The 50,826-nt window shown below is 37.4% G+C and carries 68 protein-coding genes, 1 tRNA gene and 1 pseudogene; all 70 read left to right on the forward strand.

Features of this window, described 5'->3' with window-relative positions:
• Positions 1–211, forward strand: a pseudogene (locus PHO71_RS19435) (hypothetical protein); the annotation flags it as partial.
• A gap of 3 nt (positions 212–214) precedes the next feature.
• Positions 215–802, forward strand: coding sequence for a hypothetical protein (locus tag PHO71_RS19440; RefSeq protein WP_300206524.1), 588 nt, complete (start codon positions 215–217; stop codon positions 800–802).
• A gap of 13 nt (positions 803–815) precedes the next feature.
• Positions 816–1,133: a hypothetical protein gene (locus tag PHO71_RS19445; RefSeq protein WP_300206526.1), complete on the forward strand. Its 318-nt coding sequence runs from the start codon at positions 816–818 to the stop codon at positions 1,131–1,133.
• A 15-nt stretch (positions 1,134–1,148) separates the two neighbouring features.
• Entirely contained in the window at positions 1,149–2,354 is a 1,206-nt protein-coding gene (locus PHO71_RS19450; protein WP_300206528.1) for a hypothetical protein, read from the forward strand.
• A gap of 18 nt (positions 2,355–2,372) precedes the next feature.
• Positions 2,373–2,633 carry a hypothetical protein gene (locus PHO71_RS19455; RefSeq protein WP_300206530.1) on the forward strand — a complete coding sequence of 87 codons (261 nt, stop codon included), beginning with the start codon at positions 2,373–2,375 and terminating at the stop codon, positions 2,631–2,633.
• A 172-nt stretch (positions 2,634–2,805) separates the two neighbouring features.
• On the forward strand, positions 2,806–3,123 hold the full coding sequence (locus PHO71_RS19460) for a hypothetical protein (RefSeq protein WP_300206532.1): 318 nt from the start codon (positions 2,806–2,808) through the stop codon (positions 3,121–3,123).
• 203 nt (positions 3,124–3,326) lie between these two features.
• The gene (locus PHO71_RS19465) at positions 3,327–3,473 is read left to right on the forward strand and encodes a hypothetical protein (protein WP_300206534.1); all 147 of its coding nucleotides are present in this window, start codon (positions 3,327–3,329) and stop codon (positions 3,471–3,473) included.
• A 47-nt stretch (positions 3,474–3,520) separates the two neighbouring features.
• Positions 3,521–3,817, forward strand: a complete 297-nt coding sequence (locus tag PHO71_RS19470; RefSeq protein WP_300206536.1) for a hypothetical protein — start codon at positions 3,521–3,523, stop codon at positions 3,815–3,817.
• A 63-nt stretch (positions 3,818–3,880) separates the two neighbouring features.
• On the forward strand, positions 3,881–4,084 hold the full coding sequence (locus PHO71_RS19475) for a hypothetical protein (RefSeq protein ID WP_300206538.1): 204 nt from the start codon (positions 3,881–3,883) through the stop codon (positions 4,082–4,084).
• 364 nt (positions 4,085–4,448) lie between these two features.
• Complete coding sequence (locus PHO71_RS19480; protein WP_300206540.1) at positions 4,449–4,676, forward strand: hypothetical protein; 228 nt, start codon at positions 4,449–4,451, stop codon at positions 4,674–4,676.
• A gap of 48 nt (positions 4,677–4,724) precedes the next feature.
• The gene (locus PHO71_RS19485) at positions 4,725–5,297 is read left to right on the forward strand and encodes a hypothetical protein (protein ID WP_300206542.1); all 573 of its coding nucleotides are present in this window, start codon (positions 4,725–4,727) and stop codon (positions 5,295–5,297) included.
• 118 nt (positions 5,298–5,415) lie between these two features.
• Entirely contained in the window at positions 5,416–5,571 is a 156-nt protein-coding gene (locus PHO71_RS19490; protein WP_300206544.1) for a hypothetical protein, read from the forward strand.
• A gap of 56 nt (positions 5,572–5,627) precedes the next feature.
• The gene (locus tag PHO71_RS19495) at positions 5,628–5,792 is read left to right on the forward strand and encodes a hypothetical protein (RefSeq protein ID WP_300206546.1); all 165 of its coding nucleotides are present in this window, start codon (positions 5,628–5,630) and stop codon (positions 5,790–5,792) included.
• 69 nt (positions 5,793–5,861) lie between these two features.
• Positions 5,862–6,035, forward strand: coding sequence for a hypothetical protein (locus tag PHO71_RS19500; RefSeq protein WP_300206548.1), 174 nt, complete (start codon positions 5,862–5,864; stop codon positions 6,033–6,035).
• Between the two features lie 48 nt (positions 6,036–6,083).
• Positions 6,084–6,153, forward strand: a tRNA-OTHER gene (locus tag PHO71_RS19505).
• Positions 6,154–6,397: 244 nt separating this feature from the next.
• Positions 6,398–6,718 carry a hypothetical protein gene (locus PHO71_RS19510; RefSeq protein ID WP_300206550.1) on the forward strand — a complete coding sequence of 107 codons (321 nt, stop codon included), beginning with the start codon at positions 6,398–6,400 and terminating at the stop codon, positions 6,716–6,718.
• A gap of 312 nt (positions 6,719–7,030) precedes the next feature.
• Positions 7,031–7,180, forward strand: a complete 150-nt coding sequence (locus PHO71_RS19515) for a hypothetical protein (RefSeq protein WP_300206552.1) — start codon at positions 7,031–7,033, stop codon at positions 7,178–7,180.
• A gap of 46 nt (positions 7,181–7,226) precedes the next feature.
• Positions 7,227–8,021 carry a DUF6353 family protein gene (locus tag PHO71_RS19520; RefSeq protein WP_300206554.1) on the forward strand — a complete coding sequence of 265 codons (795 nt, stop codon included), beginning with the start codon at positions 7,227–7,229 and terminating at the stop codon, positions 8,019–8,021.
• Between the two features lie 74 nt (positions 8,022–8,095).
• A complete protein-coding gene (locus tag PHO71_RS19525) occupies positions 8,096–8,359 on the forward strand; it encodes a hypothetical protein (RefSeq protein WP_300206555.1) in 264 nt (87 codons plus the stop codon).
• A 275-nt stretch (positions 8,360–8,634) separates the two neighbouring features.
• The gene (locus tag PHO71_RS19530; RefSeq protein ID WP_300206557.1) at positions 8,635–9,237 is read left to right on the forward strand and encodes a hypothetical protein; all 603 of its coding nucleotides are present in this window, start codon (positions 8,635–8,637) and stop codon (positions 9,235–9,237) included.
• A 12-nt stretch (positions 9,238–9,249) separates the two neighbouring features.
• Positions 9,250–9,681: a hypothetical protein gene (locus tag PHO71_RS19535; protein ID WP_300206559.1), complete on the forward strand. Its 432-nt coding sequence runs from the start codon at positions 9,250–9,252 to the stop codon at positions 9,679–9,681.
• Positions 9,678–10,196 (forward strand): AAA family ATPase, encoded by a 519-nt coding sequence (locus tag PHO71_RS19540; RefSeq protein ID WP_300206561.1) that lies wholly within the window; start codon positions 9,678–9,680, stop codon positions 10,194–10,196. The genes PHO71_RS19535 and PHO71_RS19540 overlap by 4 nt, the downstream gene beginning before the upstream one ends.
• A 5-nt stretch (positions 10,197–10,201) precedes the next feature.
• Positions 10,202–11,137: a DUF6353 family protein gene (locus PHO71_RS19545; RefSeq protein ID WP_300206563.1), complete on the forward strand. Its 936-nt coding sequence runs from the start codon at positions 10,202–10,204 to the stop codon at positions 11,135–11,137.
• A gap of 143 nt (positions 11,138–11,280) precedes the next feature.
• A complete protein-coding gene (locus tag PHO71_RS19550) occupies positions 11,281–11,832 on the forward strand; it encodes a cell wall hydrolase (protein WP_300206565.1) in 552 nt (183 codons plus the stop codon).
• A 16-nt stretch (positions 11,833–11,848) separates the two neighbouring features.
• Positions 11,849–12,448, forward strand: a complete 600-nt coding sequence (locus tag PHO71_RS19555; RefSeq protein ID WP_300206567.1) for a hypothetical protein — start codon at positions 11,849–11,851, stop codon at positions 12,446–12,448.
• A gap of 142 nt (positions 12,449–12,590) precedes the next feature.
• A complete protein-coding gene (locus PHO71_RS19560; protein WP_300206569.1) occupies positions 12,591–13,013 on the forward strand; it encodes a hypothetical protein in 423 nt (140 codons plus the stop codon).
• A gap of 247 nt (positions 13,014–13,260) precedes the next feature.
• The gene (locus tag PHO71_RS19565; protein WP_300206571.1) at positions 13,261–17,334 is read left to right on the forward strand and encodes a DUF5906 domain-containing protein; all 4,074 of its coding nucleotides are present in this window, start codon (positions 13,261–13,263) and stop codon (positions 17,332–17,334) included.
• Between the two features lie 27 nt (positions 17,335–17,361).
• On the forward strand, positions 17,362–17,619 hold the full coding sequence (locus PHO71_RS19570) for a hypothetical protein (protein ID WP_300206573.1): 258 nt from the start codon (positions 17,362–17,364) through the stop codon (positions 17,617–17,619).
• A gap of 4 nt (positions 17,620–17,623) precedes the next feature.
• Positions 17,624–18,085, forward strand: coding sequence for a BRO family protein (locus PHO71_RS19575; protein WP_300206575.1), 462 nt, complete (start codon positions 17,624–17,626; stop codon positions 18,083–18,085).
• Between the two features lie 16 nt (positions 18,086–18,101).
• Entirely contained in the window at positions 18,102–18,944 is an 843-nt protein-coding gene (locus PHO71_RS19580) for a Bro-N domain-containing protein (RefSeq protein WP_300206577.1), read from the forward strand.
• A gap of 135 nt (positions 18,945–19,079) precedes the next feature.
• Positions 19,080–20,261 carry a hypothetical protein gene (locus tag PHO71_RS19585; RefSeq protein WP_300206579.1) on the forward strand — a complete coding sequence of 394 codons (1,182 nt, stop codon included), beginning with the start codon at positions 19,080–19,082 and terminating at the stop codon, positions 20,259–20,261.
• On the forward strand, positions 20,258–20,743 hold the full coding sequence (locus PHO71_RS19590) for a DNA N-6-adenine-methyltransferase (RefSeq protein WP_300206581.1): 486 nt from the start codon (positions 20,258–20,260) through the stop codon (positions 20,741–20,743). The genes PHO71_RS19585 and PHO71_RS19590 overlap by 4 nt, the downstream gene beginning before the upstream one ends.
• A 223-nt stretch (positions 20,744–20,966) precedes the next feature.
• Positions 20,967–21,260, forward strand: a complete 294-nt coding sequence (locus PHO71_RS19595; RefSeq protein WP_300206583.1) for a hypothetical protein — start codon at positions 20,967–20,969, stop codon at positions 21,258–21,260.
• Positions 21,261–21,299: 39 nt separating this feature from the next.
• On the forward strand, positions 21,300–21,665 hold the full coding sequence (locus tag PHO71_RS19600) for a hypothetical protein (RefSeq protein WP_300206584.1): 366 nt from the start codon (positions 21,300–21,302) through the stop codon (positions 21,663–21,665).
• A gap of 101 nt (positions 21,666–21,766) precedes the next feature.
• A complete protein-coding gene (locus PHO71_RS19605; RefSeq protein ID WP_300206586.1) occupies positions 21,767–21,982 on the forward strand; it encodes a hypothetical protein in 216 nt (71 codons plus the stop codon).
• 184 nt (positions 21,983–22,166) lie between these two features.
• Complete coding sequence (locus PHO71_RS19610) at positions 22,167–22,481, forward strand: hypothetical protein (protein ID WP_300206588.1); 315 nt, start codon at positions 22,167–22,169, stop codon at positions 22,479–22,481.
• A gap of 49 nt (positions 22,482–22,530) precedes the next feature.
• On the forward strand, positions 22,531–23,043 hold the full coding sequence (locus tag PHO71_RS19615; RefSeq protein ID WP_300206589.1) for a hypothetical protein: 513 nt from the start codon (positions 22,531–22,533) through the stop codon (positions 23,041–23,043).
• A 183-nt stretch (positions 23,044–23,226) separates the two neighbouring features.
• Complete coding sequence (locus PHO71_RS19620; RefSeq protein WP_300206591.1) at positions 23,227–23,373, forward strand: hypothetical protein; 147 nt, start codon at positions 23,227–23,229, stop codon at positions 23,371–23,373.
• 139 nt (positions 23,374–23,512) lie between these two features.
• Positions 23,513–24,007 carry an F-BAR domain-containing protein gene (locus PHO71_RS19625; RefSeq protein WP_300206593.1) on the forward strand — a complete coding sequence of 165 codons (495 nt, stop codon included), beginning with the start codon at positions 23,513–23,515 and terminating at the stop codon, positions 24,005–24,007.
• Positions 24,008–24,025: 18 nt separating this feature from the next.
• Complete coding sequence (locus PHO71_RS19630) at positions 24,026–24,376, forward strand: hypothetical protein (protein WP_300206594.1); 351 nt, start codon at positions 24,026–24,028, stop codon at positions 24,374–24,376.
• A 52-nt stretch (positions 24,377–24,428) separates the two neighbouring features.
• The gene (locus PHO71_RS19635; RefSeq protein ID WP_300206596.1) at positions 24,429–24,581 is read left to right on the forward strand and encodes a hypothetical protein; all 153 of its coding nucleotides are present in this window, start codon (positions 24,429–24,431) and stop codon (positions 24,579–24,581) included.
• Positions 24,582–25,052: 471 nt separating this feature from the next.
• The gene (locus PHO71_RS19640; RefSeq protein ID WP_300206598.1) at positions 25,053–25,286 is read left to right on the forward strand and encodes a hypothetical protein; all 234 of its coding nucleotides are present in this window, start codon (positions 25,053–25,055) and stop codon (positions 25,284–25,286) included.
• Positions 25,287–25,398: 112 nt separating this feature from the next.
• Positions 25,399–25,689 carry a hypothetical protein gene (locus PHO71_RS19645; RefSeq protein ID WP_300206599.1) on the forward strand — a complete coding sequence of 97 codons (291 nt, stop codon included), beginning with the start codon at positions 25,399–25,401 and terminating at the stop codon, positions 25,687–25,689.
• A complete protein-coding gene (locus PHO71_RS19650) occupies positions 25,661–26,218 on the forward strand; it encodes a DUF2800 domain-containing protein (protein WP_300206601.1) in 558 nt (185 codons plus the stop codon). The genes PHO71_RS19645 and PHO71_RS19650 overlap by 29 nt, the downstream gene beginning before the upstream one ends.
• Before the next feature lie 3 nt (positions 26,219–26,221).
• Complete coding sequence (locus PHO71_RS19655; protein ID WP_300206603.1) at positions 26,222–28,936, forward strand: hypothetical protein; 2,715 nt, start codon at positions 26,222–26,224, stop codon at positions 28,934–28,936.
• A 17-nt stretch (positions 28,937–28,953) separates the two neighbouring features.
• Complete coding sequence (locus tag PHO71_RS19660) at positions 28,954–29,196, forward strand: hypothetical protein (RefSeq protein WP_300206605.1); 243 nt, start codon at positions 28,954–28,956, stop codon at positions 29,194–29,196.
• 350 nt (positions 29,197–29,546) lie between these two features.
• Positions 29,547–29,885, forward strand: coding sequence for a hypothetical protein (locus PHO71_RS19665; protein WP_300206607.1), 339 nt, complete (start codon positions 29,547–29,549; stop codon positions 29,883–29,885).
• The gene (locus PHO71_RS19670; RefSeq protein ID WP_300206609.1) at positions 29,839–30,291 is read left to right on the forward strand and encodes a hypothetical protein; all 453 of its coding nucleotides are present in this window, start codon (positions 29,839–29,841) and stop codon (positions 30,289–30,291) included. Before PHO71_RS19665 ends, PHO71_RS19670 begins: the two co-directional genes overlap by 47 nt.
• A 42-nt stretch (positions 30,292–30,333) precedes the next feature.
• Positions 30,334–30,633, forward strand: a complete 300-nt coding sequence (locus PHO71_RS19675) for an SH3 domain-containing protein (protein ID WP_300206611.1) — start codon at positions 30,334–30,336, stop codon at positions 30,631–30,633.
• Positions 30,634–30,645: 12 nt separating this feature from the next.
• Positions 30,646–30,978 carry a hypothetical protein gene (locus PHO71_RS19680; protein ID WP_300206613.1) on the forward strand — a complete coding sequence of 111 codons (333 nt, stop codon included), beginning with the start codon at positions 30,646–30,648 and terminating at the stop codon, positions 30,976–30,978.
• Between the two features lie 33 nt (positions 30,979–31,011).
• Positions 31,012–31,410 (forward strand): hypothetical protein, encoded by a 399-nt coding sequence (locus PHO71_RS19685; RefSeq protein WP_300206615.1) that lies wholly within the window; start codon positions 31,012–31,014, stop codon positions 31,408–31,410.
• Positions 31,411–31,437: 27 nt separating this feature from the next.
• Positions 31,438–31,950, forward strand: coding sequence for a hypothetical protein (locus PHO71_RS19690; protein WP_300206617.1), 513 nt, complete (start codon positions 31,438–31,440; stop codon positions 31,948–31,950).
• Between the two features lie 13 nt (positions 31,951–31,963).
• A complete protein-coding gene (locus tag PHO71_RS19695; protein ID WP_300206619.1) occupies positions 31,964–33,709 on the forward strand; it encodes a terminase TerL endonuclease subunit in 1,746 nt (581 codons plus the stop codon).
• A gap of 19 nt (positions 33,710–33,728) precedes the next feature.
• The gene (locus PHO71_RS19700; RefSeq protein ID WP_300206621.1) at positions 33,729–34,310 is read left to right on the forward strand and encodes a hypothetical protein; all 582 of its coding nucleotides are present in this window, start codon (positions 33,729–33,731) and stop codon (positions 34,308–34,310) included.
• A 94-nt stretch (positions 34,311–34,404) separates the two neighbouring features.
• Positions 34,405–35,568: a phage portal protein gene (locus PHO71_RS19705; protein WP_300206623.1), complete on the forward strand. Its 1,164-nt coding sequence runs from the start codon at positions 34,405–34,407 to the stop codon at positions 35,566–35,568.
• Positions 35,569–35,594: 26 nt separating this feature from the next.
• Positions 35,595–37,301 carry an HK97 family phage prohead protease gene (locus PHO71_RS19710; protein ID WP_300206625.1) on the forward strand — a complete coding sequence of 569 codons (1,707 nt, stop codon included), beginning with the start codon at positions 35,595–35,597 and terminating at the stop codon, positions 37,299–37,301.
• A 22-nt stretch (positions 37,302–37,323) separates the two neighbouring features.
• Positions 37,324–37,620, forward strand: a complete 297-nt coding sequence (locus tag PHO71_RS19715; RefSeq protein ID WP_300206627.1) for a hypothetical protein — start codon at positions 37,324–37,326, stop codon at positions 37,618–37,620.
• Positions 37,621–37,651: 31 nt separating this feature from the next.
• On the forward strand, positions 37,652–37,966 hold the full coding sequence (locus PHO71_RS19720) for a hypothetical protein (protein ID WP_300206629.1): 315 nt from the start codon (positions 37,652–37,654) through the stop codon (positions 37,964–37,966).
• Positions 37,967–38,279: 313 nt separating this feature from the next.
• Positions 38,280–38,972: a hypothetical protein gene (locus PHO71_RS19725; RefSeq protein ID WP_300206630.1), complete on the forward strand. Its 693-nt coding sequence runs from the start codon at positions 38,280–38,282 to the stop codon at positions 38,970–38,972.
• Positions 38,973–39,036: 64 nt separating this feature from the next.
• Complete coding sequence (locus PHO71_RS19730; RefSeq protein ID WP_300206632.1) at positions 39,037–39,441, forward strand: hypothetical protein; 405 nt, start codon at positions 39,037–39,039, stop codon at positions 39,439–39,441.
• 22 nt (positions 39,442–39,463) lie between these two features.
• Positions 39,464–40,003: a hypothetical protein gene (locus tag PHO71_RS19735; RefSeq protein ID WP_300206633.1), complete on the forward strand. Its 540-nt coding sequence runs from the start codon at positions 39,464–39,466 to the stop codon at positions 40,001–40,003.
• 9 nt (positions 40,004–40,012) lie between these two features.
• A complete protein-coding gene (locus tag PHO71_RS19740) occupies positions 40,013–40,306 on the forward strand; it encodes a hypothetical protein (protein ID WP_300206635.1) in 294 nt (97 codons plus the stop codon).
• Entirely contained in the window at positions 40,293–40,502 is a 210-nt protein-coding gene (locus PHO71_RS19745) for a hypothetical protein (protein WP_300206637.1), read from the forward strand. The genes PHO71_RS19740 and PHO71_RS19745 overlap by 14 nt, the downstream gene beginning before the upstream one ends.
• A complete protein-coding gene (locus PHO71_RS19750; RefSeq protein ID WP_300206639.1) occupies positions 40,495–41,058 on the forward strand; it encodes a M15 family metallopeptidase in 564 nt (187 codons plus the stop codon). Before PHO71_RS19745 ends, PHO71_RS19750 begins: the two co-directional genes overlap by 8 nt.
• Before the next feature lie 25 nt (positions 41,059–41,083).
• The gene (locus tag PHO71_RS19755; protein ID WP_367279916.1) at positions 41,084–41,461 is read left to right on the forward strand and encodes an HK97 gp10 family phage protein; all 378 of its coding nucleotides are present in this window, start codon (positions 41,084–41,086) and stop codon (positions 41,459–41,461) included.
• A gap of 26 nt (positions 41,462–41,487) precedes the next feature.
• Positions 41,488–47,277, forward strand: a complete 5,790-nt coding sequence (locus PHO71_RS19760; protein ID WP_300206643.1) for a tape measure protein — start codon at positions 41,488–41,490, stop codon at positions 47,275–47,277.
• An 11-nt stretch (positions 47,278–47,288) separates the two neighbouring features.
• Entirely contained in the window at positions 47,289–48,209 is a 921-nt protein-coding gene (locus tag PHO71_RS19765) for a phage tail domain-containing protein (RefSeq protein WP_300206645.1), read from the forward strand.
• Positions 48,210–48,240: 31 nt separating this feature from the next.
• On the forward strand, positions 48,241–49,278 hold the full coding sequence (locus PHO71_RS19770; RefSeq protein ID WP_300206647.1) for a siphovirus ReqiPepy6 Gp37-like family protein: 1,038 nt from the start codon (positions 48,241–48,243) through the stop codon (positions 49,276–49,278).
• Between the two features lie 121 nt (positions 49,279–49,399).
• On the forward strand, positions 49,400–50,347 hold the full coding sequence (locus PHO71_RS19775) for a hypothetical protein (protein ID WP_300206649.1): 948 nt from the start codon (positions 49,400–49,402) through the stop codon (positions 50,345–50,347).
• A 15-nt stretch (positions 50,348–50,362) separates the two neighbouring features.
• Positions 50,363–50,683, forward strand: coding sequence for a hypothetical protein (locus tag PHO71_RS19780; RefSeq protein ID WP_300206651.1), 321 nt, complete (start codon positions 50,363–50,365; stop codon positions 50,681–50,683).
• Positions 50,684–50,826: the final 143 nt, after the last annotated feature.

Below are 50,826 nucleotides of genomic sequence, written 5' to 3' on the forward strand. Positions count from 1 at the left end.
TGGATTTCCAATTGTGTTAGAGTCTAACGAATTGACATTTGAGACTGAGTTTGGTGAAACATTTGATTATAATCAAGCCCGCAATAAGCCTCGAATAAATTCGGTCGAACTTATACATGACAGAAGTCCCACCGAATTAGGTATTCAAAGTAAAATGAACGTTTTAAGCAATTCTGAAATAGACGATATTCTATTTAATTTGGAGGGATAATTTATGGCAGAGTCATACATTAACAAAACTGGTTTATCTTATTTTTATGGACGTTTACTTAACATTTTCCAAACAAAAACCGACGCCAACACAAGTTTGGGTACCAAAGTCGACAAGATCGACGGTAAGGGCTTATCTACAAATGACTATACAACCACTGAGAAAACAAAACTTGGCGGTGTGTCTACTGGAGCTCAGGTCAACGTCATTGAAACTGTAAAGGTGAACGGTGTTAGTCAAACAGTTACAACTAAAGCTGTAAATCTTACAGTTCCAACAAACACTACTCAGCTAACAAATGGTTCTGATTTCCAGACAGGATCACAAGTTCAATCGTCAATTACGACGGCATTATCTGGTATTACCGGTATTAGCTTTGACATCGTGGCTTCGTTACCTACGACAGGTGTCAACGGTACGATTTACTTGTTAGCCAATTCCGGAGCCGCAACGAATATCTATGATGAATTTATCTACATAGATTCAAAATGGGAAAAGATTGGTACGACCGATGTGGACTTATCTGGGTATTGGGCCAAGGCTGATTTGTCAGCTATCACCACTGCGGAGATTGATACAATTACCGCCTAAAAGGAGGTAAAATATGTCTAATTTTTTAGATATGAACGGTTTGACATATTTTTGGGGAAAGATAAAAGCTTTGATGTTTTACAAATATTATGGCTTATTTTCCAAAACTACAACTGTGAATAAAGACGTGGACGGCAACATAACATCGATTGTAGAAACCTCGGATGAAGTAACCTCTACGGTTACTTTTTCCGTGACGGACAATGTCACGACAGTTACCGAAGTGATTGTACCATTCGCTGGTAGTTCAAAATATGTTAAAACCACGATCGTTACGACTAACGTATTAAGTATCGTTACAAATGAGTCGTATGAAACACAACCTAAATAAAAGGAGGTTAGAAATATGAGTAATAGTGATTGGCCGGGAACACTTGTACTACTTAACGATGTTAAAAAGACGATTAATGATTCCAACGATGCTTTGAGTTTGAAGATGAATAGTACCGTTGGGACTCCGGAAGAAAAGCCTTTGGATGAAGTTATAGACGGCTGTGTGGCTGGATACTCCGAGCACCTCAATGGATTTTTGCCAAACACACAAATTTACACAAAAAATCTTGTAGTTATACCAAGCGGCACTGAATATGTGTCAACGACTAAAAACGGCAGTGACGTTATTGGTTCGTTTACTATACCATCTGATTATGAAACAGTGAAAGCTAAATTTGTTATGTCATTGAAGGCTGATAGTACAAGCAAACCAGTAGGTTTATTTATTTTAAATCACTCTACTTCAACGCCGTATACTACTTTAATAAGCAACTCTATACTTGCAGACACTGGAAATAAGACGACGACATACACCGAATACACACTTGAAACAGTGCTTAATGCTGGCGAAACTTATTATATTCATTTGGCAAAAAATTCAACAAGTATTTACTGCAACAGCTTCAAAGTTGAGTACGAGGATTTAGTCGAACAGCCATTTTTGACAAATACAACCCAGTTATTTGCACCAGGTTTATCCATGACAGCGGTTGTTGGTTCTTTTTCTATTGCTGACGAATTTGATAAGCTTTTGCATGCTTTAAAAATGAGCTATAGAATGTTTTTTGCAAATTCAGAAAGTTCTCCCTACATTAAAATATATGTATCAAAGAAATACCCATCGTCAGTATATGTGTCAGCAATTGGTGCAGACGCAGAAACTATTGTAAACAGTGGATGGATTGGTCAAATAGCATCTTATCAACGCTGGTACAACATGGAGTATGTGTTAAACCTTGGGAATATCGAAGCTGGCACTTATTATGTTCATGTTGCAACAGGTAACTATACGAAAGTGGCAAACGTAATAATAGATGCTGAAAAAATTGTGTCTAAAGCCTATTCTTCGGTAAAAAGTATTCAAAGAGGCTATATTTTAATTGCAGCAAATGCAACTGTAAACATTGATATTTCTAACGTGATTCCTGAAAAATGTACTATAAATATAAACGCCACTAATATGGGCGTTTCAAGAAGTATCATATTCAACAAATTGACACTTACCGATTTAAGCGGTGCTCAAAATAAAGTTTTTTGGGAAGTGGTAGAAAACACATAAAGGGTGGTGGATAATTAAATGAGTAAATTTTACGCACAGTTAAATATCGAAAGTATTTGTGTTGGTGTATCACAATTATCTGGTAGCATTGATGGTAATTTAATAAATCTGGATTTTATGGATACATCGATCGTCGGTAAAAAATATAATAACGGCACGTGGGAAGAAGTACCCGTTGAGCCCGTTCCGGAACCACCACTTACTGAAATGGAACAGACAGTCCTTGAAACATCACTCAACGTAGAGTACTTAATGTGCTCAGCGGAATTAAACAACTAAAAAGGAGGAGTTGGTATGCTGTACAAAAACTTAGTAAAAATGATTACAAGAGGTTCTTACGACAAAGAGGATTTGTTGAGAAAGATGGATATTTATCTTCTCAACAACCGAATCACGCAGGAACAGTACACCGAGTTGGTAGCTTTGATGGCTTAAGCTGAGGGGTGACCGAATGTATGAATCAGTTATCAATGTGATATTAACATCCGTGGTTTCCGCGTGTGTTGGAGGTGGTCTTACATATCTCATCGTTGTTGGTAAATTGATAGAGCGAGTTACCAAACTTGAAAAATGGAAAAAACACGCCATCGACGATGTTACTGAAAGTATCAACGAAAGTATCGAAGAGAGAAAGCTCTTGTTAAAAAGTATATTAGCTTGTCTTTACGGTCTCAAAGAGCAGGGATGCAACGGGCCAGTAACGAAAGCTGTAGAAAGTCTTGAGACGTATTTATATGATCAGTCTCACAAGACAATACCAAACGAATAACAATTTGGGGCGTGCGTAAAACCACGTCTCTTATTTTTTGTCCCGCAGATTTTGCAAAGTATATTATGGAAGAGTATATAGGGCATTAAGTCCCTGGCGATGGTAACAGTACGCGATGAAGATTAAGAGTCAAACCGGACGTACATATACTTTCTTTTTTTACGCTTAGTTAACAAAGTATATTATGAAGGAGAGTGATATTTATGAAATTATCAAGCATGGAATCAAAATGGAAAATTTTTATTGGTCACGCCAAGAAATGTGGTGCTACTGAGGATGAATTGAAAGTTTTGGTTGAGGCGATGAGATTACTTAAAAAATATTTACCTATTCATGAGAAAGAGTCCTAACAAGGGCTTTTTCTTTTTTTTATTAAAATACAAAAGGAGTGATTTACATGAAAGACATAGTTTTAAAAATAGGTGAAGCTGCTACATATGAGCAACTGGCAGAAGAAGCTGCAGAATTAGCACAGGCGGCTTTAAAGGTGGCTCGTATTATACGCGGTGAAAACCCCACACCAGTAAAACCAGAAGATGCAATGAATCATATCATCGAAGAGTTTACGGACGTAGCTGTGGTTGCGAAGGTATTACATCTTAAAGTTGATGTTGGTATTGCAAAGATGAAGTATCATAGATGGAACAATCGAATAGACGAGTCCCTGGATGATTTCGGTATAATGTATAAATAACTCCGCAGATTTTGCATCTTATATTATGGAAAACATAATACAATTCGAAAGGGGATTTTTAAAATGAAAAAAGAATTAGTAAAGTTTGTAATTAGTACAACTGTTGTAGTTGGAGGGTTAGTCGCATTAGTACACACTAATATGGGCAAAACTCACAAATCTACAACGGAGGAAAAGTTAGAAGCTTCAAAACTGATTGATGATGTCATGAAAAGTAAATCTGTAGAAGAATTTGATATTTTGAGAAATAGAATGAGAAAGTCCTAACAAGGGCTTTTTCTTTTTTTTACGCATTTTTTACATCTCATATTATGGAAAACTAAAAACATTTTATAGGAGGAATTTATTATGATGAACTTTTTTAGAACAGATTTCGTTAACGTTAGATACGCTTTAGGTGAACTAGTGGGTAGAGAAGTTCCTTTATGGATATTCATACCTTACTATGTAATCTTAGGAAGTATCGGATTTTTAATGGTACCGTTCATAAAATTGTATTTTTACATTAAATTTAAGATTATTGTGTTTAAGATGTTTAGGGAATGAGCTTCGGCTCTTTTCTTTTTTCAAATGTAAAAAATTCCCGGGTTGAAAAAACTCAAAAATGGTTTCTAGAAAGGAGACTTGTTTTATGAATTGGTTTTTTGGTTTATGTTGGGTGTTGGGGGTATTAGTTGGATATGGTCTAAGAGATATTATGGTAAAAATGTTTACTTCTGGTACTCTGAGAATTGATCAGTCAGATCCAAGCGAGCCCCCATACATGTTCTTGGAAGGTACTATCCCTATTGATTGGATTATCAAGAAAAAACGAATAACTTTTAACGTTTCAGTTAAAGATTTTATTCCGCGAGATTAACAATTTGTATTATGGAATTAAAAAACATATTTGAAAGGGGAAATAAAAATGAACGAAAAAAATTACAATTTGTTAAACGAGGTAATCGAAAAAGAATTGAAGGGTTTATCTCTTTTTGAATCCGGAACTAAAGGACATAACGATGCAGTGGATGATATTGCTACATTGTACAAACTAAGAATTGAAGAAACAAAAATGAAATTGGACAATGACTTAAAAGTTAAACAATTGGAAGAACAGGTTGATAAGAATGAAAAAGAATTAGAACGTGTTAATGCTGAATTAGAATTAAAGGCTCAGCAAATGGATGCTGACGTTAAACGTTTCGATTCTGATATGGAATTGAAAGAACGACAGTTTACTGAACAAGTAAACAAACAGGCCGCTGAATTTGAAAACACAAACACAATCTATGAAAAAGACTGTATCTTCAGAGAAAAACAATTAAGCGAACAAAAGAAAGATAGATATTTAAGAATTGGTTTGGAAGTGGCGAGCATTATTGTGCCGTTAATGTTCTATAGAAAATGGATGGAAGAAGGATTTAAATTCGAAGAAACTGGTACGTATACCTCAACAACATTTAGAGGTTTGATCGGAAAATTTAGACCAACCAGATAATATTTTAAGATTTTAAAAACGACGAGACCGTAAAAAATACAAGGTCTTTTCGTTTTTGTCCCGCAGATTTTGCAAAGTATATTATGGAAAAATAACAATTTAGAAAAGGGGTATGTTTATGTTTAGTAAAACAGAATTTTTTACAGCAGTTACAGTTAGCTTGATAGCAGGTATTGGTATCGGATATAGTAAGGCTAGAGAAATTTTCATAGGAGCATTGATAAATGTCTCAGCACCTAAATGTGAAATTCAAAAAGAGGAGGAGTCCAACTAGGACTCTTTTCTTTTTGCACCTTTTTTACAATTCATATTATGGAAGGAGGGATATTTATGAAAAACATTAACATTGAGAAAATTAAACAAATAGCGAAAAAATATTCGCCGAAAGAAATTAATCCGATATTATTAGTTGGAGTAACGACAAAAGCGATGAGTGTATTTAGCGATGAGTATCAAGAAGAAATGAGACGCAAACATCCCGATTGGTATAAGTAAGGAGTCCAAATAGGACTCTTTTCTTTTTACGCAAAATTTTCATAGTATATTATGGAAGGAGTGATTAATATGAAAATCACAGATATGATTATAACAGCTATGGTAAAAAGAGGTGTTTTATATGAAGCTAAGAATACTGACGTTGACGTCGAGATTCCAGTGAATATAGAAGGTCTTGATAAGGTAGTTAAAGTAAACATTAAGTGTGAAAATATGACAATCCGAATTGAGAAGGAGTCCTAATAAGGGCTCTTTTCTTTTTACGCATTTTTTGCAATTCATATTATGGAAAGATGATTAGCCAACTTGGATAAGGCTCAGTCTGAAAACTGGATAGTAGGTTCGAATCCTGCATCATCTTTTATTTTTTTTACGCTAAAAATACAAGCTACTTTATGGAGAGGAGGCGAACTATATGTTCAAAATTAAAGACGTACGAGATGCGGGAATAGTCTTATTATCATTAAGCACTGCTTATGGTTTAGGGGTGTTATCGTGTGTTTATTGGGAATTGAAATTTGTAGCAACATACGATGCCAAATCAAGAAAAGAGGAGTCCAAATAGGACTCTTTTCTTTTTACTATATGTATAGAAAGGTGATGCTATGACATTTTTTAGAAACGAAAGAGGTGATATCATGTACAGTTATGCAATGGCTATTCGAGAATTTTTTGATAGTCTCGACGAAGTGTGTCCTCTGTGGCCTAGAATACATTTTCAAGCTAGATGTTATGAAGAGTGGGCTATAGACGAGGTTATAGAAATTCTTGAAGAAAATGACGAACTAGAGCCAATTCCGCTGGTAGAGGAATTCATAAAAAAAATGGATGAGTATTCATGCTATGATGAGAAAACAAGTTTCATGTTTTCTACAGCTAAAGATACGGCTGAGTGTATTCTTGATTTGTTATTGACATATTATTAATACGCAGAATTAACAATCTATGTTATGGAAACATAATCTATATTTACAGGAGGGTTTATTATGACATATAAACAAATAGAAGCTAGTAGAGAGTTACGTCTCTGGATTGGTCAGATAATTGTACCTGCGACAACACTCGCAGTGACAGTATTAACTATACCGGAGGTTAGACAAAAAGTAGCAACAAAATTTGGAAAGGTTAAACGTAAATTCAAAAGAGTAAAATGATTGTTTCAAAAGAGGAGTCCTAATAAGGACTCTTTTCTTTTCACGCATTTTTTGCAATTCATGTTATGGAAGGAGGTGTTATGTATGAACCCTGGTTTACTTAAAACATTAAGTATTGCTGCGACAGCAATTGGAATGGGAGCTGATCTCGTTTTGAGCATTGTCAAAGACAAAAAAATGGATGCTAAAATAGAACAGAAAGTTTTGGAAGCACTTGCTAAAAAAGGGATCTGAGTCCAACATGGACTCTTTTCTTTTTAATTACGAAGGGAGAAAGAATATGAAAAAACTTAGTTTACAAACAATTGTTAGAAACGTACGTACGGCTGCTGACGAACGTAGCCCTGAAATACTTACGGGTATTGGTATTGCGGGTATGATTATTACAGTTGTAATGACTGCGAGAGCCACACCGAAAGCTTGTCAATGTATTGATAATGAGAAATATGAAAGAGCTTACGCCGATGGTGCAGACGGATTTGTACGAGACTTAAAACCTATCGATTATGTAAAGGTAACATGGAGATGTTATTTACCAGCGGCGATTACTGGTACTTTATCTATCGCTTGTTTAATTGGTGGTAGTTCTGTAAATCATAAGCGTAACGCAGCATTAGCTACGGCTTACACGTTGTCTGAGACAGCTTTAAAAGAATACAAAAATAAGGTCGTTGAGACGATCGGCGAGAAGAAAGAACAAAGTGTTCGTGATGCTATCGCTAAAGATAAGCTTGTAAGAAACCCCGTAAAAAGTAATGAAGTTGTCATTACTGGCAAGGGTGAGACATTGTGCTACGATTCGATATCTGGTAGATATTTCAAGTCTGATATTGACAAAATCAAAAAGGCTTTGAACGAGTTAAACAAACAGATGCTTGAAGAAATGTATGTTTCACTCAATGATTTTTACTACGCCATCGGTTTGAAAAGTACATCTTTAGGCGACGATTTGGGATGGAATATTGATCGCGGATTGCTTGAATTGGATTTTAGCGCACAATTAATGGAGAACGGTGAACCATGTTTAGCCATAGATTATCGCATTCAACCAAAACACAATTTTTCATTGGCGTAAGTCCGCAGATTTTGCAAGTAATATTATGGAAAGAATAACATAATTTTTTTATAATTCGAGAGGAGAAAAACATAATGGAAAACAACGAAGTATTAAACAACGAAGAGGTTATTGAAACAACACAGGAAGTTTTGACTGAATCCGGTAACGGTTTCTTGATCGCGGGAGCGGTTGGTTTTGGTGTACTTGTAAGCATGGCTGCTTACAGATATGCTATCAAACCAACAATTGCTAAAATCAAGAAACACAGACAGGATAAGAAAGAACAGAATGAAGTTTTTGATGACGGAACTGTTTGTGGCGAAGCTGTTGAAATTCATGAAGTAAAAAGCGAATAAAGAATAGTTATTTCTTAGAGAGAAGATCTTTAATTAGGTCTTTTCTCTTTTTTGTTTTCGGGGGTGAGTTTGTGAATTTGTACTTATACGAAGGACCAGTTATGTCTTTTAATAGATGTATCACCAGTAATTGGAAAGGAACAACTAGAGCCGAGTCTGAAGATAAAGCTAGAAGTAATTTGACATATCGGTTTAAAAAAAATAACAACCTGTTAGAAGGCTCAAAGATAACATTGCCTGGAAAGATATTGATCATTTAATGAAAGGAGAATATCATGGAAGATTATAAATCTAACTCTCATAAATCAAAAGAGGGTATTGTTGAAAAGAAAGTTGAAAAAGCCATTAGTGGTACCGCTCGGGTCAAGAAGAAAACGGAGGTTCGTAAGTTTACGGACGTATTCATATCCGAAGATGTTGGTAATGTAAAGTCTTATGTTCTCATGGAAGTTCTTGTTCCGGCTATAAAAAAAGCCGTATCCGATATTATCGTAAATGGTATTGATATGATTTTGTATGGTGAAACGGGGCATACAAGAAGAGGTGCTACAGCCTCTAAAGTTTCTTATCGTGGATATTACGACAATAAGGGTGGTGCTCGACAAGACAGAAACCCACCTAGAAGTAGATCCGGCTATGATTATGATGATGTCATCATTGATAATCGTGGCGAAGCAGAAGATGTTCTGTCAAGAATGGACGAACTCATTGATCAGTATCAGGTTGTCAGTGTTGCTGATTTTTATGATTTGGTTGATGTTAAGAGTAATTACACAGATAACAAATATGGCTGGCTCGATATTCGGACCGCTAGAGTTGAACGAGTTAGTGGCGGAGGATATATGATTAAGTTACCAAGAGCTGTTCCATTGAATTAAGGAGGTTATATTTTGGAGAAAAAAGAAATTTTAATTTACGATAATGGGATATGCATTGGGTTATATCCTGTAGAAAAGATATTGTATGATTCATATCCAATTATTATTTACGGCGATGTTGTTATATTTGATAATGACCCTCCAGTATCAGTAATATTTTTTGCTGATGTGGAATATGGTATGATTGCCGGTGACAATCTTATAGAGCCATTTTTTACTCATGAAAATGTTGTAACGCCAGCAGAGCTTAAATCGGCTTTACAAATAAAATCACAGACACAATGTGTAATGGGTATAGATTTAGCAAACGGACCAGACTTTTCATCTAGACCTAGCAGCGAATATCTTTCACGGTTCGCTAAGGCTAATAACATGTCTATTGATGATGCAAAAGAGCAGGCTATCTGTAAAGAATGCCTTAAAAGCTATAAGGAGGTTGAATGATGGAAAGCATCATATTGTTAGTTGGTGCATCAGGTTCTGGTAAAACAACCATTGCTGAAACACTGTGTGATAAGATTGGATTATCAATAGTGTCGTCTTACACGACAAGACCTAAAAGATATCCAGAAGAACAAGGTCACATATTTGTAACTGATAAGGAGTTCGATGCCTTGGAAAAAGTGGTTGGGTTCACCAACTATAATGGTTATCGTTACTGCGCGATCGAATCGATGATTGACCACGGCGATATTTACATTATAGATCCAGCGGGCGTTGAGTTCTTCAAGCATAATTATCATGGTAATAAACAACCCATATTCGTGAAAATTGAAGTTTCCGAATTGGATAGATATTCAAGAATGATCGAACGTGGTGATAAAAAAGAAGACGCTATTTCTCGGATCGAAAACGATCGAATCGACTTTGCATATGTTGATTACGATCTAAGCATCAAAAATTACAATTTTGATCGTTGTGTTGCTATTTTAAGTTTGTTATTTAGAAAAGGAGAATGATTGATATGAAAAAAGCAGAAATTATTAACACCGTAGTAAGAAACTTTAACAAAGGTAAGTTCCAGATGGTTAAACACAGTCCTGAAATTCTTGTAGTTTCGGGCATCATTGGTGCTGTAGCAGGCGCTGTCGTTGCATGTAAAGCTACTACCAAGCTTGGCGATATTCTGGACGACACCAGAGAACAGCTTGATGTAATTCGCGCTTTTTCAGCAGACGAAGAACGCTGTGAAAAGCATGATTACACACAAGAAGATTCAAAGAAAGATATTACCATCGTATATGCTAAGTCCGGCGTTAAAATTGCAAAATTGTACGCTCCAGCAGTAATCATCGGCGGTTTATCTATTGCTGGTATTTTAGCATCGAATAACATTCTTCGTAAGCGCAACGTAGCGTTGGCTGCGGCATATGCTACGATCGATAAAGGATTCAAAGAATATCGCAATCGCGTTGTTGACAGATTCGGTAAAGAAGTCGACCATGAACTCAGATATAACATCAAAGCAAAGAAGTTCGAAGAAACTGTTGTCGATGAAAAAGGTAAAGAAAAAAAAGTAACCAACACCGTTAAAGTTTCCGAAGGACTCAACGAAGGTAGTGACTACGCAAGATTATTCAGTAAAGAAACAACATTGGCTTGGAATGAGAATCACGATTACAACATGATGTTTCTTAAATGTCAGCAAAAATATGCGAACGATAGACTCGTTGCTACAGGCCACTTATTCTTGAATGATGTATATAAAGAATTGGGTTTAGCTACAACTAAAGCTGGTCAAATCGTTGGGTGGACTTATGACGATAAGAATCCAACAGGTGACAACTTTGTTGATTTTGGTCTATTCCAAGAAAACTTTGAAAAAGTTGGCAGCTACACTAAATCTATTCTGTTAGATTTCAACGTAGACGGTCCTATTTTAAACACCATGACTGACTGAATCGAGGTAAACGTTCCTGGATATGGGAACCCATATAAAGATATGGAAGATTTCCCTTGGATTGATTGTTAAGTCCAGGGGTTATATTCAAGGGGGATTATATGTATAAAAAACAAAAGGGGAAGTTTAGACCTATAGTAGCTATGGTAATGTCGTTGGTTCTTGTTTTGTCGCCATGTGCTATTTGGCATACTGATGAAATATACACACCAGTTGAAGTAGCTGTTCCTGTTTTTAATGAAATCCAATATGGATTGGGAGATCCTATATGTAAAAATGAGAATTTGTTTATACCAATCAAAAAAGCGGAGTCCGAGGTTATCGAGTTGAAAGAGACAGTAACTTCATATCGATTGGCTGATGATGAGATCGATTTGATAGCATTAATCACCATGGCTGAGGCAGAGGGCGAGTGTGAAGATGGTCAGCGTTTGGTCATAGATGTTATATTGAATAGGTTAGAACACGAACGATTTGCGAATACAATAAACGAAGTAATATATAGTCCGAAACAATTTTCAAGCGCTTGGAATGGTCGGGCTGATAGATGTTATGTTAAAGAAGAACTTCGACAATTAGTGATTGAAGAACTGGAATTTCAAATGAATTATGACATTGTATATTTCAGAACTGAACGCTATGGATGCGGAACACCCGCATTTAAAGTCGGTAATCATTATTTTTCGAGCTTGTAATCGAGAGGAGTAGAATATGAAAACATCAATATTAACATTTGTAGCGGGGGCTACTATTGGGTCTTTTGTAACGTGGCGTTATATAAAGGTTAAATATGAAAGAATTGCCGAAGAAGAAATCGAATCTGTAAAGGAAGTATTTTCCAGAAGAGATTCGGTATCCGGCGAAAGTACTACAAGAGGTCTAAGAGTTGGTTCAGGAGCAAGTGACGAGCCTATGTCTAGATCGAATATGAAGCAAGAACGACCGGCTTCAGAACGAGTTGACTATACTCGATATTCTGCCAAAAAGCAAGTAGTGATTGATAAAGAAAAGGAAGCGGATGATAACATGAGTAAGCCATATATAATCTCACCAGAAGATTTTGGCGAGAACGATTATACCAAAGTCGGATTGAAGATATTCTCCGATAATGTTTTGGTCGATGACAATGACGAGAAACTGGATTCGTCAAGTGATATTGTAGGTTTGGATGTTGCAAAACATTTCGGAGAGTACGAAGATGATTCAGTTTTTGTAAGGGATGATCGTCTTAAAGTAGACTATGAAATTCTGTTGGATTTGAGAAATTACTCCGATGTAGCAAATGTCAAGCCACACCAAATGGAGGACTGATATTTTGAACAAAGACGAGCTAAACAATAAGTATTTTGAATGGATGTATCAGCTCGTATATGACAGACTAAGATTTAAGGGTCTATCCTATCGAAAGTTACTATCATTTCTGCACAACACTGAATTCACATATTTAGTAGATATGGATAGTAATAGATGGGTCGATGGGGTAGACCTTAGATACAGGTTTGGATGCGAGTCGTCTATTTCAGACAAAATTATAGTACAGTATTTAAATGACGAACCATGTAGTATTCTAGAAATGATGATAGCGTTGACCATTCGTTGTGAAGAAAATATAATGAAAGACATAACCATCGGTGATAGAACATCACATTGGTTCTGGTCAATGATTGATAATATGGGTCTTGGTATGATGTCCGATCAGAAGTTCGATAAGTCATATGTACAACTGGTCACTGATTCGTTTTTAAATCGAGATTACGGATATCATGGCGAAGGTAGTCTCTTTACTGTTTTGAATCCGAGAAGAGATATGCGTAATGTTGAAATATGGTACCAGATGTGCTGGTATTTGGACGAGTTATCATGTGGAGGGAGATGAGTCAATGACACCCAAATTAGTTTATGATTGGTTTTGTTTATATTTCCCACAGTACGCATCACATGTTGTCTCTTGGTATCCGCATGAAAAAAATAGTGTACGAGTAAAGCAATCGAACGGTGCAGAATTTATATTCACGTATAAATCAAAAATGGATTGGCGATTTGAAACAGTAAAGAGTTTTAGTAAGGGTACGAGGGGAGAAAAAACAATGACCGAATTAAAGAAAAAAGGAGACTAATGAACGATGATTGATTTTTTGATGATTTCAACGCGGAGTACTAAGCGCGGAGTAGTAGAAATCTATCCAAAATTTATCATCAAAAAAAGCGAAGACCTTATGGTGAGGGGCGGTGACTTCTACGCTATTTGGATCGATGAACTTGGTCTGTGGTCTACAGATGAGCAAGACGCTCTTCAGCTTATAGACGGCGAATTGGATAGATATGCGAAAGAAAATAGTCAGCGCTTTGATTCGAACATTAAAGTCTTACACATGTGGGACGCTGAGTCAGGGATGATAGACTCCTGGCACAAATATTGTCAGAAACAAATGCGAGATTCTTTTCATATGTTGGATGAAAAACTTATATTCTCCAACACTAAAACGAACAAGAAAGACTATGCTAGTAAAAGACTAAACTACCCGTTACAAGAGGGTTCATTTTCATCGTATGACAGATTGATGTCAGTCATATATACAGAAGAAGAACGTCGCAAAATTGAATGGGCTATAGGTTCGATCATTTGCGGCGAGTCTAAAAAAATACAAAAGTTTATGGTTCTTTATGGATCAGCAGGTACTGGTAAATCCACCATTTTAAACGTTATTCAGCAACTATTTGAAGGGTATTATTCGGTATTTGATGCAAAAGCTTTGGGTTCGTCTAGCAACTCGTTTGCTTTGGAATCATTTAAAACGAATCCATTAATTGCAATTCAACATGATGGTGATTTATCAAAAATCGAAGACAACACTCGATTGAACAGTCTTGTTTCTCATGAGATGATGACTGTTAACGAGAAGTTTAAATCGACGTACGCCAATAAGTTCAAATGTTTTCTGTTTATGGGTACTAACAAACCCGTAAAAATAACGGATGCAAAATCAGGACTTATAAGACGTCTCATTGATGTTTCACCATCCGGAAATAAAGTATCATCTGTAGAATATAAGAAACTTGTATCTCAGATAGATTTTGAACTTGGAGCGATAGCTTACCATTGTCAACAAGTATATTTGAGTAACCCAGCATATTACGACGATTATATTCCAATTACAATGCTTGGTGCATCGAATGATTTCTATAATTTCGTAATCGATGCGTATCATGTTTTTAAAAAAGAAGATGGTACAACACTTAAAGCTTCTTGGGAAATGTACAAGAATTACTGCGAGGATGCGAAAGTAGCATTTCCATTTCCTCAGCGTGTATTTAAAGAAGAATTGAAAAACTACTTTAAAGAGTATAAAGAGCGATTCAATTTTGACGACGGCACAAGGGTTCGTAGTTATTATATTGGATTTAGAACCGAGAAATTTGATGTTCCAAATCATGTGGAAATTAATGAACAAGTAATCGAAAGTAAAATTGATTTTACACATTCTGAGTCTTTATTTGATTTGGAATATGCCGGATGTCCAGCTCAATACGCAACACCAAACGATATGCCTATTGAAAAATGGGCTAAAGTAACATCCACATTAAGTGTGATCGATACTACTAAAGTTCATTTTGTCAAGGTTCCGGAAAAACACATAGTGATTGACTTTGACATTAAGGATAAAAGTGGTAAAAAATCATTTGAAAAAAATGTGGAAGCGGCCAGTAAATGGCCTGCTACATATGCCGAACTTAGCAAAAGCGGAAGCGGCGTGCATCTTCATTATATTTACTCAGGAGACGTATCAAAGCTAAGTCGTATTTACGATGACAATATCGAAATTAAAGTCTTTACTGGTAATAGTTCGTTGAGACGTAGAGTTTCTAAATGTAATGATGTACCAGTAGCAACTATCAGTTCCGGATTGCCATTAAAGGAGGAGAACAAAGTGGTCAATTTTGACTCGATCAAAAGTGAACGAGGTCTTAGGACTCAGATAAAAAGAAACCTAAACAAAGAAATTCACCCATCAACCAAATCCAGTATTGATTTTATCTATAAAATATTAGAAGACTCATATGCTGGCGGGTTGAAATACGATATTACTGATATGAGAAATGCAGTTTTAGCTTTCGCGGCTGGTAGTTCCAACCAATCGGACTACTGTATCAAACTCGTATCAAAAATGAAATTCAAGTCCGAAGAACCATCTGACAATGTTGTGACGGATAAAGAAATCATATTTTATGACGTTGAGGTTTTTCCCAATTTATTTGTCGTTTGTTGGAAAATTAAAGGCTCTGGAAAACCAGTGGTCAGAATGATTAATCCTACGCCTTCTGAAATTGAAGAGCTTCTCAGATTTAAATTGGTTGGTTTCAACTGTCGGAGATACGATAATCATATCGTGTATGCTCGACTCATGGGTTATACGAACGAACAATTATATGAGCTGTCTCAAAGAATCATAACAGGTAGTAAGAATTGTTTCTTCGGAGAGGCATACAATATTTCATATACTGATGTGTATGATTTTGCATCTGCCGGCAACAAAAAGAGTCTTAAGAAATTTGAAATCGAATTAGGTATTCATCATCACGAATTGGGACTTCCGTGGGATCAACCAGTACCAGAAGAAATGTGGAATACTGTAGCCGAATATTGTGATGATGATGTTATCGCTACTGAGGTAACGTTTGACCATCTTTCAGCAGACTGGACCGCTAGACAAATCTTGGCTGGATTGGCAGGTATGTCCTATAACGACACCACAAACTCGTTAACCACGAGAATCATATTTGACAAAAATAAAAAACCTCAAAGTCAATTCAATTATCGCGATCTTTCAAAACCAGTTAAAACATTACCCGGAGATGTTATGAATTTTTTGATCAAGGCCAAACCTGACATGATACGAAATAGTTTCAATGGGGATAGTCTTTTGCCTTATTTTCCGGGTTATAAATATGAATTTGGTAAATCGATTTATCGTGGTGAGGAAATTGGTGAGGGTGGTTTAGTACGTTCAGCACCGGGTATGTATGGTGATGTAGCTTTACTAGATGTAGCTTCGATGCATCCGAATAGTACTATTTGCGAGGTGCTGTTCGGAGTTGAATTCACAACTCGGTATAAAGAAATTGTTGATGGTAGAGTTAGTATCAAACATGAAGCATGGGATATTGTTAATAACATGCTTGATGGCGTGCTTACGCCATTTATTCAGAAAGTTCTCGATGGTGAGATGACTTCCGATGATTTGGCGAATGCGCTTAAGACTGCAATTAATTCCGTGTATGGATTAACGTCAGCAAGGTTCGATAATCCATTCAGAGATCCTCGTAACATTGATAACATCGTTGCGAAAAGAGGGGCATTATTTATGCTTGATCTCAAATACGCGGTTGAGGCAAAAGGCTTTATCGTAGCACATATTAAAACGGACTCTATCAAGATTCCGGATGCCACACCAGAAATCATACAGTTCGTAATGGACTTTGGTAAAATTTATGGATACGATTTTGAACATGAGGCTACGTACGATAAAATGTGTCTCGTTAATGATGCTGTTTATATCGCAAAGTATGCTTCGAAAGAGAAATGTGAACAGCTCTATGGTTATATTCCAAAAAAAAACAGAAAGCATCCATCTGAATGGACAGCTACTGGTACTCAGTTTGCAGTACCTTACGTTTTCAAAACGTTATTCAGTCACGAACCGATAGTCTTTAACGATTTATGTGAAACCAAATCAGTTACATCTTCTTTGTATTTGGATATGAACGAAGATCTTCCGGATGTTTCTGAATATGAAAAAGAGTTAGAAAAGCTTGAAAGTTCGTATAAGAAGGGTTTGGTTTCGGATACTAGCTTCGAATCGGCATGTCAAGAATTAAATAAACAAATAGAAGTTGGACATAGCTACCGATTTGTTGGAAAGGTTGGTCAATTTTGCCCAATCAAACCTGATTGTGACGGCGGATTGCTTATGCGCGAGAAAGATGGTAAGTACGGAGCGGCTACTGGTTCCAAAGGATATCGTTGGCTAGAATCGGAAATGGTAAAAGAGTTAGCAAAAGAGGATAGTATTGATAAGGGCTATTATCGGTCTTTTGTTGATGATGCGGTTTCTTCTATAGAAAAATATTGCGAGCTCGACTGGTTTGTTTCTGAAGAACCTTATCATCCGGTACATAATAATGGACTTCCTTTCTGAAGAGAGGTTTGTTTTCTACAAAGATTTATGATTGTTCATTCTTATATTTATTATGAGCTTAATGGTTGTGTTATATCCGATCACGATTATGATGTGAAGGCTAAACAGCTTGTTAAATATAAGAATGACTATCCTGAAACTTGGAAACATAGTGAGTATTATAAACAGTTTGGCGACGATTACGATGGTTGCACAGGTTTTACTTTGTATGACGAACTTGATGATCGACAAAAAGAAATAATACAAAGCATTGTTTGGAGTATTTATCACAATATAAGGGGGTAGTATAGTGGTTGAAAAAGTTGGAGTTATATCTTTTGGTAATAGACTTCTCAATGTATATTCATCGCTGGATAGTCCGTTGTTCATGGCTTCTGAAATTTCCAGTATGATCGATTACAGCAGAGGTAATGTGTGGGGCATGTTGTCAGTATGTGAGGACGACGAAAAGCTGAACCTACCGATGGTAGTTGCAGGTCAAAAACGAAACGTTAGTTTTGTAAACGAAAATGGTTTATATAATGTTTTGTCTGAGAGTAGAAAACCGTTAGCCCGTAAATGGCGGAGAATCATCCATGACGAGCTTATCAATTTGAGAAAGAGTCGTGGGAAAAATGTAGTAGAGCAATTTGAAGACTGGGATCACGAGCTGGATAATCTGTTCATAGATCCTGACACTGGTATTATGATGCAATCTGTAACAGTCCCTGGTGGAGATGTTATACAAATCCCTTACAACGAAGAACAATAAAAAGGAGAATGAAATCATGGCAGATCAAATTAACGAAAACGAAGTAGCAAACGTAGAGGTTATCACCATATTGGGAACGCCTTTTAACATGTACGGCTCAATCGATACTCCTATATTTTTAGCAAATGAAATTGCTGAAAAAATCGAGTATTCCATGGATAAGGTTGGACAGATGTTGGACCTTGTTGATGATGATGAAAAGCTGACCGATACAATATATCGTGCAGGTCAGAGAAGAGAAATGTGGTTTGTTACCGAAAATGGTTTGTACGAATTGCTCATGCAGTCTCGCAAGCCGTTGGCAAAACAATTCAAATTCGAGATCAAGAAGATGCTTCGAATGCTCAGAACTGGCGAATTACAAAAACGTCGGACTCTTTCAGATGGAAGAAATCTTATTATTGAAAACGCAACACTGTTATCGGGACCGTTCAGAAATTTCTCAGGCGAAGGAACAGATTTTAACAGAGCTGGCGACCGTAACTTCTGTGTAATCATCGAAGATCCAAGACAGATTGACAAGTTATTAGCTGACGGTTGGAATGTAAAATCACTCAAACCTCGCGATGCATCTGAAGAACCTACACATTATATTCAGGTTACTGTCAGATTTGATAACTTCCCACCCAAAGTTGTCATGGTCACCAGACGTGCGAAAACATTGCTCGATGAGGAATCTGTTGGTACTCTTGACTTTGCTGAAATTAGACATGTTGATCTTACTATCAGTCCGTCTAAGTGGGACGTGAATGGTAAGAGCGGTATTAAGGCATATCTTAAGAACATGTATGTAACAATCGCAGAGGATGAATTTGCGGCTAAATATGCTGACGATTTTCTGGACGAAGTAGAGATTTAAGAAAGGCTACGTTATGAAATAACTTTGAAGATGGAGACTTATGTTATTATAGGTCTCTTTTCTTTTCTGTAAAGGAGGGTTTAATTAGATGTGGCGATAAAATTATTTAACTATCAGCTAGCAGCTTTGGAAAAAATGAGTACTGGTTGTATATTATGTGGTGGGGTTGGCTCTGGAAAGAGCTTAACCTCACTAGCTTATTACTATCTACAAAATGGAGGTGATATTAAAAGTTTAAGTGGTGGTAAATATGTAAATATGAAAAAACCAAAAGACTTATATATCATAACAACCGCTAGAAAACGTGATACCCTTGAGTGGGATGGCGAGTTGATCCCATTTCTCATGTCTAAGCATTCTGATGTAACCTTTTACAAAAACCAAAAAGTAGTTATAGATAGCTGGAACAACATTGTTAAGTATGCTCAAGTCAAAGACTCGTTCTTCATATTCGATGAGCAACGAGTTATCGGTTCCGGTTCTTGGGTTAAGGCGTTCTTGAAAATCGCTAGAAATAACGATTGGGTTTTGTTATCAGCGACGCCAGGGGATACTTGGCAGGATTATATTCCAGTATTCATTGCTAATGGTTTTTATAAGAATCGTACGGAGTTTGATAAACAACATATTATTTATAGTCGGTTTAGCAAATTTCCAAAAGTTGACCGATATATAAATACTGGAAGATTGGTACGGCTTCGAAATAAGATCCTAATAAATATGGATTTTCAAAGACAGACCATATCTCATCACGAAGATGTTTATACTGATTATGATACTGTCAAATATAAAGAAATTGGTAAGAGTAGATGGGATCCTTATAAGAAAGAACCCATAACTAATGCCGGAGGACTTTGTTACGTTTGGCGTAAAGCTGTAAATTTGGACACGTCTAGAGAGCTGGCTGTATTAGAAATATTCAGAAAACATCCACGAGTAATTATATTTTACAACTTTGATTATGAGCTAGAGGTACTGAGAAATCTAAATTATGGACCGGATGTGGAGATTGCGGAATGGAACGGACATAAACACCAACCACTACCAGAAGGACGCTCTTGGGTATATTTAGTGCAGTATACGGCTGGTTGTGAGGGTTGGAATTGTATTAAGACTGATACAATCATATTTTACTCTCAGAACTATTCGTATAAGGTTATGATACAGGCTGCTGGAAGAATCGACAGACTAAATACTCCTTATACAGACTTATGGTATTATCACATAAAGTCTCACAGTGGTATCGATCAGGCAATAAACAAAGCTTTAAAAAGTAAGAAGAACTTCAATGAAACCAAGTATATTAATGGGAGGTGATTAAAATAATAAATCCTGCATTATTTAGTAGTGCTACTGAAAATTGGGCTACACCTCAAGATATTTTTGATAGGATGAATCATATATTCAATTTCACATTAGATCCTTGTGCTGATGCTGAAAATGCCAAATGTACTAATTTTTTTACAAAAGACGATGACGGCTTATCTAAAGATTGGGGCGGGCATCGAGTATTTTGTAATCCACCATATGGAAGAGATGTCACTGGAAAATGGATAAAAAAATGTTATGAAGAATCTAGAAAACCGGGAACCATTGTGGTGGCGTTGATACCTGCCAGAACCGATACTAAATGGTTTCATGAATATATATTCAAAACATCTGCTGAGATTTATTTCGTAAAAGGACGATTGAAATTCGGTGGTAGCGATAACGCCGCACCATTTCCGTCAATGGTTGTAATATTCGGTTTCCATTGGATATATTTGAAACCTGAAGAAATTGAAAAAATTTATTCTTGAGTTAGGAGGTAAATCATGGAAAGTAACGACAAAGAAGTATATTTTGGACTGTATTGTAAAACTTGCAAGAATGAAGCTTTGCCGGAATCTGAGGAGCCGTGTAATAGTTGTCTCGAGGAGCCAGTAAACACCGATTCGCATAGACCTGTAAACTGGGAAAAAAAATAACCACGCAGTTTATACAATGCATATTATGGAAACTAAATTATAAGGAGGAATAAAAATGGATAAAAAACAGTATAATAAACTTACAGCAAAAGCGGTAAAAATTTCTGGTGACATGAAAGAATTAGCAGCATTTATTGTCGACACTGATTGTAGGACTATGGAGCATACCCCCGTTATCGGGGATCAGCGAGATGTGTTGATACAAGATTTTTCGACAAATATGCGTCTTGGTGAACTTATCACCAGAAATAAATATTTAGCGCTTGGTGTATTGGTCGGTATTTCTGTAACTGCTGGTGTTATTCAACTTAAACAAGTTTTGATTAAAAAAGATGAGGAGTCCAAATAGGACTCTTTTCTTTTTTACGCAGTTTCTACAACTCATATTATGGAAACTACAAATACAATATTGAGAGGGGACATGATTATGTTTAACAAAGTTAAAGAATTTTACAAGAAACATGACGTTCAGATTGCTATTATCGGAGGATTAACTGTAATGGTTGTTGGGAAAGTTCTATTTGCTAAATACATGGCTGATAAAACAATACCTACAAACATACTACATGTTGATCCAGATATAGTAGCTGGCGATAATGCGGTTTTAGAATCTTATGGCGCAATGTTTAAATCTGGTTATTCAGTACCATTCGCAACAAAAGAAGTAGTTGATAAATTTATTAAAGAAAGAGGTAACACTTACCAAATTGATATTTTGGACGATCTCACATCAGTCGTGTGGATAAGTAAGTAATGTCAATTTTGAGAGGGGTGTAATCCCCTTTCTTTTTTTGCGCGCCATGTTTACAATGTGTATTATGGAACAATTATACTATTATATTAGGAGGTAATATTATGAACGAAGAAAAAGAGGAAATCAAAGTTACAAGAAAAGATACAATCATTACAGTTGGCGTTATTACGATATCAGCAGTAATCGGGTATAAACTCGGTTATGCTAGAAGCAATAGCCTGGCGGTAAGAGGTTTGGAAAAAATTTGTGATTTTGATCCGTCTTTGTACGATCATATTCGGAAATCTATGTTAGAGTATAAGAAGAGTCAAAAATAAGAAATGGAGCCCTTAATTGGGCTCTATTATTTTTTTACCATAAAGGATAATTATTATGAAATTTTTTGAAAAAATACTAAATGCGTTATGTATTGCTTTTTTGATTCGAGTATTTATTGAGTTGTTTGTTTTAATCTTACATCCGGAACTGTTTTTCTAACACGCGTATTTTTCAATCCATATTATGGAAACTAAATGGAGTTTACATAAATTAAAAGGAGAGATTAATATGTTGAATTTTTTAAGAGATAGTAGATCTTTTATCATGAACGAAGAGGATGTGACAACAGTTTTGACGGTTATTAATAAACATCAGATAGTAGCTAACGGTGTAGTTAGCACTTGCGGGTGGGCAAATCAACCAGAAAAATGGTTCGTAACATTCAAATGTTCAGGTAAAGAATATTCTAAACTTATTAAAGAATTGATTAGTATTGGAACAATTGAAATTAGTGTAAGACCAGGTGGATTACAAGATTTATATTTTAAGAGAGCTTAGGCTCTCTTATTTTTTTATCACTTTAAACTTTATACTAGGGGGTATAATTATGAAAAAAGAAACAGTAGTTAAAATCAGTATTGCTGTTAGTTTGGCAGCGATAGCTTATTCGGTTTACACAAACGCTAGAGTCGGTAATATTTGTGATCAATTGAATTTAGCCATTTCTGATATTTCCATACGAACGAAGGTTGATGTATCCAACACTATTATTGAGAAAGCGGTAGAACAAGCTGCCGAGAGAGAAGTTCACAGAACTATCAAATTAGCAACAGCGATTGTTCTTAAAAATATAAATGACGAAATTTATTCAGACGTCAAGACATCAGTTGGCTCTAGCCGAGAGAAAATATCTGAATCGGTAGCTAAAGAAATTTCAAAGCAGGTAGCTCGGATTGATATTGACGATTTGAAGCGGACTGTCAGAGCTGAAGCCAAGGAACATATTCTTGAAAAATTTGATGGTAGTCTAGATTCCATGTTAGAAGACCATAACCAAAATCTCACCAATTTAACAAAAATTTACTCGTCAATGGCTGAAACTATGGCTAAGAAAGTTTAAGACAGTTTACTAAAGGAGTGGTTTTTATGGAAGATAAAATAATACATTGTAGTACATGCATAAAATTTGATGTTTGTGCGTATAGATTTGAGATGATGCGACACGTTGGACACATTATGGATATTAAAATTAACAATAATAAAAGATTGTTCACAAACGTGGCTGTAACCTGTAATGAATAGATTGAAGAAGCAAGAAGAAGTTGCTACACCGTTATCTGAAACTGAAGAGAAAAAGGGTTTTAAAAAAGTTATTAAAAACCTTGATGAAAAAAAGATTACACGTATTGCAGGAGTGGTGATTGGCATTGTTAATTTTTTTGATAATTGAGAGGAGAACTAGTATGAGACAAAGACGTAGTACAGGTGGTTTGTTGTTGGATGTATTTTTAACTTTCATCACCGGAGGATTATGGTTAATTTGGATTCTCATCAGGTATTTGAGAAATAATAGTTGAGGAGGGATTTAAATGTTGAATGATGGTGGCGTAGAGTTTATGAAAGCATTTGATAATATTGTACGGGAACGTATGGAAGCTGAAAAAGAATGGATTAAGTCGTTAAGAAAACGTGGCATTAAAGCTGCACATCCTGATGACGGTTGGGTCAACAAGGAACACAATATTGTATTTTTGAGTCACCCTCAATTTTTTGATGGCGTAAATATTGGTGACACAATAGCCTTAGGCGATGCTGATAAATATAGATTGGTCAAGGTGGTTAGTATGAGGACTAACGAATTGTCATTGTATGATTCCATGATGATTCATTATTATTTTGAAGAAATTCAAACCAGAACATACGGCGACATATTTACAGATTTTAAAAACAAAATTGACGAGGGAATGCTCGACGATATTACAGACTGCAGACCTGCTAGCAAAATGTATTCTGGTGTTGATCTGGCGCAAGGTATTATTGCATGGTTTAAAGACGGATCAAAAATGATATATATACCTAAATAATAGAATGGAGATGGCTGTATGAAAATAGTAGCGACAGAAGAATTTGTAAGGATGCCTGCCGGAACAATATTTACACCTTGTGATGCATATGGAAATCCGAAAGACGATTATGAAATAAAAGTTGATGCTGGAGAAACTGATGAAAAAGGAGTGCATCATTATAACGGTACATTGCCAGTTTTTCCATTAGCAACAGCACCTGGACATTTTGAATTTTTTTCTTATGATGGAGATTCAAACGATGCTCGAGGTTATGAGTATTTTGCGGTGCTTGAAGATGCAGACATTGATAATGTTATTTTGCTATTACAATGGGCTAAAGGTCATTGTTCAGATATTGAATTGGTTAAAAAGGTTCCTGGACTTTAAAAATAAGAACACGCATTTTTTGCAGCTCCTATTATGGAAGGAGGTGTTAATCATGAGTGACAGAGTTGTGGTATCGGTTGATGCTCGTACAAATCAGGAAGCCATATGCGCGTTAGAGTTGATATTGGACAATATCAAAGCAGGAGCATATAGTGATGGTGTGTGTACGAACGTAACAATTACAGACGAAGGAACCAATGACTGACCATCGTAAAAATAAGTAGGGGTCCGAACAAGGACTCTTTCTTATTTTTGATTGTTAGTAGAGTCAATATAATAATTTTAGGGGCGTTAGTTGATACTGACGCTCTTATTTTTTGCCCACTTTTGAAAAATTGAAAGTGGGCTTTGAGTGAAATTTTGTGAAAGTGGGTGGTGAAGTTATGAAAAATTTTTAAAAAAGTGGGCAAAAGCCCAAAAAAAGTGGGCAAAAGCCCACTTTCGTGGTATAAAAGTGGGCTTAGAAAATTGGTAAATTTGAGTAAAAATGGTCGATTTTGGGTGTTTTTGAGCATTTTTCGGACGATTTTGGGTGTTTTTTAAGTTTTGTAGGACAAAAAGCCCACTTGCCCACTTTTATTTCTATTTAATTGTGATAAAAAGTATTATATATATAAAGAGTTTTGGCCAAACAAAGTGGGCAAGTGGGCTTTTGGATATTTTATGAGGTTTTAGTATGAAAATTGGATTTGTTCTACCATCTTGTAATTATAACATTGTGATCACAAAAGATGAGTTGTTGGCGTTATCTTCTGGTAAAGTTATTAGCATGCGTCCAGAAAGGACGACCGGACAATACGTTGATATTTTTGGAAAGGCTTCATTAATTAATGGTCATGATTTATCGATCGATAGTAATATTAACGAAACCGAATCAGTTCAATATTTAACCATTTCGGTAGAACGATAAATCTGCCCCGCGAAAAAAACAAGCCCTTTTATGAAGAGAGATAGAAATAAAGACCTATTTTACTTTTTGTCTTTTAATTTGTCAAAAACACTAAAGAGAAAGGAGTACTGCTATGTTGGAAAAAGATTTTCAATCAAAACTTAAACAAGAGTTAAAACTTTTGTTTATCGGATGCATCGTTACAAAATTAGATTCTGGAAACATACAAGGTATTCCGGATCTTCTTATTTTGTATAAAAACAAATGGGCTACTTTAGAATGTAAAAAAACAATTACTGCTAGTAAGCAGCCCAATCAAGAATATTATGTTGGTCTGATGAACGAAATGTCTTTTTCAAGATTCATCTCTCCAGAGAATAAGGAGGACGTGTTAAATGATCTTCAACGAACATTTGAAGCTTGAAGGCCAGCACGCTTTCCTCAGCGCTAGTAAATATCATTGGATAAACTACGATGAGGATAAAGTATCGAGAGCCTATGCAAAACATTTAGCCACAATGAAAGGTACTGCTGATCATGAATTTGCAGCGCTTTGTATTAAACGTGGACAAAAATTACCAAAGTCGCAGAAGACATTGAACATGTACATCAATGACGCCATCGGTTTTAAAATGATACCAGAACAAATCCTTTATTATTCTGAAAATTGTTTTGGTACTGCTGATGCTATTTTGTTTAGAAATAATGTACTTAGAATTCATGACTTGAAAACAGGCGAGATCCCAGCACACATAGAACAATTACTGGTGTATTCGGCATTGTTCTGTTTAGAGTATCATATCAAACCTGGTGACATAGAAATTGAGTTACGTATTTACCAGCATGATGATATTTGGACTCACAATCCATCGGCTGATGAAATTCTTCCGATAATGGACACAATTATAGCACATGACAAAGTTATAGCGAGTATAAAAGAACAGGGGGTGTAAACCATGAATCCGGTTGCTGAAGACATACTTATGCATTATGGCATGAAACAAAGAAGTGGACGGTATCCTTGGGGTTCTGGTGGCTCACCTTACCAACATTCTGGGGATTTTCTGAGCCGCGTTGAAGAACTTCAAAAACAAGGGTTATCTGAAAAGCAAGTGTCTGAAACTATGAAATTAAGTACCACTGATTTGCGTATGCAAGTACGTGTTGCTAAACATGAGCGAAGAAACCTGGAAGCTGCTAGAGCTAAGTCTCTCAGAGAAGACGGTAAAAGTCTGAGTGAAGTTGCTCAAATTATGGGTTATAATAATGACTCATCTGTTAGAGCTTTACTTAATGAGAACACATCTGTCAAAAAGAACATGGCTGTTACTACGGCTGATATTTTGAAAAAAGAATTAGAAACAAAAGAAATGCTTGATGTTGGTGTTGGTGTCGAGAAAGTATTAGGCGTTTCATCAAGCACTTTGAAAGAATCTTTATTTCTTTTGGGTACAGAAGGTTACAACCTTTATGGTATTGGTGTTCAAACTGGACCAGGTAAACAAACCATCACCTCTGTATTGTGTAAGTCTGATGTTGAGTACAAAGATGTATATGCAAATATGGCTAATGTACAAATGGTACAAAACTACCATTCTGTTGACGGTGGAAAAACATTTGATAAAAGAGAAGCTCCAGCGAGCTTAGATTCAAAAAGAGTCCATATTCGATACGGCGATCAAGGTGGCACTGATAAAGATGGTGTTATTGAACTTCGTCGTGGTGTTTCCGATTTAAATTTGGGCAACTCTCATTATGCACAAGTTCGAATTCTTGTTGATGGTACCCATTATCTTAAAGGTATGGCTATGTATTCTGATGACATGCCACCCGGCGCAGATATCGTATTCAACACTAATAAGAAAACAGGCGTTGACAAAATGAAAGTGTTGAAGCCAATAAAAGAGGATCCCGATAATCCTTTCGGTGCATACATCAAAGCCAATGGACAAAGTTATTATGACGATCCAAAAGGTAAATACACTGATCCCCTTACTGGAAGAAAGCAATCATTATCCCCAATTAACAAATTGAAAGAGGAAGGCGATTGGGATTCGATGTCTAAGAATCTGTCTTCGCAATTCCTTTCAAAGCAACCATTAGCTCTTATCAAGAAGCAGCTAGATTTAACACATGCTGACGCTAGATCAGAGTTTGATGAAATTTGTTCCCTTACCAATCCAACTTTGAAAAAGAAACTGCTATTAGATTTTGCTAACGAATGTGATAGTGCAACAGTCCATCTAAAAGCAGCAGCATTACCTAGACAGAAGACACAAGTTCTGTTACCGTTGACATCCATAAAGTCTACTGAAATATATGCTCCCAATTTTGAAAACGGCGAGAAAATAGCTTTGGTGCGATATCCTCATGGTGGAACATTTGAAATTCCAGTGTTAACGGTTAATAACAAAAACAAAGCAGCTAAAAACATATTGGGTAATGTTATGGATGCTGTTGGTATTCATCCGTCAGTAGCCGAACAATTATCGGGAGCTGACTTTGATGGTGATCAAGCTGTTTGCATACCGATTAGCGCCAAAGCACAAATTCAATCAAGACAACCGCTAAAGGGACTTAAAGATTTTAATGCTAAGGATGAATACTCTGTTCCTGAGGGTAATCCAGACAAAGTTAAGCTCATGACCAAGGCTAATACTCAGAAACAAATGGGTACTATTTCCAATCTGATAACCGATATGACTCTTATTGGTGCTCCCGATGACGAGATTGTACGTGCTGTAAAGCATAGCATGGTTGTAATTGATGCTGAGAAACATAAGTTAGACTATAAGAAGTCAGAGAAAGATAACGGTATTGCTGAGTTAAAGACCAAGTATCAAGGATACATCAACGCTGAAGGTAAACAAGTTGGTGGTGCAAGTACATTACTATCGAGAAGAAAACAGACAACTGCTGTATTAGAGAGACAAGGTAGTGGGAGAATAGATCCGGAAACAGGTGAAGTATCTTATAAGACTTCTGGTAGAACTTACATCGATAAGAAAACTGGTGCTATTTTACCAGCTACTACCAAGGTAAGTATAATGATTAATACCCCCGACGCCCGTACATTGTCGTCAGGCACCCTCCCTGAAAATGCGTATGCCGATCACGCCAATAGGATGAAGGCCCTAGCCAACGAAGCCAGACGCGAATACAGGGCTGCTGGAAACATTAAGTATTCAGCAACATCAAAGGCTACTTACCAGACAGAAGTAGATCACTTGACTGCCCAGCTTAACGTAGCATTAATGAATGCACCTAGGGAGCGTAGAGCACAGATCGTAGCTAATTCAACTGTTAAGGCTAAGATTCAATCTAATCCTGACATGGATAAGAAAGAGATTCGTAAAGCCAAACAACAAGCTTTGTATGATGCTCGAGCAAATGTTGGTGCAAGTGGAAAAGAAAACAGAATACAGATTAATGATCGTGAATGGGAAGCTATTCAAGCTGGCGCCATTAGTGATACACAATTGACACAGATACTACGGTACACTGATCAAGATGCACTTCGTCAAAGAGCAACACCGAAAACCATGACACAATTGTCTGATGCTCAGATTAATAAGATAAAACTTATGAGCGCTTCTGGTAACTACACTAATTCCGAAATTGCAAGAGCAATTGGCAAATCAACTTCTTCTGTGTCAAAGTACACAAACTAGTGAAAGGAGAATGAGTAATGGAAGAATACATGTTAACAACTGTTGATAATCCTTATGATCCATTCGATCAGTTTGACAACTGGTTCCAGTTTGATATGGATAAGGGTTATAATTCTTGTGCGTACTTGGATAAGATTGCTCGTACTTCTGATCAGCTATCGGAAGAAGAGAATCGAATCGAAGTTTCAAGAGCAATCGATGAAATAATCAAGTATGATTTCAGAAACATTTACAGCAAAGTAAAGGCTAAGACAAATTAATAATTGTACACTAAACAGAATGCAACTAGCATTTAATTATGGTTTGGTTGAATATGTGAGTACAATTACTACTGGTCTTAGGTATAGGGGGGTCTAAAAAAATTTACACCCCCTATTGCATCGCGAGGGTCCTAAAAAAATCCCCGGCGGTTATATTTTGGGAATCATATTTACTTTTCGCATGGTTTTTAAAAGCAGTTAGCGTTTATCACTCCCCCTAGCCTTCTCCTTTCTATAGTAAGGTTGCGTATAACCACTAGCTGCTTTTAAAAACTATGCGAAAAGTAACCACTACGAAAGATAAACCCATAATAAAGTGTATAACATGCTTACGAAAGGAGACGATAAGTATGGGAAGAGTTAGATCGCAAGGCGAAGCTATCGAAACCGTAAAAAGAAGACCCGGGTTAACTCCCGAGTCTCGAGAGAATCAGGTAATATCCATAGCTATGGATCTCGCTGAAAAAATGATGGCTAATGGTACCGCGTCATCGCAAGTCATAACCCATTTTTTAAAACAGGGTTCTCCGAAAGCTAAAAAAGAAATGGAGATTCTCGAAAAACAAAGTCAATTAATCGATGCAAAGATTGAATCGATACGTTCATTACAAGGTATGGACACCATGTATAAGGAAGCACTTAATGCTATGCGAAGTTACAGTGGCGGCGGTGATACAAGTGAAGATTAGATCATATTCAGAACTATCAAAGCTGAAAACTTTCGACGAACGGTTTGACTACCTGGTATTGAAAGGTCTTGTCGGGAAAGAAACTTTTGGTTTTGATCGATACTTGAATCAGATATTTTACAAATTGCCAGAATGGTTATCCGCTCGTAATGAGGTTATTGTTCGAGACAATGGTTGTGACTTAGGCATTGAAGGTTACGAAATTCATGGTATGATATTAGTTCATCACATGAATCCAATAACCGAAGATGATATAAAAAACAGAAGTTCCATCGTATTAGATCCTGAGTGTTTGATATCGACCACGTTGTTGACACACAATGCCGTCCATTACGGTAAGAAAGAAAACGTGATTCGAGAACCAATTCAACGAATGAAGAATGACACCTGTCCATGGCGGCACTAATCAAAAAAGGAGGATTACTTAATGAAAGATGAAGAACGTGTAATGGTTGATAGTACTATAAAGCCAACCGAGACGCAAGAACCAATCGAGACGCAAGAACCAATCGAGACGCAAGAACCAATCGAGACGCAAGAACCAAATATTGTCGGTCAGGTAGCCGACTGTAGTATGTTAAATGTTCGATCCGCACCTGACCCCAATGCAGACATTTTATTATCGGTTTCAGTTTTGACAGAGATGCTGATTGACTTAGATAAATCATCCAATGATTTTTACAGTGTAATGACTACTGATGGTATCCATGGTTTTTGCATGAAGAAATTTATCCACGTCAAACCATAAGGAGGTTTTACTATGGGTAGTATATTGACCGACGTAAAAAAAATGATAGGCGTTGGCGAAGAGTACGATCACTTTGATGTCGACATCATGGTCGATACAAACTTAGCATTAGCTATAGCTACTCAAATGGGTGTTGGACCGATTACAGGTTTTTCAATATCTGGACCGGAGGTGCTATGGACTGATTTTATACCAGAGAGTCCGTTACTTCATTTCGTAAAATCATTTATTTGTCTAAAAGTGAAACTGATATTCGATCCGCCAACAAATGGTGCAGCATTGGAATCTTTGAAGGCACTTATTGCTGAACAAGAATGGCGAATCATATCTCAGCTTGAAACTTAATAGTCACGCTCATGGAAAGGAGGTATAAAATGTATGTGGCAGTACAACCCAACAGAACTACAGCACCATGGAGTAAAAGGTATGAAGTGGGGGGTTAGAAAAGACCAATCGATTAGTTCTAGAAAACGAATGATGAGTAAAGACGTAAAAAAATATCATGAAACAGAAGTTCAACGGGCTAGAGCTAGCCGTAGCTATTACAAATTAAAAAAAAATAACGCTTCTGAAAAAGAACTAAAAGAAGCTTACGATCACCTGACGTTACTAGGTAAAAAAGCTGTAATGGCGAACGAAAAAATGAATACTAAATATTCGTATGCTGATCTCATGGCTTCCAATGATGTTAAAACCGGAAAGACATATTTACAGTCATTCATTCATGATCGAGACTTAGATATCACAGTATATTCTGATAAAACGTATGATGTCTAATTTCATAAAAAGGAGGTCTAAACATGTATGTGGCAGTATAATCCAACAGAAATACAACACCACGGAGTTAAAGGAATGCGTTGGGGCAGAAGAAAAGCATCGGCTGCTTATAGAAGTGCTGCTTCGGCATCTGTAGCAAAAGATAAAGCCTCAGGTAACAAAGTATCGATTCGTACTGCAAACAATAACGCGCGTAAAGCGGGTAAAAAAGCATATTCTGAGTCGGTAAAGATCGATAAGGCGGCTGTTAAAAAGGCAAGAGCCGCCGTCAAAAAAGAGAAGTATGAGAAAAAGCATCCTGAAAAGAGTATGACTGACGATGAGCTTAAAAAACACTTAAATCGTCTGAACATGGAGAAGCAATATAAACAGTTAACCAAAGATGTAAATCCGACTTCTATCGATATTGGGAAAAAATATACGACTAACATACTTAAAGGTGTCGGTGCTACTGCGGTTACGACTACGGCCGCTATAACCCTGTATAACAACATTGGAACCATTTCCAAAATCACGGAGCCAATTGTTAAGGTCGTCTGATTAAGGAGGATTTATGTCATTATCTAACACTGCCGTTCCGATCTATTACGGCATGTTTAGAGATGCCGTAATTCGCGGCGAAATACCAGTTAATAGAGAAATCTCATTAGAGATGAATCGAATTGACGATTTAATAGCTAATCCTGGTGTTTTTTATGATGATCAAGCTGTCGAAGGTTGGATTCGATTTTGTGAAAACGAATTAACAACCACTGACGGCGCTGATTTAAATTTACTTGATAGTTTTAAACTCTGGGGTGAAGAAGTGTTCGGTTGGTATTACTTTGTTGAACGAAGTATTTATGAACCATACACAGATGGTCCGGGTGGACATTATGTGAATAAGGTTGTAAAAAAACGTCTCGTAAATAAACAATACTTAATAGTCGGAAGAGGTGCCGCTAAAAGTATTTACGATTCATGCATACAAGCTTACATGGAAATTGTTGATGTAACAACCACGCACCAGATAACAACCGCCCCAACAATGAAACAAGCAGAAGAAGTTATGTCGCCAATTCGTACTGCGATAACTCGCGCAAGAGGACCATTGTTTAAATTCCTTACAGAAGGATCATTACAAAACACAACGGGTTCGAAAGCGAAACGAATGAAGTTGGCATCAACCAAAAAAGGCATCGAGAATTTTTTAACTGGATCTCTTCTTGAAATTAGACCCATGTCCATATCAAAGCTTCAAGGTTTGAGAGTTAAGATTGCGACAGTCGATGAGTGGTTATCTGGAGATGTTCGAGAAGATGTTATAGGTGCTATCGAACAGGGTGCATCTAAAGTAGATGATTATCTGATCATTGCTACGAGTTCCGAAGGTACTGTCCGGAACGGCAGTGGAGATACAATCAAAATGGAGTTGTCCGACATTCTTAAAGGTGACTATCCTAACCCTCACGTTTCTATTTGGTGGTACAAGCTTGATTCTGTCGATGAAATTGCTGATCCAGACATGTGGATTAAGGCTAATCCTAACATTGGAAAAACCGTCACCTACGAAACATATCAATTGGAAGTTGAAAGAGCTGAAAAAGCTCCAGCAGCAAGGAATGATATTCTGGCTAAGCGGTTCGGTCTACCTATGGAAGGTTATACATATTTCTTCACATACGAGGAAACTCTACCGCACAGACGGAAAAATTTCTGGCAATTACCGTGTGCAATGGGTGCCGATCTATCGCAAGGCGATGACTTCTGTGCGTTTACGTTCTTATTCCCGTTATCAAATGGGTGCTTTGGTGTTAAAACAAGGAACTACATATCGTCATTAACACTTATGAAATTACCGGCAGCTATGCGAATTAAATACGATCAGTTTATGGCCGAAGGTAGTTTGATAGTTCTTGAAGGTGCAGTACTGGATATGATTGAAGTCTACGAAGATCTTGACGCTTATATTTGCGAAAGTGGGTATGACGTTAGATGCTTTGGTTATGATCCATACAATGCTAAAGATTTTGTTGAGCGATGGACTTCAGAAAATGGTCCTTTTGGAATTGAGAAAGTCATTCAGGGGGCTAAAACAGAATCAGTACCTCTTGGTGAATTAAAGAAGCTTTCCGAGGAACGAATGCTCATATTTGATGAAGAGCTTATGACGTTTGCGATGGGTAATTGTATAACTCTTGAAGATACAAACGGTAACCGTAAGTTGTTTAAGAAGCGTTATGAACAAAAAATTGATGCTGTCGCAGCTATGATGGATGCTTATGTGGCATACAAACTTAATCGCGATGCGTTTGAGTAAAAAGGAGGTCTAAACATGTATGTGGCAGTATAATCCAACAGAACTTCAACACCACGGAGTACTTGGCATGAAGTGGGGGAGAAGAAGAGGCGGATCAGCATCGACTTCAGTATCCAAACCAACTACCAATTATAGTAAGGTGTCCGTAAAGAAACAAGCTGCAACTTCAGCCAAAATCAAAGTTGCAGAAGCTAAAATTAAAAAAAAAGAAGCAGCTAAAGATTGGGATTCAGCATATAACGATTTGGCATCGCCGATTCGTAATTGGGGTCCTTCTGGAAACGCGGTGAGGAGTAAAGCGTCAGAAACAGCTAGACGATCAGGTCAAGCAGATAAAAATTACAAGCAGGCAAAGAAAGATTACAAGCAGGCAAAAAAAGATTATAACAAAGAACGACAACTACCTAACGAAAACTACAAAAGTAGTAAACTGGACAAAGCGCTTATGGGCGATGGTGGGCAAGCTCAGATAAATCGAATGCTTAATACCAATAAAAACATGACAGTTTCTCAAGCAAGAAAGACTACCGCTATCGAAGCTGGTGTTAATACTGCAGCGGCATTGCTTGTTATTTATGGTAGCTATAAACTTCGCAGCTAAGTTACACATAGTTTACAATTTATAAAAAGGGGGTGAATAATTCAAAATGGAGATAGCTTTAGGATCTAGACTTAAGCATGCTTGGAATGCTTTTGTGAACGATCGATATACAAGCACTTATTCCGAAGTCGGTCGTGGCAGTTCATATCGTCCGGACCGTCCTCGTTTTACTCGCGGTAATAAAAATTCCATTGTTACGTCGGTATATAATCGTATAGCATTGGATACTGCCTCTATAAACATATCTCATGTTCAGTTGGATTCTGGAGGTAGATACGTGTCAACGATTACTTCTGGATTGAATAGTTGTTTGTCGTTAGAGGCGAATATCGATCAAACAGGTAGAGCCCTGATTCAAGATATTGTTATGTCTATGTTAGATGAAGGATGTATTGCCATTGTTCCGATCGATACAACGGACGACCCAAAATTTACTAGTTCTTATGACATAAATTCCGTTCGAGTCGGTAAAATTATCGATTGGTATCCGAAGCATGTCAAAGTGCGAGTGTATAACGACAAAACAGGAGTTAAAGAAGATGTTACACTTCCGAAAAGTATTGTCGGTATAGTCGAAAACCCATTGTATGCAGTTATAAACGAGCCAAATTCAACTATGCAACGATTGATACGTAAGTTAAATTTGTTAGATGCTGTTGACGAACAAAGTAGTTCCGGTAAATTGGATTTGATTATTCAGTTACCGTATGTGATAAAATCAGAAGCTCGTAGAAAACAAGCTGAAGATAGGCGTAAGGATATCGAAAATCAGTTGGCTGGTTCCAAGTTTGGAATTGCTTATACCGATGGTACTGAACGTATAACACAGTTGAATCGTTCTGTTGAAAACAATTTGATGGCTCAGATTGAATATTTAACGAGTATGCTTTATAGCCAGTTAGGTATAACTCAGAGTATATTAGACGGTACAGCAGATGATAAAACTATGCTAAATTATTACAATCGAACCATTGAGCCAATTATATCAGCTATTGTCGACGAAATAAAACGTAAGTTTTTAACGAAGACAGCCCGATCACAGAATAAATCAATATCATTCTTTAGGGATCCTTTCAAACTTGTTCCAGTATCGCAAATTGCTGAAATAGCAGATAAGTTTACAAGAAACGAAATAATGACCTCGAATGAGATTCGACAAGTTGTCGGTTTAATGCCGGCCGAAGATCCAAAAGCCGATGAGCTTCGTAATAAAAATCTTAGTCAACCAAATGGCGGCGAAGAAAAAGTTGCTGTTTAGTTAGAAATAACAAAGGAGGAAACACTATGAAATTTGATTTCTGTGGTTGGGCTACCCGAAATGATATTTTGTGTTCGGATGGTCGTACCATTAGAAAAGATGCATTTAAACATAACGATCAGAAAACAGTTCCACTTGTTTGGGACCATCAACATGGTCAACCGTTTGATGTACTTGGACATGCTTATCTGGAAAATCGTCCAGAAGGCGTTTATGTATATGGAACGTTTAATGACACTGATTCTGGTCAACAGGCTAAATTGGTTGTTCAACATGGCGATGTGACAAATCTATCTATATTCGCCAATCAGTTAAAACAAAGTGGCGGAAATGTAATGCATGGGAACATTCGCGAAGTTAGTTTGGTATTAGCTGGGGCTAACCCGGGTGCGTGCATCGAATCAGTTATTAGTCACGGCGAAATGTCAGATGAAGAGGCTTGGATTTTCACGGATGAAAGTATTTCATTACACCATTCAGATGATACTGAATTAGAAGAGGAGACTGTCAAAATGGACGAAACAAAAAAGAAACCTGAGGGCGAAGAAACCATCGCCGACGTGTACAATGCCTTTAATGACAAACAAAAAACGGTAGTTAACGCTATGATCGGCATGGCCGTTGAACAAGCGTTGGAAAATGATGATGAAGACGAGGGAGGAACTGAACCTATGAAACACAATGTATTCGAAAACGATTATGAAGCAGATGACACATTAAGCCATTCCGACATGACCGCTATTTTCACAGACGCTAAGCGTTACGGCAGCGTTAAAGACAGTGCTTTGGCACATGGTATCGATCAGATTGATTATTTGTTCCCGGATGCGGCAAACGTAACAACGACCCCCCAGTTCATTCAGAGAGAAATGGGTTGGGTGCCCAAAGTAATGAACGGGACTCACCACACACCATTCTCCAGAATCAAATCTGTGTTTGCGGACATTACTGAAGATGACGCAAGAGCGAAAGGTTATTTTAAGGGCAACCTCAAGAAAGAAGAAGTGTTCTCTTTACTTAAGAGAACAACTACACCAACGACCGTTTACAAAAAGCAGAAAATGGATCGTGACGATGTGGTAGACATTACTGATTTTGATGTTGTTGCATGGCTTAAGTCCGAAATGCGCTTTATGTTGGATGGCGAAATTGCCCGTTCTATCTTGATCGGTGATGGTCGTTTGGCTTCCAGTGATGACAAGATCAACGAAGCCAACATTCGTCCTATTTGGAAAGATGAAGATTTGTACACAATCAAGACGCCTGTGGAAGTTGCTGCGGCTGCTACTCCTGATCAGAAAGCAAAAGCATTTATCAGAGCGGCTATTAAATCTCGTAAAAACTACAAAGGTTCCGGAGAACCATCATTATTCACAACCGATGATGTGTTGACCGACTGCTTATTGATGGAAGACAGCACTGGCAGAATCATTTATGATTCCGTTACAAAGCTGGCCACAGCTCTTCGTGTTAAGGAAATCATTACTGTTCCTGACATGGAAAATCAGACACGTGTGGATGCTTCCAGCAAAACACTTACACTTATGGCGTTGATTGTAAATCTTAGCGATTACAATGTTGGCGCTGATAAGGGCGGTGCAGTCAACATGTTCGACGACTTTGACATCGATTACAATGCTCAGAAGTATTTGATTGAGACTCGTTGCTCTGGCGCTTTGACTAAGCCTTATTCTGCAATCGCATTAGAGCTTTCCGTTGTTGCTGCCGGCTAATAAAAAATAGGAGGATGACATAATGAACAAAATTTATGAAAGATACGAAGACCAGCATGTAAGAAATACATATGTATATGCTAAAGCTGGTGACACTTATGCTTATGCCGATGAAGCAACAACTGTAAAGGTTGCGGCTGAAACGTTGATCGATTTGTTCCAGAAGGGTATCATCATTGTTGATACGGGGATCGAATACAAGGCAACAAGCTTGAGTGTTTCTGCCGGCGTTGCTACATTAACATATGTTAAGGCTGACAAAACAACCGCTACTACTGCTGTGTTGACTTTGTTGAATTCTGCAGAATACGTAGCTTAATGGTGACATGACGTGGGGGTGAAAATTCAAAATGGCAAAATTTTATGGAGTTATTGGTTACGTGTTTCAAACCAAAACAGCACCCGGAGTGTATACTGATGAACCAGTAGAGCGTTCATATTTCGGTGATTTGACAAAAAACGTACGAAAAACGCAATCTTCTGGTCAGCTCAACGATGACGTCAACATTTCGAATGAGATTAGTATACTCTCTGATCCGTATGCAAATGAGAATTTTCACGCCATGCGTTACGTCACATTTATGGGTGCTAAGTGGAAAATAACTAGTGTTGAAGTTCAGTATCCCCGCTTAATTTTGACTGTTGGGGGGTTATATAATGGGTGATAGAGTGGATTTACAGTCAATTCTGGAAAATATATTGAAAACAGACCATGTTTATTTTCAACCACCATCTTCGACTAACATGATATATCCATGTATAATTTATTCTCGAAATTCTGAAAAAACGGAGTTTGCGAATAACACTGTATATGCTAGTAAAAAAAGTTATACTGTAATTGTACTTGATAAAAATCCGGATAGTAAAATTCCAGACGAAATCAGAAAATTACCGTATTGTACTTTTAATCGGCACTATATTGCCGATAATTTGAATCATGATGTATATACGATTTTTTATTAAAAGGAGGACTAAATAATGAGTAGACTTATCTGGGATGAAACCGGAAAAAAGACTTATGAAACTGGCGTCGATCAGGGGGTATTATATCCTCAATTAGCGACCAACGGTACATATCCAAAAGGCGTTGCTTGGAATGGGTTAATCAGTGTATCAGAGAATCCGTCAGGAGCCGAGTCAAACAAGAAATATGCAGATAACGGCGTGTATTTGAACTTGACCTCTGCTGAGGAATTCGGTTGTACAATCGAGGCTTTCACATATCCTGACGAATTTGCAGCTTGCGATGGTTCTGCACAAGTTTCTGTTGGTGTAAGTATCGGTCAGCAGACCCGTACAACATTTGGTTTGTGTTATAGAACCATTCTCGGAAATGACACACAAGAAGCTGACTATGGCTATAAAATTCATATTGTGTATGGCGGCAAAGCATCTCCCACAGAAAAGGGATTCCAGACAGTTAATGAAACTCCAGAGGCTATTACATTCTCTTGGGAAGTAACAACTACACCTGTGACAATTCCAGGCTTTAAGCCAAGCGCAACCATGGTTATCGATTCTACAAAATGTGATCCTACCAAATTAGCAGCACTGGAAGAAATTTTATACGGCAAAGATGCTGTAGTTAAACCGGTATCTGCAGCTGTGGATCCAAGATTACCTTTGCCTACAGAAATCATTGAATTGATTGGGGCTATCGCACAGGGTTAATTAATACATTTTAGCGGGGGCTATATATAGTCTCCGCTTTTTTAAATTGAAAGGAGAAAAATAGATGTTAAAGAAAACGATCACTTATACAGACTATGATGGTAATCAAAGAATCGAGGATTGCTATTTCAATCTGTCGAGAGCCGAACTTACGAAAATGAGATTGTCTTATACCGGAGGTTTGGAAAAAACACTTGAGAAAATCGCCGCTGAGCAGGATGCCAAACGAATGTATGAACATTTTGAGGATCTTATTTTAAGATCTTATGGTAAAAAATCTCTCGACGGAAAACAGTTCGAGAAGAGTCCAGAGATGAGTATTGCTTTCCAGCAAACGGAAGCTTACAGTGAACTGGTTGTCGAATTACTTAGTGATGCTAATGCAGCAGCAGCCTTTGTGAATGGAATCACTTCTTTTCCACAGGATCACTTACCTAAAATTGCAGCGGTACCAAACACAACAAACTAATAACATAAAGGAGGAGTAGAGAATGCTCAACATTATTATACCAGCGATTGAGCTTTACGATGAATCTTTAGAGATGTTTGTTAACATCCGAGAACGATCATTACAACTAGAGCATTCTCTAGTATCTCTTTCAAAATGGGAGCAGCAATGGAATAAACCATTCCTTACGAAAACTAAAAAAACACCAGAAGAAAGTACAGATTATATACGATGTATGACCATGACACAAAATGTTGATCCTGAGGTTTATAAATTCATAACAAATGATATTCTCGAACAGGTTAGCCAGTACATAGAAAAAACTATGACTGCCACTATATTTTCCGAGACTGAAAAAACAATTAATAAAGAGGTTATCACAGCCGAGGTGATTTACTATTGGATGATAGCTTTGAATATACCTTTTGAATGTCAGAAATGGCACTTAGATAGACTATTAACGTTAATAAACGTATGTAATATAAAGAATCAACCAAAGAAAAAAGTAAACAAGAAACAAATAATAGACCGTAATCGTCGATTAAACGAGCAGCGTAGACAAGCTATGAATACTAAGGGGTGATGATACACAATGGAAAAACATAAGCACAAATGCTTTAAAATTAATGATGATACTATGACAACCATCGTAATATCATCACTTTTATTTTGCGTTTTGGTTATCGTTGTAGGTATACTTCTGGCGTGTTTTCAGATCGATGTATCGACTATCGTTGGACAGGCGCTAACTGTCTTTGGGACAGAACTTGGAATTTGTGGAGTAATGAACATATTTAATAAACACAATGAACGGCAAGACGCTTTAGCAAACCGTAGATTAGAAGCAAGACTTAGAAGAGAGGAGTTACAAAATGAATCTAAATAATTTAACAAGTATTACGATTCAAAATCTATTGACTGTAAAATCTATAGTGACCGTATTATTAACAGCGGTTTTTTCATACTTAGCCATTGTTGGTCGAATAAGCGGTGAACAATTTTTAACAATTTTTAGTGTTGTTATTGCTTTCTATTTTGGCACACAATACCAGAAAAATTCAGGAGGCGACTCAAATGAGTGACATAACAAAAGCTTGTCGAGATATTTCGGAATTATCAGTATCTGCGCAAGCAGCTTGTACTTTATTTTTGGATAAGTGCAAAAAAGCAGGATTGAGTGTTCTTATTACAGAAACGTATCGTCCGCAGGCTAGACAAAATTGGCTCTATGAACAAGGTCGAACTCGTCCGGGCAATGTTGTCACTTGGACTAGAAATAGTCGGCATACGGGCAGAATGGCTTGGGATATATGTAAGCATGTAAAAGGACAGGAATATTCGGATAATTCTTTCTTCGTCAAATGCGGAAGTATTGCAAAAGAATTGGGTATTACTTGGGGTGGTACATGGGAAACTCCTGATAAACCGCACTTTGAAATCTCGTCGACTTGGAAAGAACCAAAAAAGGAGGATGACGAAATGATTACAAAAGAGTTAGTGATCATCAACAAAAACGAATACGCTATGGACGCCATTAGAAAAGATGGTAACGTATATGTTAAGGTTAGAGATCTTATGATGGCTCCAGGCATCGAAGTTAAGTCTCGCGGTCGGATTCCGGTAATCGAAACCAAATAATCTATTATTTAAAGGGGGCGTACATATGATAATTATAAAACAACATGGAAATTTTAAGAACTTAGAAAAATTTCTAAGTGGAGCAAAAAAATCAGATTGTATGCACCTTTTAAAACAGTATGGTGAAGAAGGAGTTACGGCTCTTTCTTCTGCCACACCAGTTGATTCTGGTTTGACTGCCCGTTCGTGGAGTTACAAAGTTAGTGTATTAAAAAATTCATACGTTGTGACGTGGTCCAATTCGAACATTCAAAATGGAGTTCCGATAGCTCTGGTGTTACAGTATGGACATGGTACAAATAATGGTGGGTATGTTGCCGGTCGCGATTATATAAATCCGGCAATCCGACCGGTATTTGATAGATTAGCTAAACAAGCATGGATGGAGGTGACTAAAAGTTGAACAGTGTCGACGAAAGAGTTGTTCAAATGCGTTTCGATAATAAACAGTTTGAAAGTGGCGTCCAAGCAACGATTAAGTCTTTAACTGGACTTAGGGATGGCTTAAACCTCGAAGCATCAACAAAGAATTTACAAAATTTAGATAAAGCAGGAAGAGCGTTTTCGTTAGAAGGTATCGCTTCTGGTGTTGACGCCATTAACGCAAAATTCTCAGCACTAGGCATTGCCGGTATAACTGCGTTGATGAATATTACAAACAGTGCGTTGAATGCTGGGAAGAGAATAACTTCGGCGTTGACTATCGACCCTATAAAAACTGGCTTTCAAGAATACGAGACCAAGATGAATGCCATCCAAACAATCCTTACCAATACAAAAAGTAAAGGAACTACGATCGATGACGTTAATGAGGCCTTGGCCGAGTTAAACACATACGCTGATAAAACCATATACAACTTCTCAGAAATGACTAGAAACATTGGTACTTTCACAGCAGCCGGTGTGGATCTCGATACCTCTGTTAAATCGATAAAAGGTATTGCCAACTTAGCAGCAGGATCCGGATCAACTGCCGTGCAAGCATCTACTGCCATGTACCAATTATCCCAGGCAATTGGATCCGGTGTAGTAAGACTACAAGACTGGAATTCTGTGCAAAATGCCGGTATGGGCGGTGAATTATTCCAAAACGCGTTGAAAGATACTGCTAAAAGTATGGGTATAGTCGTTGACGAATCTAAATTATTTAGAGACACATTGAAAGATGAATGGTTGACATCCGAAGTTCTAACCAAGACCCTTTCAAAAATGGCAGATGATAAAGATTTATTAGCTGCTGCTCAAGACGTTAAAACCATCACTCAATTATTCGACACCATGAAAGAATCTGTTCAATCGGGATGGGCTGTTTCGTGGGAACACATAATCGGTAATAAAAACGAAGCAACCGAAACATTAACGGCAGTAAGTGATGCCTTCAACAATATTGTAGGCCCAGCAGCGGATGCTAGAAATGCATCACTAGCGTTTTGGCATGATAATGGTGGGCGAGAAGCTCTTATTAAGGGTTTATCGAACGCCTTTAAAGGTTTACAATCTATCATGAAACCTATTCGTGATGGATTCAAAGAAATATTTCCGTCTATCATTGGTAAACGCTTGATTGAAATAACCGAGCAATTCAGAGATCTGACGGCAAAATTCAAAATGGAAAGTAAAACCATAAGTAATATAAAGGCTACGGCTAAAGGAATATTTTCTATTTTAGATATTGGTCGAATGGCTCTGGTCAATATCACCAAAGTTGCTTTTACACTGGCTTCAAACATGACGCCAATTGTGAGTGGACTATTAAATATAACTGGAGCACTTGGTAGATTTGCAACTGCTATTAGCGATGCTCTTAAAAAATCAGAAACCTTTACCGGCGCCATCGACGCAATAAAAAAAGTATTAGCACCATCAGTAAATGGTATTGGTGAATTATTGAAAAGTTTTGGTGATGCATTGTCTGAACTTGGTTCTATCGATATCATGAATATTGAGAATCTTGGTCCCAAGTTAAAAACAGCCTTTTCTCCAGTGATTGCTATATTCGATTTATTAAGTGTTGCTTTTGATAAAATGATGCCGCTTTTGTCTAACGCTTCTAAAACAGTATTGCAAGCTATAACGAAATTCGTTGACAAAATAACTGACGAATTATTATCTATTGATTTTCAAACAGTAATATCATTACTGAATGGTGCATTAATGGCTGGAATATTGAAAGGCGTTAAAGATTTTATAAAACAATTTTCAGATTTAACTGGATCTGGAAAAAGTATAATTGATGGTTTTTCAGGAATACTTGATGGGGTTAGAGGTTCTTTGGAGTCATATCAAAAGAATCTTCAAGCCAAAACATTAATGACTATTGCTACGAGTATTGCTATTTTAGCAGGTTCACTCGTCGCTTTATCGTTGATAGATTCCAACAAATTGGATAAATCTTTAGAAACATTAACCGTGCTGTTTGCTGAAATGTTTATTTCGAGCGGTATATTTGGTAAAGTTCTTGGAGCGTCTAAAATAGTTGGAGCTACTAAAACCATAATAACAATTCAGGGTTTGGCTATAGCGGTACTTATTTTGGCGAAAGCGCTTGATGAGATTTCAGTTCTTGATTGGGGGCAAATTTCCAAAGGCATTGTAACAATAACGCTGTTGTCGGCAGTATTAGCCCAGTCTGCAAAAACTATTGGTACTAACGCTAAGGGCTTAAGTACTGCAGCTTTCGGATTGATAGGTTTTGCAATCGCGATAAATTTATTGGCGAAAGCTGTTGGTAAATTGGGTGAGATGGACGTACCAGTTCTCGTTAAAGGTCTTGGTAGTATTGCTGTGTTGATTGCAGAGATCGTGTTGTTTATGAAATATGCGGATCTTGATAAAACAGGACCGCTCAAAAGTTTAGCGTTGATAGGTATGGCTGTGGCGTTGAATATATTTGCAGTGGCAGTTTCGGCGTTTGGAAACATGACAGTTAAAGAAATAGGAAAATGTCTAATGGCATTAAGCGGTGTTTTAACTGCGTTAGCCATATTTGTAAACACTACTGGGAACAGTACAGGAGTTATATCAACCGCCATTGGTCTTACAATTCTTGGCGGAGCAATGCTTATATTTGGAAAGGCAATGTCAAATATAGGTTCATTACCATTATCAGTCATTGCTAAAGGTCTTGGCGCAATGTCTATAGCTTTATTCGCAATTTCAAAGACTATGATGCTTATGCCTCCTAATCTGATCGGATCGGCAGTTGGTCTGACTATATTGTCGATTGCGCTTATTGGATTATCAGGGGCTTTGAAGATACTCGGAGAAATGTCTCTTGAAGAGATAGGTAGAGGATTATTAGCCTTGGGTGGTTCGTTGGTCATATTAGCGGTAGGTATGAACTACATGTCAACGGGTTTGGTGGGTGCTGTAGCTATGACCGTAATGGCCGGAGCTATCGCATTATTGGTACCGTCATTACTCCTATTAAGTAGTGTTCCATTAATGGGACTGGTTGCAGGTTTGTCAGCGTTAGCTGGTGTATTTGTAATCGTTGGTGTAGCGACAGTGGTCTTAGCGCCTATGACAGTTACAATGCTGGCGTTAGCCACCGCGATCGGCGTTTTAGGTTTGGGGTTTTTAGCTGTTGGCGGGGGTATGATGTTATTTGCTACCGGTATTGCCCTGTTGGCGAATAATTTAGCTTTGTTTGTTACAGCTCTTGCTACGGCAATTACGGATACCGTGAAAATCATACCACAGTTATTCAACCTTATTTCAGAATCGTTAAAAGCCCTAGCCAAAGTTATTGGTGAGGCGGCTCCCGACATTGTTAAGGCTTTAGTTATATTGTTAGAATCAATGATCGAAGCTGTATCTATAGCCGCACCAAAGATTATTGATCTATTCATAAAGTTATTAATCGATATCTTGACAGCGTTAGAGTCAGCCCTACCCCAAATTGTTGAAAGCGGCGGAAACATTATAATCAGCTTGTTACAAGGTCTCGCTCAAAAATTGCCAGATATTGTTACAGCGGCGGCCGATTTGATAGTTAAATTCATTGAAGGGCTTAATGCTAATCTAGAAAAATTAGTCAACGCTGGATTCGATTTCATAATTTCGTTTTTAAATGGCATTTCAAATGCGATCGAAACAAAATCAGCAGCGTTCGGTTCAGCCATGGGTAGACTTGTTGGTGCGATAGTGTCCGGTTTAGTAAACGGTTTATTATCAGCACTTAAAGAAATTGGAAAAGCTGGAGCGGCTATGGGTAAGAGTGCTCTGGACGGGACAGCAGAAGAACTTGAAATTCATTCACCATCTAAAGCGTTTGACGCCTTGGGTGTGTTTTCGGGTAAGGGTTACATTAACGGTTTGAAAAGCACTCAGCCCGAATTACTTAAAACAACCAAGTCTGTTTTTCAAAATGGAGTATTAGCTCCAGCTAAAGACATGGCGACGGTGATGAATCAGACAATGATTCAGAGTGGATCATCGATTAAAGATTTCATGTCCAGCTATTTAGGTATGACATCCAAGTTGAAAGACACAACACCAATCATGTCTGCAGAAGAAGCTGTAAAGGCTTATTCGAAGCAGTTATATTTGGAGACAGAACAGTATAAAACAGATACTGAAGTTTTAACCGAACATAAGAAAGAACTGTCTGATCTAACGGACCAGTATAGTAAACTGGAGAAAGATCTTAAGAAATCAACAACTAAAGATGAAGCAAAAGATATTCAATCTGAGTTAGAAAAAGTCGGTAAAAGTATAGCCGACACTAAAACAAAAATAATTCAGGATGAAACAGATATTGCTAATCATACAAAAGAAACGTTCGACAACTTAAAGAAATCAATCAGTGATTCGGTTAAAGATTCTATCGATCCGCTCAAGGCCAGTCTCGATACAAACATTGATTTGTTTGCTGAATTCGGTGAAGGTACTGAAGTGGCTGTAAACGATATTTTAAGCAATATGAAGTCACAAGTTGCTGGTGTAAAAACTTGGAATGCTGATCTTGATCGGTTATCGGAAAGTGGATTCGCTAGTGGTCTGATTAAACAGTTACGTGAAATGGGTCCCTCGGGTTCGAACTACGTTAAAGCATTTACAAAAATGACAACAGAGCAGATGAACACGGCTAATACTGAGTTCCAAGAAGCTTCAAAAATGACGGCGTCAACCCTGATTTCAAATTTCGATGATTCTTTAACAGCCGCTAAGAAATGGGCCGAAGACATACAATCGTTATCTAAAACCGGATTACAACAAGGCATAATTGAAGCACTTGGTAAAATGGGTATGGATGGTGCTGAATATGTTACGTCATTTATGAACATGACTCCCGAGCAGATCGACGAATTCAACAAACAGTACGAAGAATATCTAACCTTACCAGATTCCGTATCGAACAGTGTAATGCAATCATTTATGACCGCTGGTTCTAAAGCAGCAATCAAGTTTGCTGAGGCGGTCAAATCCACAACTAATCCAGAAAGCGAAGAAGGCAAAGTGCTTACTGAGACGTCTACAAAACTTGGATCAGATACTGTTAGTAACGTAGTTACCGGCATGACCACAGAAGCAGAAGCGTTGAAAGCTGCATCATCTAAACTGGGAGAAGTTGTGTTTGACGGTTTTAATACTTACCTATCCGAAGCAAAAGGTAAACTATTAGGCGGTTATATTTGTGACGGTCTGATTATCGGTCTTAGTAATAATAAAAATTCGGTTATAGATTCCGCGAAAGCTGTAGCTAAAGCCGCTTATGATGCAGCCAAAGATGAATTAGGTATTGAGTCACCATCAAAAGCTTTTGAAGAAATCGGTATGTATTCCGACAAAGGAATGGCTGTAGGTTTGAGAAAGTTCGCAGGCTTAGTTTCAACAGAAGCTAAAGCAGTTGGCGTTACAGCGGTCTCTGCGTTACAGACGTCGATATCCAAAGTTTCTGATCTGTTAAAGATCGACTTTGATAATCTACCAGTTATTAAACCTGTATTAGACTTGACAAACATCAAAGCCGGTAACCTTGAACTGAACTCATTGTTGAGTGGTGATCGTAGTATATCTCTATCGAGTACCATTGATAAAACCGGAGTTGTATCGAGTGGTATGACGAAGACTTCTGTTCTGGAAAATCAAAATGGAACTATTGTTACCGCCGGATCGACCTACAAATTTGAACAGAATATCTATTCCCCTAAGCCAGTATCAAGAATTGACTTGTACAGGCACACCAAAAATTTACTATCCGTTACGAAAGGTTAGGTGGATAATACGTGATTAAATCAGTAATAATAACAAATCATCTGGGAAAGTCCATCGAACTAGAATTGACTCACCCGGAGAAATCCGGGTTTGTTGTTCTCGAAATAACTGGACTGGGGGCGAGTAAAGCCGATATCAACTCTACAGAGTTGTCAAACAGTGATGGTGCTGTTTATTCGTCAGCACGAGTAAATTCCAGAAATATTGTTTTTAAACTACAAGCATATCCTAATGTGTATCAAACAGCGGAAGATGTTAGACTAGCATCATACAAATATTTTCCTATAAAAAAGAAGATACGAATGATTTTCGAAACGGAAAACCGTATATGCGAAATTTATGGGTATGTTGAATCAAACGAACCAGATATATTTAGCAAAGAAGTAACCATGCAAATTTCTGTAATTTGTCCAGACCCGTATTTTTACTCGGCTGGAGAAAACGGAATTAATATGACTGTTTTCTATGGAGTCGAATCGCTGTTTGAGTTTCCATTTTCGAACGAGTCCCTTACCGAGAACGTTATCGAGTTTGGTGACATAAAGAATGAGACAGAACAATCGATTTATTACACTGGTGATGCTGAAGTTGGCGTTGTTATTTTAATAAATGCGACCGGTGAAGTTTCAGATTTAACAATATATAACGCCACCAGTCGAACCTCGATAGCTATCGATACCGATAGATTAGTTACATTAACCGGATCCAAAATAATCAATGGCGACGAAATAACGATTTCAACAATAAAAGGTCAAAAAAGTATAACGTTACTTAGAAATGGCGAGTACATAAACATCTTAAATTGCATCAATAAAGATTGTGATTGGTTTCAATTGACTTCTGGTGATAATTTGTTTGCTTACACTACCGAATACGGCGTGGAGAATTTACAATTTGTCATCCTAAATCAAACAGTTTACGAGGGGGTCTAGTATGGAAGTTCTTATATTGGATACCCAGTTGGTGTCGACGGGTATTGTTGATACTTTTGAATCGTTGATATGGACCGACCGATATTGTGGATTCGGAGATTTCGAATTATACACAGTTGTCAGCGATGATATGATGAGTCTTTTACAAACCGATAGATATCTATGGTTTAAAGATTCTGAATATGTAATGATAATCGAGGATGTTCGAATCACGTCTGACGTGGAAAACGGAAACCGTTTAACGGTGTCTGGAAGATCTTTAGAGTCTATACTCGAACGTCGTATAGTTTGGACACAAACGATTTTGAGTGGTAATTTTCAAAATGGAATAAAAAAGCTGCTCGATGAAAACATCATTTCACCAACTGACACTACTAGGCAGATTTCAAATTTTATATTTGAAGAGTCCATCGATACAGAGATCACGAGTCTTACGGTGGATTGTCAATTTTATGGCGATAATCTGTACGATACCATTTGTTCATTATGCGAATCGAACAACATTGGGTTTAAAATAACATTGAACGATAACGATCAGTTTGTTTTTAAACTATATTATGGCGCTGATCGATCGTATGATCAAATCGTTAATCCGTATGTTGTATTTTCTCCAAATTTTGATAATCTACGCAACACCAATTATTTAGAATCGACTACCTCATTAAAGACTGTAAGTTTGGTCGCTGGTGAAGGAGAGGGATCTGCTCAAAAAACAACAACTGCTGTGTCTCCTGATGGAGCCGGTGAAGGGTTAACCCGACGAGAAATGTATACAGACGCATCCAGTGTGTCGTCTACGACAGAGTCCGGAACATTATCAAACGCGCAATATTTAGCACAGCTCGAGCAAAAAGGTAGTGAAGACTTAGCCGCTAACGTTGAAACCATATCTTTTGATGGACAGATAGAATCCACTAATATGTATGTGTATGGTCAAGACTATTTTATGGGTGATATAATCCAGATGCAGAACGAATACGGTATCGAAGCTAAAGTTAGAGTTGTCGAATTAATAAGATCACAGAGTGTTGATAGTATTGAGTTATATCCTACTTTCACTACTATATGATAAAGGAGGGTTTTAAATGAGTGTAACTAGCGGGTTTTATAACTCGTTGAATGGTGATCGAAAATACAACACTGTTCAAATATCAAATTTGTTTGATGGTATCATAAACGATGGTATATTTATGTCGATAGGGACGTCCATGATGGGTGTTGCTAATTCCGGAATGTCAGTGAATGTCGGAGTTGGTCGTGCCTGGTTTGATCACACTTGGACTCACAACGATGCCGTTTTGGCAAAAACGCTAAGTGATTCCGATTTACTGTTAAATCGTATTGACGCTATCGTGTTAGAAGTTAATGCTACTGAAGCAGTTCGATTTAATGATATTAAAATCGTAAATGGTACACCAAGTAGTGTCCCTGTAAATCCAACACTTGCGAGTGAACCAGCTTTACACCAGTATCCGTTAGCATATATATATGTTGGGGCTGGTGTTACAGAAATAACCCAAGCTAATATAACAAACATGGTTGGTACAGCGTCGTGTCCTTTCGTGACTGGTGTTTTGGAGACAATAAATATCGACAGTTTGATTGCTCAATGGGAAACGCAATGGTCTGAATGGTTAACCGATACTCAGAACGATACCGCGACATGGACCGCGGACCAAAGAGCTTCGTTCTTAGCATGGGTTGATCAACAACGAACCGATTTTGTAGCATGGGTAACGGTTCTTCAAAATGATATGACCGCGTTTCAAAATGCAAGTGAAACTGATTTTATTACTTGGTTTAATAATGTAAAGGGCCAGTTAAGTACCGATGTGGCTGGAAATTTACAGAACCAAATAAATGCTATCATCGAACAAGAGTTCTATAGATACCATGGATTAATGTCAAAACAGACTGACGTTGTAAAAGACGAGACTGGGTATGTATCATCGGTCGTAGAAACATCTAGCGACGCTATATCAACTACGACGTTCACGAAAACAGACAATGTACAAACAGCAACGACTGAAATTGTCCCGTCCACAGGAACTTTGAATTATACAAAGACCTCAGTTGTCACAACGACTGAAAGCGGATACGCAGTTGCTGAGTCGTTTATATCCACATTTAAAGCTTAAAAGGAGGTTATATTAATGACTATAACCAGAGGCACTACCCCTGAACTGTTTTGTGTTATTCCGGATGAGATATCAGTTAATAATATAAAAGAGATTTGGATTTCGATAGCTCAGATGGGTAAAATACTTGTGGATAGAAAACTCAGTGATGGTGGAATAATCGTCAATGTTCCGAATTTAACATTTAAACTTTCACAGGAAGACAGCCTTAAGTTTGGAACATATTCATCCGCATATTGTGGAGTTCGTATTCTACTCAATGATGGCACAGCATTAGCTTCTAAAAAAGAAGAAGTTGTTATATGCGACGTAGTCAAAGGTGGGGTGATGACCTGATGAGTATTGCTGATGATGGATTTCCAATTGTGTTAGAGTCTAACGAATTGACATTTGAGACTGAGTTTGGTGAAACATTTGATTATAATCAAGCCCGCAATAAGCCTCGAATAAATTCGGTCGAACTTATACATGACAGAAGT

The organism is Bacteroides sp., from assembly GCF_028690125.1.
Taxonomy (GTDB): domain Bacteria; phylum Bacteroidota; class Bacteroidia; order Bacteroidales; family Bacteroidaceae; genus Bacteroides.

What these genes read in the sequence shown, in the direction of transcription:
- PHO71_RS19440 (WP_300206524.1), top strand. Translation starts at nt 215, where the DNA reads ATGGCAGAGTCATACATTAACAAAACTGGTTTATCTTATTTTTATGGA.
- PHO71_RS19445 (WP_300206526.1), top strand. Translation starts at nt 816, where the DNA reads ATGTCTAATTTTTTAGATATGAACGGTTTGACATATTTTTGGGGAAAG.
- PHO71_RS19450 (WP_300206528.1), top strand. Translation starts at nt 1,149, where the DNA reads ATGAGTAATAGTGATTGGCCGGGAACACTTGTACTACTTAACGATGTT.
- PHO71_RS19455 (WP_300206530.1), top strand. Translation starts at nt 2,373, where the DNA reads ATGAGTAAATTTTACGCACAGTTAAATATCGAAAGTATTTGTGTTGGT.
- PHO71_RS19460 (WP_300206532.1), top strand. Translation starts at nt 2,806, where the DNA reads ATGTATGAATCAGTTATCAATGTGATATTAACATCCGTGGTTTCCGCG.
- PHO71_RS19465 (WP_300206534.1), top strand. Translation starts at nt 3,327, where the DNA reads ATGAAATTATCAAGCATGGAATCAAAATGGAAAATTTTTATTGGTCAC.
- PHO71_RS19470 (WP_300206536.1), top strand. Translation starts at nt 3,521, where the DNA reads ATGAAAGACATAGTTTTAAAAATAGGTGAAGCTGCTACATATGAGCAA.
- PHO71_RS19475 (WP_300206538.1), top strand. Translation starts at nt 3,881, where the DNA reads ATGAAAAAAGAATTAGTAAAGTTTGTAATTAGTACAACTGTTGTAGTT.
- PHO71_RS19480 (WP_300206540.1), top strand. Translation starts at nt 4,449, where the DNA reads ATGAATTGGTTTTTTGGTTTATGTTGGGTGTTGGGGGTATTAGTTGGA.
- PHO71_RS19485 (WP_300206542.1), top strand. Translation starts at nt 4,725, where the DNA reads ATGAACGAAAAAAATTACAATTTGTTAAACGAGGTAATCGAAAAAGAA.
- PHO71_RS19490 (WP_300206544.1), top strand. Translation starts at nt 5,416, where the DNA reads ATGTTTAGTAAAACAGAATTTTTTACAGCAGTTACAGTTAGCTTGATA.
- PHO71_RS19495 (WP_300206546.1), top strand. Translation starts at nt 5,628, where the DNA reads ATGAAAAACATTAACATTGAGAAAATTAAACAAATAGCGAAAAAATAT.
- PHO71_RS19500 (WP_300206548.1), top strand. Translation starts at nt 5,862, where the DNA reads ATGAAAATCACAGATATGATTATAACAGCTATGGTAAAAAGAGGTGTT.
- PHO71_RS19510 (WP_300206550.1), top strand. Translation starts at nt 6,398, where the DNA reads ATGACATTTTTTAGAAACGAAAGAGGTGATATCATGTACAGTTATGCA.
- PHO71_RS19515 (WP_300206552.1), top strand. Translation starts at nt 7,031, where the DNA reads ATGAACCCTGGTTTACTTAAAACATTAAGTATTGCTGCGACAGCAATT.
- PHO71_RS19520 (WP_300206554.1), top strand. Translation starts at nt 7,227, where the DNA reads ATGAAAAAACTTAGTTTACAAACAATTGTTAGAAACGTACGTACGGCT.
- PHO71_RS19525 (WP_300206555.1), top strand. Translation starts at nt 8,096, where the DNA reads ATGGAAAACAACGAAGTATTAAACAACGAAGAGGTTATTGAAACAACA.
- PHO71_RS19530 (WP_300206557.1), top strand. Translation starts at nt 8,635, where the DNA reads ATGGAAGATTATAAATCTAACTCTCATAAATCAAAAGAGGGTATTGTT.
- PHO71_RS19540 (WP_300206561.1), top strand. Translation starts at nt 9,678, where the DNA reads ATGATGGAAAGCATCATATTGTTAGTTGGTGCATCAGGTTCTGGTAAA.
- PHO71_RS19545 (WP_300206563.1), top strand. Translation starts at nt 10,202, where the DNA reads ATGAAAAAAGCAGAAATTATTAACACCGTAGTAAGAAACTTTAACAAA.
- PHO71_RS19550 (WP_300206565.1), top strand. Translation starts at nt 11,281, where the DNA reads ATGGTAATGTCGTTGGTTCTTGTTTTGTCGCCATGTGCTATTTGGCAT.
- PHO71_RS19555 (WP_300206567.1), top strand. Translation starts at nt 11,849, where the DNA reads ATGAAAACATCAATATTAACATTTGTAGCGGGGGCTACTATTGGGTCT.
- PHO71_RS19560 (WP_300206569.1), top strand. Translation starts at nt 12,591, where the DNA reads ATGGATAGTAATAGATGGGTCGATGGGGTAGACCTTAGATACAGGTTT.
- PHO71_RS19565 (WP_300206571.1), top strand. Translation starts at nt 13,261, where the DNA reads ATGATTGATTTTTTGATGATTTCAACGCGGAGTACTAAGCGCGGAGTA.
- PHO71_RS19570 (WP_300206573.1), top strand. Translation starts at nt 17,362, where the DNA reads ATGATTGTTCATTCTTATATTTATTATGAGCTTAATGGTTGTGTTATA.
- PHO71_RS19580 (WP_300206577.1), top strand. Translation starts at nt 18,102, where the DNA reads ATGGCAGATCAAATTAACGAAAACGAAGTAGCAAACGTAGAGGTTATC.
- PHO71_RS19585 (WP_300206579.1), top strand. Translation starts at nt 19,080, where the DNA reads ATGAGTACTGGTTGTATATTATGTGGTGGGGTTGGCTCTGGAAAGAGC.
- PHO71_RS19595 (WP_300206583.1), top strand. Translation starts at nt 20,967, where the DNA reads ATGGATAAAAAACAGTATAATAAACTTACAGCAAAAGCGGTAAAAATT.
- PHO71_RS19600 (WP_300206584.1), top strand. Translation starts at nt 21,300, where the DNA reads ATGGAAACTACAAATACAATATTGAGAGGGGACATGATTATGTTTAAC.
- PHO71_RS19605 (WP_300206586.1), top strand. Translation starts at nt 21,767, where the DNA reads ATGAACGAAGAAAAAGAGGAAATCAAAGTTACAAGAAAAGATACAATC.
- PHO71_RS19610 (WP_300206588.1), top strand. Translation starts at nt 22,167, where the DNA reads ATGGAAACTAAATGGAGTTTACATAAATTAAAAGGAGAGATTAATATG.
- PHO71_RS19615 (WP_300206589.1), top strand. Translation starts at nt 22,531, where the DNA reads ATGAAAAAAGAAACAGTAGTTAAAATCAGTATTGCTGTTAGTTTGGCA.
- PHO71_RS19625 (WP_300206593.1), top strand. Translation starts at nt 23,513, where the DNA reads ATGTTGAATGATGGTGGCGTAGAGTTTATGAAAGCATTTGATAATATT.
- PHO71_RS19630 (WP_300206594.1), top strand. Translation starts at nt 24,026, where the DNA reads ATGAAAATAGTAGCGACAGAAGAATTTGTAAGGATGCCTGCCGGAACA.
- PHO71_RS19635 (WP_300206596.1), top strand. Translation starts at nt 24,429, where the DNA reads ATGAGTGACAGAGTTGTGGTATCGGTTGATGCTCGTACAAATCAGGAA.
- PHO71_RS19640 (WP_300206598.1), top strand. Translation starts at nt 25,053, where the DNA reads ATGAAAATTGGATTTGTTCTACCATCTTGTAATTATAACATTGTGATC.
- PHO71_RS19645 (WP_300206599.1), top strand. Translation starts at nt 25,399, where the DNA reads ATGTTGGAAAAAGATTTTCAATCAAAACTTAAACAAGAGTTAAAACTT.
- PHO71_RS19650 (WP_300206601.1), top strand. Translation starts at nt 25,661, where the DNA reads ATGATCTTCAACGAACATTTGAAGCTTGAAGGCCAGCACGCTTTCCTC.
- PHO71_RS19655 (WP_300206603.1), top strand. Translation starts at nt 26,222, where the DNA reads ATGAATCCGGTTGCTGAAGACATACTTATGCATTATGGCATGAAACAA.
- PHO71_RS19660 (WP_300206605.1), top strand. Translation starts at nt 28,954, where the DNA reads ATGGAAGAATACATGTTAACAACTGTTGATAATCCTTATGATCCATTC.
- PHO71_RS19665 (WP_300206607.1), top strand. Translation starts at nt 29,547, where the DNA reads ATGGGAAGAGTTAGATCGCAAGGCGAAGCTATCGAAACCGTAAAAAGA.
- PHO71_RS19670 (WP_300206609.1), top strand. Translation starts at nt 29,839, where the DNA reads ATGCTATGCGAAGTTACAGTGGCGGCGGTGATACAAGTGAAGATTAGA.
- PHO71_RS19675 (WP_300206611.1), top strand. Translation starts at nt 30,334, where the DNA reads ATGGTTGATAGTACTATAAAGCCAACCGAGACGCAAGAACCAATCGAG.
- PHO71_RS19680 (WP_300206613.1), top strand. Translation starts at nt 30,646, where the DNA reads ATGGGTAGTATATTGACCGACGTAAAAAAAATGATAGGCGTTGGCGAA.
- PHO71_RS19685 (WP_300206615.1), top strand. Translation starts at nt 31,012, where the DNA reads ATGTGGCAGTACAACCCAACAGAACTACAGCACCATGGAGTAAAAGGT.
- PHO71_RS19690 (WP_300206617.1), top strand. Translation starts at nt 31,438, where the DNA reads ATGTGGCAGTATAATCCAACAGAAATACAACACCACGGAGTTAAAGGA.
- PHO71_RS19695 (WP_300206619.1), top strand. Translation starts at nt 31,964, where the DNA reads ATGTCATTATCTAACACTGCCGTTCCGATCTATTACGGCATGTTTAGA.
- PHO71_RS19700 (WP_300206621.1), top strand. Translation starts at nt 33,729, where the DNA reads ATGTGGCAGTATAATCCAACAGAACTTCAACACCACGGAGTACTTGGC.
- PHO71_RS19710 (WP_300206625.1), top strand. Translation starts at nt 35,595, where the DNA reads ATGAAATTTGATTTCTGTGGTTGGGCTACCCGAAATGATATTTTGTGT.
- PHO71_RS19715 (WP_300206627.1), top strand. Translation starts at nt 37,324, where the DNA reads ATGAACAAAATTTATGAAAGATACGAAGACCAGCATGTAAGAAATACA.
- PHO71_RS19720 (WP_300206629.1), top strand. Translation starts at nt 37,652, where the DNA reads ATGGCAAAATTTTATGGAGTTATTGGTTACGTGTTTCAAACCAAAACA.
- PHO71_RS19725 (WP_300206630.1), top strand. Translation starts at nt 38,280, where the DNA reads ATGAGTAGACTTATCTGGGATGAAACCGGAAAAAAGACTTATGAAACT.
- PHO71_RS19730 (WP_300206632.1), top strand. Translation starts at nt 39,037, where the DNA reads ATGTTAAAGAAAACGATCACTTATACAGACTATGATGGTAATCAAAGA.
- PHO71_RS19735 (WP_300206633.1), top strand. Translation starts at nt 39,464, where the DNA reads ATGCTCAACATTATTATACCAGCGATTGAGCTTTACGATGAATCTTTA.
- PHO71_RS19740 (WP_300206635.1), top strand. Translation starts at nt 40,013, where the DNA reads ATGGAAAAACATAAGCACAAATGCTTTAAAATTAATGATGATACTATG.
- PHO71_RS19745 (WP_300206637.1), top strand. Translation starts at nt 40,293, where the DNA reads ATGAATCTAAATAATTTAACAAGTATTACGATTCAAAATCTATTGACT.
- PHO71_RS19750 (WP_300206639.1), top strand. Translation starts at nt 40,495, where the DNA reads ATGAGTGACATAACAAAAGCTTGTCGAGATATTTCGGAATTATCAGTA.
- PHO71_RS19755 (WP_367279916.1), top strand. Translation starts at nt 41,084, where the DNA reads ATGATAATTATAAAACAACATGGAAATTTTAAGAACTTAGAAAAATTT.
- PHO71_RS19760 (WP_300206643.1), top strand. Translation starts at nt 41,488, where the DNA reads ATGCGTTTCGATAATAAACAGTTTGAAAGTGGCGTCCAAGCAACGATT.
- PHO71_RS19775 (WP_300206649.1), top strand. Translation starts at nt 49,400, where the DNA reads ATGTCGATAGGGACGTCCATGATGGGTGTTGCTAATTCCGGAATGTCA.
- PHO71_RS19780 (WP_300206651.1), top strand. Translation starts at nt 50,363, where the DNA reads ATGACTATAACCAGAGGCACTACCCCTGAACTGTTTTGTGTTATTCCG.